Raw genomic sequence first — 57,671 nt, 5'->3', positions numbered from 1 at the left:
CATAACTGCCACGGGTATCTGCAAGGTCAAAATAGTAGGTCAGTGTTGCCTTTGGATTATCCATATCTACAACACCAATGCCTTTACATCCTGCCTTTAAATATCTCCCTGTCTGCTTTTCCCATCCCATTTTGGTGGCAAGCAGTCCTGCATCTGGTCTTTGGACATAAATCAGTACATTCTTATCAAAAGATAACTTATAGTACTTTGACACACTGGACAACAGTCCCATCCACTCTGTCCGGTTCTGTGTCAAAATTTCAACTGACTTCTGATAGAGGTCAGCAAGATATGTGGCTTTACCCAACCAACTGCTCCTTCTCTTCACTCATTCTGGCGAAGTATAGTTCCAATGCTTTCTCTATCGTCTCCTCGATCTCTTTTTTCGATTCCTGCTTGGTAAAAAAGCGGCTGATCACATTTCCCTTTACTTTAATGGGCTGGGGAGCGGTGCTCTTAGGTTTTTTCGTTTTCTCACCTTTTAAGATCTGTTCAATACGTTCCTCTGTCAATGTCTTATTCTTTGCATAATCATGAATCAGTGCAGATTTTTTTGTATCAAGCACTACCTCTCCACTTACTAAGATATCTGCAATCATGGTCTGCATGAATTCCTCTTTTACAAAAGAAAGATCATATGCTGATTTCATGGATATCTTTTTCTCATCCAGCATTTCCAAAAGCGGTGAAACCAAAGTTGCTATCCTCAAATACTTGGCAACATTATCTCTGTTCAGACCATATTCCTCACCCAGTTTTTCGTCTGAACGCAACCTTTTCTGATTTTCAGACAGTGTCTCGTTTTCCTTGATTTCACTGGGGTTTAAGAGGTTTTCAATTTCATTTAATAGGTCATTTCTCTTGCCCTGACACTTGATTGCTTCGTAATGCTGTTTCAGACAATATGCTTTTTCCGATGGCGATAAATCGTCAAAGGAACGCTGACGAAGGTTGGTCTCCGTTACAATCAGTACTGCATCCTCATAAGAAAGATTCTCTTTGATGATAACAAGACATTTCGTAAGTCCTGCAATCTTTCCTGCATTGACACGATTATGGCCGCTGAGTATGATATACAATCCTTCATGATGCCAAAGAATAACCGGCATTAAGATACCATACTCTTTGATACTGCTGACCATATCATCTAAACGCTGTCCTGTATATAACTTGAATTTATGGTCTGGAAATGCACTCATATAGGCAAACTCCATTTCCACTAACGTGTTTTCTCCAGACACTTTTTCCGTTTGTTTTTCCGCTGCTGATTCTTCCTTTGTCTGGAAATTGAACAGCTCATCCATTCCATCCATGCTGTTATTAAGCAATGAACCTCTTTCCGGTATTTTCGGTTTTCTTGTCATGTTTTGTCAACTCCTTTACTACATTTTGATAGGCAATCGATGCTGGGTTATCTGGCTCAAATTCACATATGGTCATACAGTGGTCTGCGGCATCCGGCACACGGATTGTACGTGGGATACAGTTTGAGAATATACGCACCTTTTCTCCAAAAGTCTCCTGTAGCTGTGCCTTTACACGCTTTGATACTTTGGTTCGTTCGCTATCCATCGTGATTAAAATGCCCTCAATTTCAAGATTCTTATTTGCCTGTGTCTTAATACGATGAAATGCACGCATGAACTCGCCCATTCCCTCCACTGCAAGTGTTTCCGACTGTACCGGAACAATCAAGCCATCACAACTGATCATAATATTGATCATCGCAGTACCCATCTTTGGCATACCATCAATGAGAATATAATCATATCTGTCTCGGATGGTATCTACATATTCCTTTAATTTGTATTCCGCAAAATCTGTATTGCACATCAGCTTGTCAAAATAATCCAGTCTGTTATTTGCTGGTATCAGATCCACACCCGACTCTGTGTGAATGATGTATGTCTCTATTTCTGGCAATTCCTCGCCCATTACTAATGATGATAAGATCTCATAAATTGTAATTGGCAGTTTTTCTGGCAACATGACTCCGCTTAATTTCGTTGAATGCCGCTGTCCGTCAAAATCAATCAATGCCACCTTGTAGCCTGCCTTGGCCAGCAGATATGCCATGGTGGTCGAAGTTGTGGTCTTTCCCACACCACCTTTTCTTGTCACGACTCCCCATACTTTGCACATATTTGCATTTCCTTTCTTTGTTAAAATTGTTGTTATTGGTTACATTGTTTTTGGATAAAAAACAGGGTTAGGCACTTGCCTCCTTTCGGGTAAAATTAAAACAGGACTAAATCCACCACTCCATTTCTGAAATATAGATTTAGCCCTGTTTTAGGTATAACGACACCTACCAGCAAACCCTATGCTGGCAGATCCCGGCTATTTACTTTTCATAGACAGTATTGAGTATAAAATGGCGCCATCCTATCCATTTGTACGCTATTTGAAGCATTTAGCACAAGTAGTAGGACTAAATCAGCATCACGGAAACCCTTGATTTTACTAGGTTTCGTCTGACCTGTCATTATTATAACTCAACCCCCACCTATTTTCCATCTTTTTCCCATTGCATCCGCTATTTTATTGTTGTATGATAACTATAATTGCAACATTGCAACTGCAACATCAGTGAGGTGCTTATATGATTCATGTATTAATTATCGTACCATACCCGGAACTTGTGGATAAAACCTGTAAGATTCTTGATATTCCAAAATATAAAGATGCCATTGATGCCACCATTCAGCTGATGACTGTGGATAAAGTCGATCAGGTCATCTCCAGCGGCTACGATCTGATCATTGCCCGCGGCTACACCGCAGTCACACTTTCACAGAAGCAGAATGTTCCCATCCTTCCACTTCCGATCACGACACTTGATATCCTGCATGCCATTATTGACTGCAGAGATACCCTCACTCCGACGCCGCGTAAAATCGGATGCGTTGGACGAGGCAATGAATTTGAAAGTCTGAACAGTCTTACGGATGTTTTAAATATTCCGATTTACATTTCCACAACCAGCACCTATATGGGTGTGGAGCAGTGCGTACAGGATGCGATTGACCATGGATGTGATGCCATTGTCGGCGGATACTCCGCATTCCTTGCTGCTCAGGATAAGGATATCCCCGGATTTTTTGTCCGCGCCGGTGAAGAAGCCATTACCCAGGTACTAGATGACGCAATCCGTATTATCGAAGCGTCTTCCATGCAGCAGTTTCGAAACGAAATATATAAAACCGTCATCCGGTCTTCGACCAATGCGATTCTGTATGTGGATAATCAGGAACGTATTATTATCGAAAACCAGCAGGCGGTTTCCTTGACTCGGAAGAAAACATTGAAAACCCGGTCACTTCAGCAGATGCTTCCTTTTATGGATGCCACCTATCGCGAAGTTCTCTCCACCGGAAAAGCAGTGTCCAACGAAATTCAGCAGCTCTATGACCAGACTATCTCCATAGAGTATATTCCGATTCTGATCCGTGAAAAAGTAGATGGCGTTCTCATCTCTTTCCAGGACATCACGCAGATTCAGAAGCAGGAAGCCACGATCCGTAAAAACTTAAGTGATAAAGGACTTCGGGCAAAATATACTTTCCGTGATATTATCCATAACAGTGATATCATGAACACCACGATTGAAAAAGCCCGCCGTTTTGCAGAGACCTCTTCCAATATAATGCTGCTCGGAGAAAGCGGTACCGGAAAAGAACTTTTCGCTCAGAGTATCCATAACTGCAGTAAGCGAAAGGACGGACCCTTTGTGGCAATCAACTGTGCCGCACTTCCGGAAAATCTTCTGGAAAGTGAACTTTTCGTTTATGTCCAGGGTGCGTTTACCGGTACAAATAAAGGAGGTAAAATCGGACTTTTCGAGCTGGCCCACGGCGGCACGCTTTTCCTTGACGAGATTTCCGAAGTATCCATCAATGTACAGAGCAAACTTCTCCGTGTTTTGCAGGAACGTGAGGTGCGGCGAATCGGTGACGACAAAGTGATCTCCATCGACGTCCGTATTATCTGTGCAACCAATCAGAATCTGAAGAAGTTGATCGTGGAAGGCCGTTTCCGTCAGGATCTTCTATACCGGCTGGATGTGCTGCGAGTCTTTCTTCCGCCGCTCCGCCGCCGTGAAAAAGATGTCCTGCTGATCTTCTCCAGCCTGCTCCGACATTATCTGCCGGACAATGTAGAAGAACTTCCACCGCTTACTCCGGAAGCACAGGAACTGCTTCTTTTTACTCCGTTTCCAGGAAATGTCCGGGAGCTCAGAAATGTTGCAGAACGTGTCAGTGTACTTCATAATTTCCCGGATGCAATTACTGCTGATGAGCTTACCATGGCACTTTATCCGGAAGATATTGATTCCGATGACCATAATGCCTTCTTTGACGCTCCCGCAGCTCCGGTCACGCCCTCCCGTGCCAGCAGCGAAGCGCAGGCCATTCAGGATGCGTTGAAGGAATGTAATGGCAACCAGACCAAAGCTGCCAGACTTCTCGGCATTGACCGAAGCACACTCTGGCGCAAACTGAAAAAATACAATCTTAATATATAAAAATACCGCAGATCGGATTTTTCCGGTCTGCGGTATTTTGTTAGCTTTTTTATAAATCCATTAAAAGATTCCCTGTGCGATCATCGCATTTGCAACTTTCTCGAAACCTGCAATGTTAGCGCCTGCTACATAGTTGCCTTCCATACCGTAACGTTTTGCTGCATCATCAATGTTATGATAGATGTTGATCATGATCTGCTCAAGTTTTGCATCTACCTCTTCGAAGGTCCAGCTCATACGCTCGCTGTTCTGAGACATCTCAAGTGCAGAAGTAGCAACTCCACCTGCATTGGAAGCTTTACCGCAGATGAACAGTACTCCATTGTCCTGCAGATATTTAGTTGCTTCCAGAGTAGTCGGCATGTTAGCGCCCTCGCATACTGCAGTACAGCCGTTTGCAACGAGCTGTTTTGCATCTTCCAGAAGCAGCTCGTTCTGAGTTGCACACGGAAGAGCGATATCACATTTGATCTGCCATACTCCGCGTCCCTCATGATACTGAGCGCTCGGTCTTGCAGCTGCATACTCGGTCAGACGTGCACGTTTAACCTCTTTTACTTCTTTCAGAAGTGCAAGATCAATTCCCTCCGGATCATATACCCAACCGGTAGAATCAGATACGGTAACAACTTTTGCACCCATCTGCTGAGCTTTCTCAGTCGCATAGATTGCTACGTTTCCGGAACCGGATACACAGCAGACTTTATCTTTTATATCCATACCATGGCATTTCATCAGCTCACGGGTGATATAGAGAAGTCCGTAACCGGTTGCCTCTGTACGAGCCAGAGATCCTCCAAAGGTCAGTCCTTTTCCTGTCAGAACGCCTTCGTAACGTCCGGTAATTCTCTTATACTGTCCGTACATGTAGCCGATCTCTCTTGCGCCGGTTCCGATATCTCCAGCCGGTACATCCACATCAGCTCCGATGTATTTATATAACTCTGTGATGAAGCTCTGGCAGAATGCCATAACCTCTCTGTCAGATTTTCCCTTCGGGTCAAAGTCGGATCCACCTTTACCACCACCGATCGGAAGTCCGGTCAGAGAGTTTTTGAGGGTCTGCTCAAATCCCAGGAATTTGATGATTCCGATGTTTACAGACGGATGAAGACGAAGACCTCCCTTGTACGGTCCAATGGCATTATTAAACTGTACACGATATCCGGTATTTACCTGAACCTGTCCCTTGTCATCGATCCACGGTACACGGAATTTGATCTGACGATCCGGCTCAACCAGACGCTCAAGAAGAGCTTCTTTCTTATACTTCTCTTCATTGGCTTCGATTACCGGTCTCAAGGTCTCCAGTACTTCCTCTACAGCCTGCAGGAATTCCGGTTCAGATGCGTTTTTCTCTTTGACTCTTGCGAGTACTTCATCAACGTAGCTCATGTTAATCAATCTCCTCAGTTTTTATAGTACAACACCAACGGTTAGATTTTAGTACTATTTTTCGGATTTTGCAATATTTTTCATGTATAAAATTAATTTTATTCACTTCCAATACCAGTGGAGCTTCGAAATCCGGTCAATTTCCGCCAGTTCTTGTTTCTGTCTGCCCTTTTATACGCGTCCTGTAAATACCACCACTGATCTTGGCTTCATGATAAAATCATGCTGGATAAATGGTGCCTCTTCATCTGACCAGGTATATTTTCCTTCTCCATTTCCCCAGGTATTCACATTCATATGCCAGGCAACTCTTCCATATACCTTCGGTAAAGTAATCCGTACATCCTCCCAGTAGGTATTGACTGCGATATAGACCAAATCATCTTTTCCCTTGTCCAGATCATAGCCTGCAAAGCTGACGCAGAAAGTCATGGCGTCTCTTGCAATATCTGTCCGCTCCGCATCTGTATCATGGGTGTGGATAGGATCCATGCCGCAGACTGCATCCGGCAATTTTTCCCGGATTACCCGGTGTTCCTGACGGAATGCAATCATATATTTGAAAAATTCAAACAGTCCCCGATTTTTCTCAAGATCGTTCCAGTTCAGCCAGGAAATTTCGTTATCCTGACAGTAGCCGTTATTATTTCCATACTGAGTATTTCCAAATTCATCTCCTGCCAGAAACATGGGGGTTCCACGGCTGCACATGAGCACTGCACAGGCATTTCGAATCATACGAAACCGAAGTTTCAGCACTTCCGGATCGCTGGTCTCCCCTTCTGCTCCGCAGTTCCAGCTGCGGTTGTCACTGTGTCCATCCAGATTGTTCCAGCCGTTGGCCTCATTATGCTTGTTATTATAAGCATACAGATCATACAATGTAAAACCGTCATGGCAGGTAAAGAAATTGACGCAGGAATTATACCCTGCATAATTACCGGTATAGTCATCCCCATACCCCCCGTATATGTCACCGGAACCGCTGATACTCCATGCCGCACTCCAGGATTCCCACCGTTCTCCTTTGAGGTAAGCCCGCAGCACATCCCGGTAACGGCCATTCCATTCTGCCCATCTGCGGCTGGCCGGGAAACTTCCCACCTGATACATGCCGCCTGCATCCCATGCCTCGGCGATCAGTTTGACCCTGCTCAGGATCGGATCCGATGCCAGATTTCTGAGCAGCGGCGGGTTGTCAAGGGGGGAACCATCTTCATTTCTTCCCAGAATACTTGCCAGATCAAACCGGAATCCATCCACGCGGTAAGTAACCGTCCAATACCGGAGACATTCCAGAATCATCTGCTGGACGATGGGATGATTACAGTTCAGCGTGTTTCCGCAGCCGCTGAAATTATAATAATTGCCATCAGGTGTCAGCATATAGTAAATATTATTGTCAAACCCTTTGAAACAGAAGGATGGTCCCTGCTCATTTCCTTCCGCCGTATGGTTAAATACCACATCCAGAATCACTTCAATGCCATTATCATGAAGTGCACGGATCAGTTTTTTCAGTTCCAGTCCTTCCTTATTATATTCCTCGGATGATGCATAGGCCGCATTGGGCGCAAAAAAACCTACCGTATTATAACCCCAATACTCCAGAAGCTTTGTTCCGTTTACTTCCCTGGCATTGATTTCCTCGTCAAAGGCAAAGATCGGCATCAGTTCTACTGCATTGATACCCAGTTCTTTCAGATACGGAATTTTTTCCTGCAGCCCGGAGAAGGTTCCACGATGCTTCACACCAGAGGAAGGATCTTCTGTAAAGCCGCGAACATGAAGCTCATAGATCACCAAATCGCTCATATTTCTGGTAGACTGCGGCATCTCACCCCAGTCAAAGGTATCCTTTACCACTCTGGCACGGTAGTTACCTTCCAGCTTCTCTCCCCAGGCATGCTTTCCGACGACTGCTCTTGCATAAGGATCCAGCAAAATCTTTTTCCGGTCAAACAAAAGACCTTCCCGCGGATTGCTGGGCCCGTCCACCCGGTAGGCATATTCGAATTCCTCAATATTCAGGCCGAAGACAATCATGGAATAGACATCTCCAATCTTATAGGATGCCGGAAACGGAAGCACTGCGTAAGGTTCTTCTTCTCCTTTATGGAACAGCAGCAGTTCACAGGATGTCCCATGATGGGTATGCACGGTAAAATTCACCCCCACCGGGAGGAGTGTTGCTCCAAAATCTTCAAAATAACCGGGTCTTACCGGATATCCGGCAATTTCCCCCATAGGGCGTGCGGATATAGGAAAACTCGGTGTATAAGTTCCTGTATAATTCTTCAAATCTACGGTTTCCTTTCTCTCTATTCTGCCTTTTCGGTGCGGAAAAAGACACCTTCCTGATAGATCCACAGTTCTCCGGTGTCAGTCACAAAAAAGGTATCACCAAAAAAATCCTGATCTTCACTGCTTATCACTTCTCCGAAGGAAATATTCTCCACTCCATCTTCCCAGTCAGAGAGATCTGCTTTATAGTCTTCTTTTATAGAGTCTGGTGTATAGACATCCTGCATAGTCTCATAACCTTCGATTTCCAGCTGTTCCTCATTGATCTGTACCGTATTAGCTTCATAGGTTACGGTATTGCCGACCTTCCCTGAAATCTCCTCTTCCGACAGCGCACTGACTTCTGCTGCCTTCGTCTCCGTTACCACCCTGGTTCCATACCAGGATGTTTTCTCTGATGCCTCTTCTTCTGTATCTTCTGCAGCACTGTCCTGTACTTCTTGTGCTGTATCTGATGCTGTACTGCCACATCCGCTCAGTCCTAATATTACACATTCAGCCAGTGCCATCCATACTTTTTTTCTCATCTTGCTGTCCTCCCTGCACTCGTAACGCTATTATACTACATTTGCAGAAAGAACGCCAAAAAACTTAAGAAGTTTCTCCGTTTTCCATTAAAATGCCGTCCGCCAGACGGTCAATTAACTCCTGCTGATAGTCTTTACTGCCCAGATTCTGACGTTCACTGGAATTGGAAAGATAACCGATCTCCACCAGCACCGCTGTCATGGAGGTATTCCGAAGAACACTGAAATCAGCCGTTCTGGTTCCCCGACAGGAAATCATAGAAGATTCCTCCACTGCTGTCACAACGTTTTCTGCCAGCTTCTGTGCCTCGTCACTTCCTTCCCTGTAATAACACTCCAGACCCTGTACACTGCTGTCATCCTCGCAGTAGTTGCAGTGAATGCTCACGAAAAGATCTGCCTCTTTTTCATTTGCCATGGCGGCCCGCTCTTCCAGAGGAATCTTCGTATCATCTGTCCGTGTGAGGAGAACCGAAGCACCTCTCTTTTTCAGCTCCTTCGCTAATTTTTCTGCCACTTGCAGATTCAGATCCTTTTCAAGTACATTTCCGGAACTGGTACCCTGATCTTTTCCTCCATGTCCTGCATCAATCATAATCCGCGGCTTTCCTTTCGGAAAAGTCTCCGGCTGCTCAATGACGCTGGCCCCGGCAAACGTCTGCTCTTCTCCGTCTGTCGTCAGCCGATTCCACAGAAAAGTACCTCCCCAGATCAGTCCAAATAAGAAGAGGAGAACCACCGTGAGCATTCCACATCGGATCATAAATATCCTGATCATTTTCTTACGCCGTCTCCGGCTCATTCGTCGCTTGCTCACAGCAGTTCTCCTCCGTTCGTCACATCTTATGGGCTTATTCTACCGCAAAAATGTATCGGAAGTGTATGAAGTTTTCTAAAGATTTTCTTAATCTAAACGATCCAGCAAATCCGCAATAAGACAACCGATCGTCTCATAATGAATAAAATCCGTTACGCAGCGGTCCACCAGAATCTGTGCCTGAGCTGGGAAATCTTCCTCTGCTTCCCAGAAAATCAGGCGAAGGTGCACCTGCGGAAATGCTTCGAATTCATAGCCCACATCTCCAATGTCCAGCTTCGTGCCGTCTGCCTGTTCGCAGGCCGTTCGGAGTTCTTCCAGTTTTCCGGAATATTTCCGGGCAAAAGGATCCAGAAGCGGATCGGCCGTAGGCCTTCGGGATACCACCCCATCTACCGTCTGGCTTGGCACCCAGCTTCCGGAAATCACCGGCATATCTTTTGTATAATACAGAAAGTGATAGATTGCCATCGCTTCGTTAAAATACAGCTGATCACTCCATGTTTCATCTGATTTCTTTTCCAGAACTCCATTTTTCAGGCAAAGCCGATAGAGGCTGGAAAAGTATTGTAAATACAGATACTCCTCATCTGTTTCCAGATGAAGAGTATTCTTAATCCGGGCAGGGTCATACTGACTGAACTCCTGCCTCCACTGTTCACTTACTTTTTCATGATTTTCAAAAAGCACGCCCCGGCTCTGGGCCGCATGATAATTTACACTCATGATGTTCTCCCATTTTCCTTTTTACCAACGTTCCCGAAATGCAGTTTCCTCCTCCTGAAGGGGGATTTTTTTCTCATCCATTTCCTGAATCTGTATAAAACGCTGTGCCTGCAGATAAAGAATCAGATCATTGATCTTATTCGGATCTCCCTGCACTTCCATCTCCACACTTCCATCATAGCAGTTTCTCACCCAGCCTGTGAGGCCGAGATTTTCCGCCTTATATGTGGAATGATACCGAAATCCAACCCCTTGGACTCTTCCACGAAAAATAATGTGTTTTCTAACGATCATGCTTTCTCTCCTTTATCCGACTAGGTGAAGCACATGAATCAATAAAATCCATACCAGACCATAGTAAGTCACTACTGCCACCAGGTCGTTAACAGTTGTAATCAACGGACCGGATGCAACGGCCGGGTCTACATTAATCTTATGGAAGAACATCGGAATCAAGGTTCCCACCAGACTGGAAATGACCATGGCAATCATCAGTGCCAGTCCTACACAACCGGAGATGACAAATGCATGTGGTGCCGGATTCTGCTTGAAAATCCATACATACAGTCCGATAAAAATAAACGCAAGTGTTCCAAGAAACAGCCCATTTAACAGACCCACTCTCATCTCTTTGATGACCAGATGGACTTTCTGTTTTCCGGTCAGATTTTCATCTACCAGAACACGAATGGTAACAGCCAGGGACTGGGTTCCCACATTTCCCGCCATATCAAGAATCAGGGACTGGAAACACATGACCACCGGAATCACGGCTACTACCGTCTCAAAGATGCCAACCACGGAAGATACGCCAAGGCCAAGTATCAGAAGAATCATCAGCCAGGGAAGTCTCTTTTTCATACTTTCTTTGGTGGTTTCTTCCAAATCCTCCTCTGCCGTCAAACCTGCCAGCTTTGCATAATCCTCGCCCATGGCATCATCTACTACTTCCACCAGATCCTGGGAAGTAATAACTCCGATCAGCTCTTTTTCCCCGGTCAGTACCGGAATGGAATCCTCAGCGTAATCCTTAATCTGCTCGATGCAGTCATCGATTTTTTCATGATCCGTCACATACGGATAGGAAGTACTGACGATATCATCCAGTAACGTTCCTTCTCTGGCAATGATCAGATCTTTCAGATCGATTGCTCCATAGAACCGATTATCTTTATCAATTACATATACGGTTGAAATATTGTCATTCTCACCGGCCTGCCGAATCAGTTCCCGCATAGCCTGTCGAATCGTAAGGGTATCATGAATGACAACGAAGTTCGTGGTCATAAGACTTCCGACTTCATCATCCTCATAAGACTGGATCATCTTGATGTCATGACTAGACTCTTCATCCAGCATGCCAACCAGTTTTTCCTGGGTGCTGTCATCCAATTCGTCCAGAACATCTACTGCATCGTCAGAGTCCATGAAGGACAGGACTTTTGCCGCCTGATCCAGATTCAGTTCCTGCAGATATTCGTCGGGGTCTTCAATATAACTGAAGATCTCTGCAACCCATTCCGCCCCCAGAAGCGGATACAGCTTTTTCCGTTCCTCTACGGATAACTGTTCAAAGGCATCTGCAATATCACTTTCATGGTAATCGGAAATCTGATCCCGCAGTTCTTCCGCACTCAGCGGACTGCGGAAAATTTCCAGCAATTCTTCTACATAATTTGGTTTTCTTGTTGTTTCCATCTTCTGCTGCCTCCTTCTCCCGCCCAAAAAAGGGCATAAAAAATCCACCGCTTATGTCATCCAAAAGCGTACCTCCAGTTGCTCACTGCGAAGTGTCGGAATTACATACGGTGGCTCAAAAAGAAGCGGCAGAAAAGAAACCGCCAGCTTACTTGAAATCTATGGAATGCTGCCTGGTGTATCTTTTCTGTCTGCCACCGAAGATAATACTTCGACCTGTACTATCGCAACTGTCCATAAATTTCACCTCCAAATCTTACTTCTATTTTATTTTAATCCAGGTGATGGATTCGGTCAAGTCCATAACATGTAAAATTTTTTTACAGAAAAACCCCGGAAACCTTACGGTTCCGGGGTATCTTACGTTTGGACACATGTACCTTGCGGTACTCAATATATATTAATCAGTGATTACTCGATGATTGTAGCAACACGACCTGATCCTACAGTTCTACCACCCTCACGGATAGCGAAAGTAAGACCCTGCTCCATAGCGATCGGATGGATCAGCTCGATGGTCATCTCTACGTTGTCACCAGGCATGCACATCTCGGTACCAGCCGGCAGCTCGCAAACACCAGTAACGTCAGTTGTTCTGAAGTAGAACTGCGGACGATAGTTGTTGAAGAACGGAGTATGACGTCCACCCTCATCTTTGGTCAGAACGTAAACCTGAGCGGTGAATTTGGTATGGCAGGTAACGCTGCCCGGTTTAGCAACAACCTGTCCACGAACGATATCAGTTCTCTGGATACCACGAAGCAGACAACCGATGTTATCACCAGCCTGAGCCTCATCAAGAAGTTTACGGAACATCTCGATACCAGTTACAACAGTTTTACGGGTCTCCTCTTTAACACCAACGATTTCAACCTCGTCGTTCAGATGAAGAACACCACGCTCTACTCTACCAGTAGCAACAGTACCACGACCAGTAATGGTGAATACGTCCTCAACCGGCATCAGGAACGGTTTGTCAGTTGCACGCTGCGGATCCGGGATATAAGAATCAACGGTATCCATAAGCTCCATGATCTTGTCTCCCCACGGTCCCATCGGATCCTCAAGGGCTTTCAGAGCGGAACCTTTGATGATCGGGCAATCATTGAATCCGTACTCCTCAAGCTGCTCGGTAACTTCCATCTCAACCAGCTCGATCAGCTCTTCGTCATCAACCATATCACATTTGTTCAGGAATACAACGATGTACGGTACACCTACCTGACGGGACAGAAGGATGTGCTCTTTAGTCTGAGCCATAACACCATCAGTAGCAGCTACTACAAGGATAGCGCCGTCCATCTGTGCAGCACCAGTGATCATGTTCTTTACATAGTCAGCATGGCCTGGGCAGTCAACGTGTGCGTAATGTCTTTTAGCGGTCTGATACTCTACATGTGCAGTAGAGATAGTGATTCCACGCTCTCTCTCTTCCGGAGCTTTATCGATGTTAGCGAAATCAGTTGCCTCATTTCCCGGAACTCTTGCTGCAAGTACTGCAGTGATAGCTGCGGTCAGAGTAGTTTTACCATGGTCTACGTGACCGATGGTACCAATATTACAATGTGGTTTAGTTCTGTCGAACTTAGCTTTTGCCATTTTGTTTTCCTCCTTGAATAGATCAACTTTTCTACGTTTAAATACGCAATCAGCTAATTTTGATTATATTTCAAATAGGCTTGTTTTGCAAGCCTATTTGTATATTATTTTGCCTTTGCAGCAAGAACTTTCTCCTGAACGTTCTTCGGTACCGGCTCATATTTCTCGAAGAACATGGAGTAGTTACCACGTCCCTGAGTTCTGGAACGAAGGTCGGTAGCATATCCGAACATCTCTGCCAGCGGAACATAACCTTTGATCATCTTACCGCCGCCGATGTCTTCCATACCCTCGATACGACCACGACGGGAGTTGATATCACCGATAACATCACCCATGTAATCTTCCGGAGTAGTTACCTCAACCTTCATGATCGGCTCAAGAAGAACCGGAGCTGCTTTCTGCATAGCCTCTTTGAATGCAAGAGAACCAGCGATATGGAAAGCCATCTCAGAAGAATCGACCTCATGATAGGATCCGTCGTATACGTTAGCGTGAACACCAACTACCGGGAATCCACCAAGGATACCAGACTTCATAGCCTCTTCAATACCTTCGCCTACAGCCGGGATGTACTCCTTCGGAATAGCACCACCAACTACGGTAGACTCAAACTTGTAAGTCTCCTCTGCGTTAGCATCCATCGGCTCAAATTTAACTTTACAATGTCCGTACTGTCCACGTCCACCAGACTGTTTTGCATATTTGCTGTCTACATCAGCCGGTTTGGTAATGGTCTCTTTATAAGCGACCTGCGGTGCACCTACATTAGCCTCTACCTTGAACTCACGAAGCAGACGGTCAACGATGATCTCCAGATGAAGCTCACCCATACCAGCAATGATAGTCTGACCAGTTTCCTGATTGGTATGTGCACGGAAAGTCGGGTCCTCTTCTGCCAGTTTTGCAAGAGACTCGCCAAGTTTGCCCTGGCCAGCTTTGGTCTTCGGCTCGATAGCCAGCTCGATAACCGGCTCCGGGAACTCCATAGACTCAAGGATTACCGGATGCTGCTCGTCACAGATGGTATCACCGGTAGTAGTTACCTTGAAACCAACTGCTGCTGCGATATCTCCAGAGTAAACCTTGTCAAGCTCTGCTCTCTTGTTAGCGTGCATCTGAAGGATACGTCCTACACGCTCTTTCTTATCTTTCGTGGAGTTGTACACGTAAGAACCAGAATTCATGGTTCCGGAGTACACACGGAAGAATGCCAGCTTACCTACGAACGGGTCAGCCATGATCTTGAATGCCAGTGCAGAGAACGGCTCTTCATCAGAAGAGTGTCTTACAACCTCATTTCCTTCCATATCCACACCTTTGATGGACGGGATATCGGTCGGAGCCGGCATAAACTCAAGAATTGCGTCCAGAAGTTTCTGAACACCTTTGTTTCTGTATGCACTACCACAGCATACCGGAACAGCGGTACACTCACAGGTAGCTTTACGAAGAACAGCTTTCAGATCCTCAACGGACGGCTCCTCTCCATCAAGATACTGCATCATCAGATCATCATCCAGCTCGCAGATCTTCTCTACCAGCTCGGTGTGATACAGTTCCGCATCATCTTTCATATCATCCGGGATATCAGTAATGCTGATGTCATCACCCTTATCATCATTATAGATGTAAGCCTGCATCTCGAACAGATCGATGATTCCCTTGAAATCATCCTCTTTTCCGATCGGCAGCTGCAGACAGATTGCATTCTTACCCAGACGGGTCTTGATCATCTCTACTGCATTGTAGAAATCTGCACCCAGGATATCCATCTTGTTGATGAATGCCATACGCGGTACATTGTAGGTATCAGCCTGACGCCATACGTTCTCAGACTGCGGCTCTACACCACCCTTTGCACAGAATACGCCGACAGCGCCATCCAGTACACGAAGGGAACGCTCAACCTCTACGGTGAAGTCTACGTGGCCTGGGGTATCGATGATGTTGATACGATGCTCAAGCGCACCTTTCTTCGGCTTGCAGTGATCCTGCAGAGTCCAGTGACAGGTTGTAGCTGCAGATGTGATGGTAATACCTCTCTCCTGCTCCTGCTCCATCCAGTCCATGGTTGCAGTACCTTCATGAGTATCACCAATCTTATAGTTAACACCAGTGTAATACAGAATACGCTCGGTCAGTGTGGTTTTACCAGCATCGATATGAGCCATAATTCCGATATTTCTGGTTCTCTCCAATGGATATTCTCTTTCAGCCAATGGATTTTCCTCCTTATACGAGTGAGCAAATCAGGTCGCGCAGCCAGATTAGAATCTGTAATGAGCGAATGCCTTGTTTGCCTCTGCCATTTTGTGCATATCTTCTTTTCTCTTCACAGCTGCACCAGTGTTGTTTGCTGCATCCATGATCTCGTTTGCCAGTCTCTCTTCCATGGTCTTCTCGCCTCTTTTACGGGAGAACATGGTGAGCCAGCGAAGTGCTAATGCCTGACGACGATCAGCTCTTACCTCGATCGGTACCTGATAAGTAGCTCCACCGATACGTCTTGCTTTTACCTCCAGAACCGGCATGATGTTGTTCATAGCCTCTTCAAATACTTCCAGAGCCGGCTTCTCAGCCTTTGCTTCTACTTTGGCAAATGCGCCGTATACAATTTTCTGTGCTACACCTTTTTTACCGTCAAGCATGATGTTGTTGATCAGTTTGGTAACCACTTTGTTATTGTACATCGGGTCTGCCAGTACGTCTCTTTTCTGAGTATGTCCTTTACGTGGCACGTTACTTCCCTCCTTAATACATGTTTACCGGATAAATCCGATAAGATTAATTCATAGGTACTCACATGTGTCGTTCTACGTGTGTCCGTGCCCGGTATTCCTCTATATCAAACCCGCAGTCATAGGTCCTTTTGATGAACCCTGGCACAAGGCGGCGCTTACGCGACGCCAACAATCATAGTTCTGTTTGTGATACTTGATTTTGTTTTTAAATTACTTTTTAGCGTCTTTCGGTCTCTTAGCTCCGTATTTGGAACGAGCCTGACGTCTCTTAGCTACTCCAGCGGTATCCAGTGTACCACGAACAATGTGATATCTGGTACCCGGAAGGTCCTTTACTCTACCTCCACGGATAAGAACAACGCTGTGCTCCTGAAGGTTGTGTCCCTCTCCCGGGATATAGCTTGTTACCTCAATTCCGTTGGAAAGACGTACTCTGGCGATCTTACGAAGAGCTGAGTTCGGTTTCTTCGGGGTTGCGGTTTTAACTGCGGTGCACACACCACGTTTCTGCGGTGCAGATGCATCGATCGGTCTCTTCTTCAGAGAGTTAAATCCTTTCTGAAGTGCCGGTGCCGTAGACTTTTTAACAGATGTCTGTCTACCCTTTCTTACTAACTGGTTGAATGTTGGCATTCCTTTCACCTCCTGATGGTTTGTGATGACTGCTGTTTTTCAGACTTGCTGAAACATGCACACCTAAATACGCATGCTTGATTATTATATTAAATTGATTTTTGCTTGTCAAGCGGTTTTCCTTGATTTTCTGTGAAAGTTTTAGGATTCGACCGTATTTGCTGGACAGTTTTCTCCTTTGGTGCTATGATAGGGCAAATTTGTTTTTGAATTAAAGGAGATTTCTATATGATAAAAGCATTTTTAAGGTCCCTGTTAAAACCTTTTTCCTTTGTACCGGCGTTACTCATGATGTATCTCATCTTTTCCTTTTCCGCTCAGGACGGCACCACTTCCGGGAATCTGAGTTACAAGGTCAGTGAAATCATCGTCGAAACTGCTAATGACGCTTTTGATCTGCACTGGTCTTCTTCGGAAATCAAACAGCATATCAAGGAAATTCATCATCCGGTCCGCAAACTGGCCCATATGACAGAGTATTTCCTGCTTGCCATCTCCGTATCCTTTCCATTATATGTGTACGGTGTCCGGGGAATCTGGCTTCCCCTCCTTGCCGGCATGATCTGTGTGGGATTTGCTGCATTGGATGAATATCACCAGTCCTTCGTGGCCGGCCGCGGCCCTTCCAAAAAGGATGTGGGAATCGACAGCATCGGCGTGTTTGCAGGAATTATTATGATGCAGTTTATCTGCTTTCTGGGAAGAATCACGGTGTTCCGTCCACTTACGAAAAAAAAGAAAGCATGATGCAAAAAGCGCTGCGGTACAGGCCCGCAGCGTTTTTTCAGAGGAATTAATATAAGGTTATCTTTCATCATTTTCCTGCAAAGTCCGATTCCGGTATTCTACAGGACTGATTCCGTATACGCTTTTAAAGGTTTTGTAAAAATAGCTGTAATTATTGAATCCAGCCTGCTCTGCCGCTTCCGTGATCGGAATATCTGCCTTCAGATACTGCACAGCCAGATCAAGCCTCTTCTCTTTGATGTAGTTATTAATCGTTTTATTCATCACGCTCCGGAATGCAGAACAAATATAAGAGATACTATAATTGGCCTCCTTTGCCAGCTCCGCCAGTGTAATGTTTTCACTCAGATGCTTCTGAATATACTCAATAATAACCGTTACAGTCTGCACACTTTCTGAATTCTTCGTATCAACCTCAATATATGGACGCGCATCTTCATAGATATATGCTAGGAAGAGCTGTACCAGTCCACGCTGCACCAGTTCACTGCTGTATTTGAGTTCTTTCTTTTTATAGACATCAATCAGCTCATAATATTTCACCATACTTTTAAATGGAAGCCGAATAATCGGATAGCTGGCATTACACTGTTGAAACATGGAAGACAGATTGATCCCCTTTGTGGAAAACTGCATCAGTCTGGTAAATTCAATTCCCAGATTGAAGCGTTCGCAATAGGCGTCCGTTCCTACTTCCCGGTAACAATGCGGTTCAAATACATTGCTGAAGACGATGTCTCCTTCCTTGATCTGATATTCCGTATCATTGCACAGATAGACTACATTTTTACAGCTCAATACAATCGACAATTCATAGTAATCATGATAATGATAATCCGTCAGATGGGTAATCAGTCGTTCAAAGAGCATGATCCGATAACCATATTTTTTAAATTCTTCATAATGTGTCCTCGGATATGCTTTAATTATCATGATAGTCCCCCTCCCGTCTTCCACTCAGTCCACATGCTACCACTTGTCTGATTGTATTATAAAATCATGGATACGTCCACATCTAATCCATTAATGCAAAATCTGCCTGGCAGAATGCCGGTTCTCCATCTGCAAATACCATTTGCGGAACAAACAGTTTATGAGTTTCAAACACTTCATTCTTGCAGTCTTTGTGGATTGCTTTTTTATCAATCATCTTGAAAATCGCTACATCTGCAAATGCACCCGGTTTCAGTGTACCGATCTTACCTTCCATATTCATGACTTTTGCCGGTGTCTCAGTAACGCATCTCAAAACTTCTTTAAGCGGCATTCCAAGTTCCAAGTATTTCGTCATGACAAACGGCAGATTCTTTGCAGTATTTGACATATTGTATTTGTCGCCGGTCCAGTCAGATGCAATGATATCCGGATAGAATCCCTGCTCCAGTGATTTCCGGCATACATCAATACTGAAGTTCATACGTCCATTTGCTGCATCCATGAGGACGCCTCGTTTTCTTGCATCCAGAATGAAATCTTTGACTTTACCGTTCTCATCAAGAATGGTCTCGTCCCCCCAGCCATGATAGCAATGGCAGTAAATATCACCTGCTTTCAGTCTGTCAGCCACCTGTTTCAGCGGAGTGACCGGATTGCTGGTATGAACGCAGATACCGATTCCCAGTTCATCAGCCAATTCACGAGTTGCATCCATGGCATCGATACCGGTAGCTACCCCTTTGCTCATACGGATCTTGACACCAAGAATATTGTCTTTATACCGCTCCACCATCTTCTTAATATCCTGCGGACGATACTCTGCGCGGTCAAATTTCTCAATGATATTGTAATCAATCTGTCCGCTTCCATACATACAGATATAGCTCTTAATTCTTACCTTGCTTGCCAGTACGGTTCCTGCATAGAAAGAATTGAAGTTACTGCTTCCTGCAGTTCCCGGATCTACTGCGGAGGTAACACCAGTTGCAAGAAGATAGTCTGCATGTACTGCGCAATTGGAACCATTTCCATATACGTGAGCATGGAAATCAATCAATCCCGGAAACACATAACATCCAGATGCATCTACTACTTTATCGCATTCCCATTCATCCGGAAACGCAACGATATGATTATCTTTAATAGCAATATCCATGACCTGATCAATATTCTGTGCCGGGTCTACTACATGTCCATTTTTAATTACAAAATCAAGCTTCATACATTCTCCTTATTCTTTCACCAGATATGAGGTGCCAGATACTTCCGACACCTCATATGATAATCACTCCTGATTTTTAGCAAACGCCTACCATATAAAGAAGCAATGCTACAAAGAAACCTACAATTGGAATCATACACTGGGATATAAATGTATATTTATATGTATCAATCATATCTGTCTTTGCAATAGAGTTTGCAAGTACAACGCCAGATGCATGCGGCATAGCGTCAAGTCCGGCAGAAGCAATAGCACTCAGACGATGAAGAATCTGAGTATTGATTCCGGTAGTGATCAGGTACTCTCCCATGGAGTTCAGGAAGATATTTAAACCACCTGTAGAAGAACCAGTAATCATACAGATTACGTTGATAGAAAGGAACATCAGCATGATCGGGCTCATATCAAGGCTCATCAGCCAGTTAACACAGGAAGTATAGGTAGGAGATGCGGTTACGACACCACCAAATCCCATGATGCAGGAAGTAACCATCAGTGCATTCAGACCATTGGTGATGCCTGCTGTACATACTTCTTTGACATTGAATTTTCCTCTGTAAAGAATAATTCCAAGGATGATTGCAATGGTAGTAGCCAGACATACAGAGTAGTTAGCTGCATAACCAAAACCTTTCTGGAATACAAAGATTGCAATAATCAGGACTACGATCGGAGCAAATGCTGCACCTGCTGACGGAAGACCTGCCAAAACAGATTCATCATTCAGATCCGGGATTGTATCATTCTCGCCTGGTACAAAATGCTCACCTCTTGCAGCACATCTCTTAACAACCCAGCTATAGAACAGGTAGTCAAGGATAAATACAACGATAGAGGAAATAATACCAATTACCGGTGCTGCATAAATACTGGTTCCAAAGAACTCTGCCGGAATCAGGTTCTGAGTGGACGGAGTACCCGGAAGGAATACCATGCAGACAGTTGCCGGTACTGCGAGCATCAGACCTGGGAATACTTTTTTCGGAATGTCTGCCTCTTTAAACAGTGCCAGACAGATCGGATACATCGTAAATGCAATAACGAATACTCCGATTCCTGCGTAAGACAGGATCAAGGATACTACAAGTACGATTAAAACAATCTGTTTTTTGCCGAGCAGCTTTACTGTATGTCTCGCAATGGACATGGACGCTCCACCCAGATCCATAACTTTACCAAAAATAGCTGCCAGCGAGAATACCAGGAACCAGTTTCCTGCAAAACTTGTAAAACTTGGTGCAAAGTTTTCCGTGATAGTTGTCCAGATATCCATCTGGCTGGTTAAAATAATGATCAAAGAGGAAGCAATTGCAACAACTCCCATATGCCACCCTTTAAACGTCAATGCAACGAGCACTACCAGTGCAACAACAATACCAATTACTCCTAACATATTTTCCCCCTTCTAAAACCTTAGAATTTGCTGACAGGCCACGACGGCTTCAGTCCCTCAAACACCTCATAAATTCCCTGAGCTGCGTCCAGACCCATCTTATTCATAGTTTCTACATTTAACGCTGCATCGTGCGGCGTTACAATCATGTTATCCAGCTTCAGCAGACGGCTGTCTTTATCAAATGGCTCCTGAGTGAGTACATCGACTCCAGCCCCATGGATCTTGTGTTCAGAAAGTGCCTCATAAAGATCATCCTCGTCTACAATTCCGCCTCTTGCGCAGTTGATCAGGCATGCAGTCGGTTTCATCAGAGAAAGCAGGCTCTTATTGATCATTTTCTTTGTCTGCGGAGTCTCTGGAAGATGAAGAGATACAAAGTCAGCTTTTTCAAAGATTTCTTCGATCGTTGCTACTCTTTCGATATTCTCAAGTTTCACATCTGCCGGAATCACCGGATCATATCCGATTACTTTCATATCCAGACCAAGTGCAGCTTTCTTAGCTACCTGTTTTCCGATACGTCCGCATCCTACGATACCGATAGTCTTTCCTGCTACTTCCTGTCCCTTGCAGCTGTTTCTTGTCTTCCAGCCATTTCCAAGAAGAAGCTGTCTGTTCTGGTAAACCAGATTTCTTGCGCATGCAAGTACCAGCATAATCGTGTGCTCTGCAACTGCATTTGAGTTAGCAGTCGGAGTAATGGTTACCCAGATCTTCTTCTCATTACAGTAATCCATATCAATGTTGTCAAATCCTACACCGTGTCTTCCGATCACCTTCAGATTCGGCATTTTCTCAAGAATCTCTTTTGGATATTTTGCAGTTCTGGCAAGTAAAGCATCTGCATCTTTTGCTTCCTTCTCAAATGCTTCTGATGTATTGCCATCTACTACTACAACCTCGTAACCTTTAGATCTTAAGAACTCTTTTCCCGGTTCTGTAATATCCTCCGGAATAATTACTTTATGTGCCATTTTTTTACACCTCTATTTCAGATCGTCTACGATTGCTCGCATTTCTTTTCCTTCACCATTCCAGAATGCTTTCATCTTTGCAAGCTGGTCTCCCAGTGAGAAATCTTTTACGCCGAGTTTTACGTAATACTCTGCATCTGCCGGAGTGACAATCTCACATCTCGGACGAACACCATGTGCAAGAGCAACTTCGATACATTTTCTCTCAGCCTCTTTGAAGTCAGCCACATGATCAGCTCTGTTCCATCCTTTACTCATGCAGTAGTCATTGGGGCCAAACTGGATCATATCAACACCCGGGATAGAGCAGATCTCTTCGATATTGTTCACTGCTTCCTCTTTCTCAATCATAAAGCAAAGCACGATATCATTCAGTCGTTTTACATGATCCAGCGGCGGGATATGGGACTGTCCGCCGATGTAACGTCCATTCGGATATCCAAATACACCGGTGCTTCCTGCTGTCTTCGGTTTTACAAGGTTTACGCTTTCTCTTACCTGATCCGGATTTACGTGGTCTACGAACATAATACTCTGGAATCCTGCCTGGATCGCTTTCTGTGCTACGAAGCCTCTGTTCTGATAATCAAGTTTAATCATGGTGCCCATATCATTCAGTTCAGCAGCTCTTGCCATGTTGGGAAGATCTGTGAAATCATAAGGTGCATACTCTGCTACAAACTCAACATAGTCGAAATTTCCAGTTGCTCCAATTGCCTCCCAGAAAAAAGGCTGTGTGCTCCACAGTCTGGTGGACAGAAGCGGCAGATCATGTTCAAGATGATAACGCAGTTTATTCTCTTTCATTATTGTTCCTTCCTTTATTTTGGTGAATATGGCCAACTCACTTGTTCTTTTTGATATTTTTATTATCTATTATTTTCCTATTTTATTCCATTCAATATCCAATTTTCGGTATTTCCTATCATAAATCGTTTTTATCTGCCTTTTGTTCATTTGTTTTTCTTTTTTATCCTATTTTTATGGATTTTTTACAAAATTTCGTCAAAATCATTGTTTTCGCATTTCCAATCTTACAATTCGTCAAATGAAGGCTTTTATTTTTCGCGGAACTGTATGTCTATTTGTTAAATAATTATCGTTTTCACATGTGCAATCTTCGTCAGGGCCAAAAACAGCCGGGAGCTTTTCTGCTCCCGGCTGTTCTGCCGACCTGTCTTATTTCAGATCATCTACAATTGCACGCATTTCTTTTCCTTCACCGTTCCAGAATGCTTTCATCTTTGCAAGCTGGTCTCCCAGTGAAAAATCTTTTACACCAAGTTTAACGTAATACTCTGCATCCGCCGGAGTAACGATCTCACATCTCGGACGAACACCATGTGCAAGAGCAACTTCGATACATTTTCTCTCTGCTTCTTTAAAGTCTGCCACATGATCTGCTCTGTTCCAGCCTTTGCTCATGCAATAGTCATTCGGTCCGAACTGAATCATATCAACTCCCGGAATGGAGCAGATCTCTTCGATATTATTCACCGCCTCTTCTTTCTCGATCATAAAGCAGAGAACGATATCATTCAATCTCTTAATATGATCTGCTACCGGAATATGGGACTGTCCACCGATATAGCGGCCATTCGGATATCCGAATTCGCCGATACTTCCCGGAGTTTTTGGTTTTATAAGACTTACGCTCTCTCTTACCTGATCCGGATTCACGTGGTCTACAAACATAATACTCTGGAATCCTGCCTGTACAGCTTTCTGTGCCACGTACCCTCTGTTCTGGAAATCCAGTTTGATCATGGTACCCATATCATTCAGTTCGGCAGCTCTTGCCATATTCGGAAGGTCTGTAAAATCATACGGTGCATACTCTGCTACGAACTCCACATAGTCAAATGTTCCGGTTGCGCCGATTGCCTCCCAGAAAAAAGGCTGTGTGCTCCACAGTCTGGTGGATAACAATGGTAAATCATGGTCAATATGATATCTTAATTTGTTTTCTTTCATCTTCTTTTCCTCCTGAATCTGATAAAAATACCGCCCGATCATCCGTTAAGATGACCAGGCGGCATCAGTTATGCATTCTTTATTCTTCTTCCGGATCGCTCTCTTCAGCCTCAGCAGCTTCTGCTTCAACATCAGCGCTGTCATCCTGTGCAGTATCTACATCATCGAATTCTTCATCCTTTGCTGCATCTTCTGCAAGATCAAGAACCTCATCCTCTTCACTGATGCTTAAGGAATCATCTTCCTCCATATCAGTGTTCAGTTTTACGTCACGATAACGCTTCATACCGGTACCAGCCGGGATCAGCTTACCGATGATAACGTTCTCTTTCAGACCGATCAGCGGATCAACTTTGCCCTTGATAGCAGCCTCTGTCAGAACTTTGGTGGTCTCCTGGAAGGATGCTGCTGACAGGAAGGAATTGGTAGCCAGGGAAGCTTTGGTAATACCAAGCAGTACCTGTTTTCCATCTGCAGGCTGTTTGCCCTCTGCAATCAGTCTCTCATTCTCATCCCAGTAATCCAGAATGTCTACCAGAGTACCCGGCAGGAAATCACTGTCTCCGTTATCCTCAACGCGGATCTTCTTCAGCATCTGGCGAACGATCATCTCGATATGTTTATCGTTGATCTCAACACCCTGCAGCCGGTATACACGCTGTACTTCCTGAAGCAGATAATCCTGAACAGCACGCACACCTTTGATCTTCAGAATATCATGCGGGTTGATGCTACCTTCTGTCAGTGCATCACCGGCCTCAACCATAGTTCCGTCCATAATCTTGATTCTGGAATCAAACGGAATCAGATACGTCTTGGACTCACCAGACTCATTATTGGTAATAACGATTTCACGTTTCTTCTTCATGTCGTTAATCGTAGCCAGACCGCTGATCTCAGTTACGATTGCAAGACCCTTCGGTTTTCTTGCCTCGAAAAGCTCCTCGACACGGGGAAGACCCTGTGTAATATCTCCACCTGCTACACCACCGGAGTGGAAGGTTCTCATGGTCAGCTGGGTACCCGGCTCACCGATGGACTGTGCTGCGATGATACCAACAGTCTCACCAACCTGTACAGCCTCTCCGGTTGCCATGTTGGCACCGTAGCACTTCGCACACACACCGATATGGGATTTACAGGTAAGAGCAGTACGGATTTTCACGCTGTTCAGCGGGTTTCCGTCTTTATCCACACCTTTGGATACGACTGCAGCCGCACGCTTCGGTGTGATCATATGGTTTGCTTTAACAATGATGTTGCCATCTTTGTCGCAAATGTCATTGCATGCAAAACGTCCTGTGATACGCTCCTCCAGGGACTCGATCATTTCTTTTCCATCAGTGAAAGCGGTAACTTCCATTCCAGGAATCTCATCTTTGCCTTCTGCACAGTCTGTCTCACGGATAATCAGTTCCTGAGATACGTCTACCAGACGTCTGGTCAGGTAACCGGAGTCAGCGGTACGAAGAGCGGTATCGGACATACCTTTACGTGCTCCATGAGCGGACATGAAGTACTCCAGTACGTCAAGACCCTCACGGAAGTTGGATGTGATAGGAAGCTCGATCGTATGACCGGTCGTATCTGCCATCAATCCACGCATACCAGCCAGCTGTTTGATCTGTTTATCAGATCCACGCGCACCGGAATCAGCCATCATGAAGATGTTGTTATATTTATCAAGACCATCCAGAAGAGCTTTGGTAAGGACTGCGTCAGTCTCTTTCCAGGTCTCTACAACCTCTTTGTAACGCTCTTCTTCAGTAATCTTACCACGTTTATAGTTACGTGTAATCTTATCCACTACATCCTGAGCCTGTTTGATCAGCTCCGGTTTCTGCGGCGGTACGGTCATATCAGAAATGGATACGGTCATAGCCGCTCTAGTGGAGTATTTATAACCCATTGCCTTAATATCATCCAGAACCTCAGCGGTCTTGGTTGCACCATGGGTGTTAATTACTTTACCAAGGATCTGTTTCAGACCCTTCTTGCCTACATGGAAATCGACTTCCAGACTCAGCTCGTTGCCCGGAATTTTTCTGTCTACAAATCCCAGATCCTGCGGCAGAATCTCATTGAACAGGAAACGTCCAAGGGTAGACTCTACAGTACCGGTCATCACAGTGCCATCCGGCATATTCTTGCTGACACGTACTTTGATACGGCTCTGAAGTTTGATAACGCCATTCTCGTATGCAAGAATTGCTTCGTTAAGGTTCTTGAAAAATTTACCTTCACCGATTTCTCCCGGTCTCTCCTGAGTCAGATAGTAGATACCAAGGACCATATCCTGAGAAGGAACGGCTACAGGACCACCATCAGACGGTTTCAGCAGGTTATTCGGAGAAAGCAGAAGGAAACGGCACTCTGCCTGTGCCTCTACGGACAACGGCAGATGGACAGCCATCTGGTCTCCGTCGAAGTCAGCATTGAATGCGGTACAAACAAGCGGGTGAAGCTTGATTGCCTTACCTTCTACCAGGATCGGCTCGAACGCCTGGATACCCAGACGATGCAGTGTAGGAGCACGGTTCAGCATTACCGGATGCTCTTTAATAACGTCCTCAAGAACATCCCATACTTCCGGCTGAAGACGCTCAACCATTTTCTTTGCGCTCTTGATATTATGTGCAGAACCATTTGCAACCAGTTCTTTCATTACGAACGGTTTGAACAGCTCGATTGCCATCTCTTTCGGCAGACCACACTGATAGATCTTCAGTTCCGGTCCAACGACGATAACGGAACGGCCGGAATAGTCAACACGTTTACCCAGCAGGTTCTGACGGAAACGTCCAGATTTACCTTTCAGCATGTCAGACAGAGATTTCAGAGCTCTGTTTCCAGGTCCGGTAACAGGACGTCCTCTTCTACCGTTATCGATCAGGGCATCAACTGCCTCCTGAAGCATACGTTTCTCATTACGAACGATGATATCCGGTGCTCCCAGATCCAGCAGTCTCTGCAGACGGTTATTTCTGTTGATAATTCTTCTGTACAGGTCGTTCAGGTCGGAAGTAGCAAAACGTCCGCCGTCCAGCTGTACCATCGGACGAAGATCTGGCGGGATAACCGGGATCACATCCATGATCATCCACTCCGGTTTGTTTCCGGACTCACGGAACGCTTCCACAACCTCAAGTCTCTTGATGATGCGGGCACGTTTCTGACCGGAAGCAGTCTTCAGTCCCTCTTTCAGTTCTTTGGAATCTTTCTCCAGATCAATAGCCTGCAGCAGTTCCTTGATGGACTCTGCACCCATTCCAACGCGGAATGCGCCTGACTCCGGATATTTTTCCTTCATATCCTGATATTCTTTCTCGGAAAGAACCTGTTTGTACATAAGCTCGGTCTTTCCCGGATCAAGTACAATATAGGATGCAAAGTAGAGAACTTTTTCCAGTGTTCTCGGGGACAGATCAAGGATCAGTCCCATACGGCTCGGAATGCCTTTAAAGTACCAGATATGGGATACCGGCGCAGCCAGTTTGATATGGCCCATGCGCTCACGGCGGACGCTGGATTTGGTAACCTCAACGCCGCAGCGATCACATACGACACCTTTATATCTGATTTTCTTATATTTTCCGCAGTGACACTCCCAGTCCTTGCTCGGTCCGAAGATTTTCTCGCAATACAGACCATCCTTTTCCGGTTTCAACGTACGATAGTTGATGGTCTCAGGCTTGGTCACTTCTCCATGAGACCATTCAAGAATCGTCTCCGGAGATGCAAGACCTATCTTAATCGCATCAAAGCTCATTGGCTGATAGTTATCATTCTTCGTCATTTCCGGCATGAGCGGCACCTCCTCTATTCTTCAAAATCAATATCATCATCCAGGTCAATGGAGTCGTCGCCGCCGAAATCATCGTCTTCCGGTTCAACATCTACAAGTTCCTCTCCCTTGAACTCCTGTTTTCCAAATCCATGAGCGCCAAAAGACTCATCCTCTCTGTCGAAACGACGGCTGTCGTCCTCCAGAATAGAACGGATGTCCACATCACCATAGTCGCTGGTCTCTGTCAGCTCCACTTCTGTGTTATCATCACGAAGCACACGCACATCCAGTCCCAGTGCCTGCAGCTCTTTTAAGAGTACCTTGAAGGACTCCGGAATGCCAGCCTCTGGAATGTTCTCGCCTTTGATAATTGCTTCATAAGTCTTCACACGTCCAATGACATCATCAGACTTCACGGTCAGGATCTCCTGAAGGGTGTAGGACGCACCATATGCCTCCAGAGCCCAAACCTCCATCTCTCCGAAACGCTGTCCACCAAACTGAGCTTTTCCACCCAGCGGCTGCTGCGTTACCAGGGAGTACGGTCCGGTAGAACGTGCATGGATCTTATCGTCTACCAGATGATGCAGCTTCAGATAATGCATGTGTCCGATGGTTACCGGGCTGTCGAAATACTCACCGGTACGGCCATCTCTCAGACGTACTTTACCGTCTCTGGAGATCGGTACGCCTTTCCATACTTTTCTGTGCTCTCTGTTTTTATCGAGATAATCTACAACCTCCGGAAGCAGATCTTCCCCATGATTACCTTTGAATGTTTCGCCATTCCACGGTCTTCCGTCTGCGGTCTGGTCAAGCCCCTTCTCTTTCCACTCTGCAGCCTCTGCATCATCGAATGGAAGGTTTGCGTAATCATTCGCAAGATCAAGAGTATCCATGATCTCTGACTCATTTGCACCGTCGAAAATCGGGGTGGCCACATTGAATCCCAGCGCTTTTGCTGCAAGACTCAGGTGAATCTCCAGGACCTGACCGATATTCATACGAGACGGCACACCCAGAGGATTCAGTACGATATCCAGCGGACGTCCGTTCGGCAGGAACGGCATATCTTCTACCGGAAGAACACGGGAAACGACACCCTTGTTACCATGACGTCCAGCCATCTTATCGCCGACAGAGATCTTTCTCTTCTGAGCAATGTAAATGCGGACTGCCTGGTTTACACCCGGAGACAGCTCGTCTCCGTTTTCTCTGGTAAATACTTTGGCATCTACAACGACACCGTACTCACCATGCGGTACCTTCAGGGAAGTATCACGCACTTCACGTGCCTTCTCACCAAAGATTGCGCGGAGCAGACGCTCCTCTGCGGTCAGCTCGGTCTCTCCCTTCGGAGTTACCTTACCTACCAGAATATCACCGGCACGAACCTCTGCACCGATACGGATGATACCTCTGTTATCCAGATCCTTCAGTGCATCATCACCAACACCCGGAACATCTCTGGTGATCTCTTCCGGTCCAAGCTTGGTATCACGGGCTTCTGCCTCATATTCCTCAATATGAATGGATGTATAAACATCATCCATAACCAATCGTTCACTTAAAAGAACAGCATCCTCGTAGTTATAACCTTCCCAAGTCATAAATCCGATCAGCGGATTCTTACCAAGAGCAATCTCTCCGCCAGAAGTGGACGGTCCGTCAGCGATTACCTCGCCAACTTCTACCCGGTCCCCCTTAAAGACGATCGGTCTCTGGTTGTAGCAGTTGCTCTGGTTACTGCGGGAGAATTTCGTCAGATGATATACATCACGCACACCATTATCCTGACGTATAACAATCTCATTGGAAACGGCACGTTCTACGATACCTGCATTCTTTGCAACTACACAAACGCCGGAGTCAACTGCCGTCTTCTCCTCCATACCGGTACCAACTGCCGGAGCTTCCGTCAGCATCAGCGGAACGGCCTGACGCTGCATGTTGGATCCCATCAGCGCACGGTTTGCGTCATCGTTCTGCAGGAACGGAATCAGAGCCGTAGCTACGGAGAACACCATCTTCGGAGATACATCCATATAGTCAAACATGGTCTTATCATAAGCCTGAGTCTCATCAAGATAACGTCCAGATACGTTGTTTCTTACGAAATATCCGTTCTCATCCAACGGCTCATTTGCCTGTGCTACATGGTAATTATCCTCTTCATCAGCGGTCATGTATACAACCTCGTCGGTGACACGCGGATTCTTAGGATCTGATTTATCGATCTTACGGTACGGAGCCTCTACGAAACCGTACTCATTGATTCTTGCATAGCATGCCAGAGAGTTGATCAGACCGATGTTCGGTCCCTCAGGAGTCTCGATCGGGCACATTCTTCCATAGTGGGAGTAGTGTACATCTCGAACCTCGAATCCTGCACGGTCTCTGGACAGACCGCCCGGTCCCAATGCGGACAGACGTCTCTTATGGGTCAGCTCACCCAACGGGTTGTTCTGGTCCATAAACTGGGACAGCTGAGAAGATCCAAAGAACTCTTTGACAGCTGCGGTTACCGGTTTAATATTGATCAGGGTCTGCGCAGAGATGCTCTCCGGATCCTGAGTGGTCATACGCTCACGTACCACTCTTTCCAGACGGGAAAGACCGATACGGTACTGGTTCTGAAGCAGCTCACCTACGGCACGGATACGACGATTGCCCAGATGGTCGATATCATCTTTGTTGCCAAGGTCATACTCCAGATGCATGTTATAGTTAATGGATGCCATAATGTCATCCTTGGTAATGTGTTTCGGAATCAGCTCCGTGATGGAACGCTGGATTGCTTCTTTCAGTTCCTCTGCATCAGTATACTCATTCAGCAGTTTCTCCAGTGCCGGATAGTATACAGACTCTTTGATGCCCAGTGCTTCCGGATCACAGTCCACATATTTGGTAATGTCTACCATACGGTTGGACAACACCTTGATATTACGTTCCTCACCTTTTACCCAGATGAACGGAACAGCGGAATCCTGCAGTTTTACTGCAAGCTCGGTATCAATCTTGGTATCTGCTTCTGCGATAATCTCGCCGGTAGACGGATCTACTACATCCTCAGCCAGAACCTGTCCACGGACACGGTTCTTCAGATGAAGCTTCTTATTAAACTTGTAACGTCCAACCTTTGCCAGATCGTAACGTCTCGGATCGAAGAACATACCGGTAATCAGGCTCTCTGCGCTCTCTACTGCCAGCGGCTCGCCCGGACGGATCTTCTTGTACAGCTCCAGCAGACCTTCCTGATAGCTCTCGGAAGTATCTTTCGCCAGAGATGCCAGAATCTTCGGCTCCTCGCCGAACAGTTCCAGAATCTCAGCGTTGGTTCCATAACCAAGAGCACGGATCAGCACAGTAATCGGCACTTTACGTGTTCTGTCGACACGAACATAGAATACGTCGTTGGAATCAGTCTCATACTCCAGCCATGCACCACGGTTCGGGATTACGGTGCAGGAGAACAGAAGCTTACCTACTTTGTCATGGTCAATACCATAGTAGATACCAGGGGAACGTACCAACTGGCTGACAATGACACGCTCCGCTCCGTTGATGACGAAGGTTCCCGTCTCTGTCATCAGGGGCAGGTCGCCCATGAAAATCTCATGCTCATTGATCTCATCTGTCTCTTTGTTATGAAGACGGACTCTGACTTTTAACGGTGCGGCATAAGTAGCGTCACGCTCTTTACACTCTTCGATGGTGTATTTTGCACCCTCTACATCAAGTACAAAGTTCGTGAACTCCAGGCTCAGCTTTCCGCTATAATCCGTAATCGGAGAAATATCGGCAAATGCTTCGCTTAATCCCTCATCCAGAAACCACTGGTAGGAATCTCTCTGGACTTCTATCAGGTTCGGCATTTCAACTACTTCTTTTTTTCTGGAATAGCTCATTCGCAGATTTCTGCCGGACTTGGTAGGTTTGATTCTGTTCTTTTCCATTGACATTTCACCCCTTATATATTTTAATCACTGCATATTGCAAAAGGACTGCACGAATTACAGCAAGGATGAAAGCATACCTTACCACAATAGTGCATTTTCCATGTTATCATAAATCGCAGGGGGTGTCAACAGAAATTATGCATAATTATATGAATTTGGGAGACTGTTTGAAAGATGATATGAACAAATCAGAAGGATGGAAAAAGAAGAAGGATACCGCATCCGCGATACCCTTCCTCGAATGTACCAAAACAATTATTTAAGAGTAACTTTAGCACCCTCAGCCTCAAGTTTGGTTTTGATCTCCTCAGCCTCAGCTTTGGAAGCGCCCTCTTTGATAACCTTCGGAGCACCGTCAACAACCTCTTTAGCCTCTTTCAGGCCAAGTCCGGTAGCTTCACGAACAACTTTGATAACTTTAACTTTGTTCGGGCCAACCTCAGACAGCTCTACGTCGAAGGAATCTTTCTCTTCAGCTGCTGCTGCGCCATCTCCAGCTGCTGCTACAACAACGCCAGCTGCTGCGGATACACCGAACTCCTCCTCACATGCTTTTACAAGATCATTCAGCTCTAATACGGTAAGCTCTTTGATTGCATCAATAAATTCTGCAGTAGTTAATTTTGCCATTTTTATTTACCTCCAATAATAATAATTGTATCATGCCGCTATGCGGCTTTTCCTATTGTAATAACGATTACGCCTCTTTGCTCTCTGCGATCTGATTGATAACGCGAGCGAAGTTTGTGATCGGGCTCTGGATGCTGCCAAGCAGCTTTCCGAGAAGCACTTCTCTGGACGGAACGTTTGCGATTGCAGTCATTCCCTTTGCATCGTAGTAGTTTCCTTCTACGACACCAGCTTTGATTTCAAGCTTCTCTGCTTTCTTTGCAAAGTTAGCAACGATTCTTGCCGGAGCAGTCGCATCAGTTTTGGAGATAGCGATTGCAGACGGTCCTTCGAGATGCTGAGACAGCGGCTCGAACTCGGTTCCTTTGATTGCAAAGTTCAGCATGGTGTTTTTGTAAACCTTGTAAACGATTCCTTCTTCTCTCATCTGTTTACGAAGCTGTGTATCCTGCTCAACGGTCAGACCGCAGTGGTCAACCAGAACAACGCCAGCTGCACCTTCCAGATTTGCAGAGATCTCGTCTACAACCGGTTTTTTCAGTTCAACTTTTGCCATGAATGGTTTCCTCCTTATAGATTTTTAAAAGAGATAACCTTCCCAGTGGTAAGGATTAAAAAACCCTCTGTGCCGCAGACACAGAGGGTTCATAAGTCATTCTTAATCGAATGCTTTCCTCGGCAGGCGTATCGACCTTATGCCTTACGGCACCTGCTGTCTTCGGGCAGTCATCTTCAACTGTTATAAAATATCACAAATATATATCAGATGTCAATACTTTTTTGTAATTAGGCAAGCTTTAAAGGATTAACTTTTACGCCCGGTCCCATGGTCGGAGCGATGGTTACGCTCTTCAGGTACTGGCCTTTAACAGCTGCCGGTTTTACTTTATTGATGGCATCCATAAGCGTCTGGAAGTTGTCCGCTAACTGCTCCTCGGTGAAAGAAGCTTTTCCAACCGGTACATGGATAATATTGCTCTTATCCAGTCTGTACTCGATCTTACCGGCTTTGATATCATTGACTGCTTTGGTAACATCCATGGTTACGGTACCAGCCTTCGGGTTCGGCATTAAGCCCTTCGGTCCAAGTACACGTCCCAGACGTCCAACAACACCCATCATGTCCGGAGTAGCAACGACTACGTCGAAATCGAACCAGCCGCCCTGGATCTTCGGAACGAGCTCCTCAGCACCTACGAACTCAGCGCCTGCAGCAAGTGCCTCGTCAGCTTTTGCATTCTTAGCGAATACAAGTACACGAACCTGTTTTCCGGTTCCGTGCGGAAGAACTACTGCACCACGGATCTGCTGATCTGCGTGACGTCCGTCACATCCGGTTCTGATGTGAGCCTCGATGGTCTCGTCAAATTTTGCGGTTGCCAGTTTCTTTACGATGGCAACAGCCTCGTCTCTATCATACTGAGTCTGCTTATCGTATAATTTGGCAGCCTCAACATATTTCTTACCATGTTTCATAATTCATTAACCTCCTGGTGGTAATTGCGGGAATTTCCCTCCCACGTCTGTTCATATGCAACAGTTTTTAGTCGTCTACTACGGTGATACCCATACTTCTTGCAGTACCTGAGATCATGCTGATAGCAGCGTCAAGGCTTCCTGCGGTCAGATCCGGCATCTTCAGTTCAGCGATCTTCTGAACTTCAGATTTCTTAATGGTAGCGACCTTATCCTTTTTGGAGTTAGCGGAAGCGGTTTTCAGTCCGCATGCTTTTTTCAGTAAAACTGCTGCCGGCGGAGTTTTGGTAATGAAGCTGAAGCTTCTGTCTGCATATACGGTAATAACTACCGGAATGATCATATCGCCCTGATCTGCAGTTCTTGCGTTGAACTCCTTCGTAAACTGTACGATGTTAACGCCGTGCTGACCAAGAGCCGGTCCTACTGGGGGAGCCGGTGTTGCCTTTCCAGCAGGGATCTGTAATTTGATGTAACCTGTAACTTTCTTTGCCATAATTAGGCACCTCCTTGTGGTGATGGCGGGAATGTCCCTCCCACGATCTGCGATCTACAGTTTTCGCAGACCATTTACATCTTCTTAATTTCTGTGAAACTTATTTCTACCGGTGTTTCACGACCGAACAGGTCGACATTGATTGTCACACTCTGTTTGTTTTCGTTGATGGCCTGAATGACACCCACAGTGTCTTTCCATACGCCGCCAGTAACAACGACATTGTCACCTTCCGCAAAATCAATTTGCACGGAATCCGATTGAACCCCAAGCGGTCTCATTTCCTCTTCCGTCAGCGGAACTGGTTTGGATCCCGGTCCAACGAATCCGGTTACGCCTCTGGTATTGCGAACTACATACCAGGTGTCGTCGTTCATGACCATATTGATCAGAACATAACCAGGAAACATTTTTTTGGAAACCTGACGGCTTGCACCGTCTTTCAATTCCACCACATCCTGCATGGGAACTCTGACTTCGAGAATCTGATCCTCAAGATGTCTGTTTTCAATGGTTTTCTCAATATTAGCTTTTACCTTATTCTCATATCCAGAATAAGTATGGACTACATACCAGTTTGTCTCTGACATACAATCACCTTTCTCATGAATTATAAAGTCAATAAACGATCGATTCCGAACGTCATGACCATATCCAGAATTTTAATAATGAGAGCCAATACAACAGAAACGCTGACTACCGCAATGGTCTGTTTCGTAAGTGATTTTTGGTCTGGCCATACAATCTTTTTAAACTCGGCCTTTACGCCTTTGCACCAGGTTGTAAACCAGCCTGCCTTCTGGGCATTATTTGTTTCTCCCATTTCGTCACTTCCTTTACCTTGGGGGGGGGCAGATTTACTTCGTCTCCTTATGAAGAGTATGTCTCTTGCAGAAACGACAGTATTTCTTGGTTTCCATTCTGTCCGGGTGATTCTTCTTTTCTTTGGTCATGTTGTAGTTACGCTGTTTGCACTCCGTACATGCCAATGTGATCTTTACGCGCACAACTTTCCACCTCGCTTTTTTATACTTTTTGCTTGTTGATGATCCTGCGAAAATCATCAATTTTTAGGCATAAAAAAAAAGCCTAAACTTCCATTCGCCTGTCTACTATATCATACCCCTACATATTGCGTCAAGTTTTTTTTCTATTAAATTATCACTTTTTGCGCAGTGTGTTTATTGATAACTTTTTTCATTAACGTTTGTTCTAATTGACTAACCGGTATTTTCTCACTATGATGGAAGATAAACCAAAACGGTTGAAAACAGTCACTATTATATTAATAAGATAACACAGGAGGAACAAATTATGTTAGACATTTCCAAAATGAAAAAACTCGGACTTTTCGCAGGTGGCGTTCTTTTCGGAACTGCTGGCATCCAGGTGCTTTCCAGCAAAGATGCGCGTAAAGTATATACCAATTGCACCGCTGCTGTTCTTCGTGCAAAAGAATGCGTGATGAAGACTGCTACTACTGTTCAGGAGAATGCAGAAGACATTCTTGCAGAAGCAAAACAGATCAACGAGGACAGAGCAGCACAAGAAGCTGCATGTGTACAGGAAGCTGAGACTGCAGAAGACGCAGAATAATCTGTATTCATATGGACGGAGCTGCCTGACAGCTCCGTCTTTTATTGGAGGAAAACATGAAATTCATTATAAAACACGACATCAGGGGCCGTCTTCGTATTCATATGGTACAGTCCCGCATGTCTTATGAAGAAGCAGATACGCTTCTTTATTATATAGAGAATCTTTCAGGTGTCACTTCCGCCAAAGTATTTGAGCGGACCTGTGATGCTTCCATTTCTTATAAAGGAGACCGTGAAACACTGCTGCAGGCGCTGCGTATTTTCCAGTATCAGACAACGGATGTTCCGGCTGATCTCCTTGCGCATTCCGGAAGAGAATTGAACAGCACCTATCAGGAGAAACTGGTGCAGAAGGTCGTACTCCGGGCAGGAAGCAAACTGTTTCTGCCATATCCGATCCGCGCCGCTTATGCCGCTTTTAAATCCTTACATTATATATGGAAAGGGCTCAGATGTCTGGCCGGCAGAAAACTGGAGGTTGAAGTGCTGGATGCAACCGCCATCGGCGTCTCCGTACTGCGTGCAGATTTTGATACCGCAAGCTCTATCATGTTCCTGTTGGGAATTGGCGAACTTCTGGAAGAATGGACCCATAAGAAATCCGTGGATGACCTGGCACGCAGCATGTCCTTAAATGTCAGCAAGGTATGGCTCAAAAAAGATGACCAGGAGATTCTGGTATCGTCCAAAGACATTAAACCGGGCGACGAAGTCATCGTCCGCATGGGCAATGTCATCCCGTTTGACGGTATCGTATGCGAGGGCGAGGCAACAGTCAACCAGGCATCTCTGACCGGCGAATCTGAACCGGTTCGAAAAGACCGCGGAACCTATGTCTATGCAGGCACTGTTCTGGAAGAGGGTGAGCTGACCATTCAGGTCAAAGCCATTTCCGGCTCCACCAGATTTGAAAAGATTGTAACCATGATCGAGGATTCTGAAAAACTGAAATCCGGCGTAGAGAGCAAGGCAGAGTCTCTGGCAGACCGTCTGGTTCCCTATACTTTAGGAGGAACTGTACTGACCTGGCTGCTCACCAGAAATGTCACCAAAGCGCTGGCGGTTCTGATGGTAGACTTCTCCTGCGCACTGAAGCTGGCCATGCCGATCTCTGTTCTGTCAGCGATCCGCGAAGCCCAGTCTCATCACATCACTGTGAAGGGTGGGAAATTTTTGGAAGCAGTATCCGCAGCTGATACGATCGTATTCGATAAGACCGGCACGCTGACCAAAGCAAAACCGACCGTTGTAGACGTGGTTGCATTTGACCATCACAGCAAGGATGAACTGCTCAGAATCGCAGCCTGCCTGGAAGAACATTTCCCCCACTCCATGGCAAAAGCTGTTGTATTAGCTGCAAAAAACCGCCAGCTGGATCACGAGGAGATGCATTCCAAAGTCAACTATATTGTAGCTCACGGAATCTCCACTTCCATCGATGATCATAAAGTCATTATCGGAAGCCATCACTTTGTATTCGAGGATGAGGGATGCATGATTCCAGAAGATCAGATGGAGAAATTTCAGAACCTTCCGACGGAGTATTCCCATCTTTATATGGCTATTGATAATCAGCTGGCCGCTGTCATCTGCATTGAAGACCCACTTCGTCCAGAGGCCGCTGATGCAGTCCGTGCATTGAAAGCCGCAGGCATCAGACATGTTGTCATGATGACCGGCGACAGTGAACGTACCGCTGCTGCGATTGCAAAACGTGTGGGTGTTGATGAATACTATGCAGAAGTTCTTCCGGAAGACAAAGCCAACTACATTGAAAAATGTAAAGCCAGAGGAAGCAAAGTCATCATGGTAGGTGATGGCATCAACGATTCACCAGCACTGTCTGCCGCTGATGCAGGTGTTGCCATCAGTGACGGAGCTGAGATTGCCAGAGAAATTGCTGACATCACAGTAGCTGCAGATGATCTGTATCAACTGGTAATTTTGAAGAATTTAAGTAATCTTCTGATGAAACGAATCCACCGGAATTACCGGACCATCGTAGGATTCAACACCGGCCTGATCGGGCTTGGTGTTACAGGTATCCTGCAGCCGACCACTTCCGCATTACTTCATAATACTTCAACTCTGTTAATCAGTCTGAATAATATGAAACCGCTTCTCAATGAAGAGACCGATCATTAATCAGGCATCAAAAAAGCTCCGGATAACCGGAGCTTTTTTTACTGTTCCATCTGTCTTCCAAGAAATGCCGCCGCTGCAGCTGCAAGCTTCTGTTCTGTCTCCCCCATCTTATTTTTGCCTTCCCGTCCAAGCAGAATTACCGATCCAATAGCATCCCCTTCACTGATTACCGGGGCAATCGTCTCTGATAGAATTCCCTCCATCGGTTCCGATGATACAGGAACAAAACTACGGTCACCACTGACCGCCTGAAGGCTCTGGCGTCCCTGAATCAGTTCCTCCAACTCACGGCTGATATGTCTGCCAAGGTATTCTTTTTTACCGTTTCCGGCGCAGGCAATCACTGTATCCCGGTCAGTTACACATACTACATATCCGGTTGTCTGTGCAAGACTGTCCGCATACTGTTGTGCAAAAGCCCCTAGTTCTCCGATGGGAGAATATTTCTTTAAGATAATCTCTCCTTCCCGGTCCGTGAAAATTTCCAGCGGATCTCCTTCTCTGATTCTGAGTGTACGTCGAATTTCCTTTGGTACAACCACCCTGCCAAGATCATCAATCCGCCGTACAATTCCTGTTGCTTTCATATCATGTTCCTCCAATGTCTTAAATTTATAGGTCAAAAAATTTGTTTCCGCAGTCTGATTTGTATCTAGTATTTGTAAGTTCTGGATTTATATACATTCCATTCCAAACATCTGGCATGTCTACAGTCTTTGAAAACTCAGGTCGTTTAGTTCATCAGTATCTTCATAACATAAGCGGCAGATTTTTCATCTTTCGCAGTATTCACTTTTTAATCTCCCGGATGCATCTGATTCAGCAGATCCGTCTTCATACGATACAGCCGGTCAGAAAGATCCACATATACCTCATGCGGATTAACAAGACGTCTAGTTTCATCCCACAGGGTATTCTGCTCTTCCATGCAGTATTTTCTGATATCCATGACTGACGGAGAGGTATATACACATTCTCCGTTTTTGAACACCGGAACCATCAGTTCTCTTAAGGTATAGGTACCGCCCTTCAGATGGGTCTTCTTCCATGTCTCCAGCGGATCAAAGATTGTCAGATCTTTGGACTCGTCAAGCTGATCGTCCACAAGACAGATCAGATCTGCCTTCAGCTTGCCGTTCTCTTTCTCATAGATACGGTATACAGTCTTGTTGCCCGGGTTGGTAATCTTCTCTGTGTTTTCGGACAGCTTGATCTTCGGAACAAAATCACCTTCTCCGGTCTTTACTGCCGCCAGCTTGTACACACCGCCAAATGCCGGACAGTCTTTAGAAGTGATGAGGTTCGTTCCCACACCCCAGGAAGTAATCTTTGCTCCCTGGCTCTTCAGGCTGTCAATCAAATACTCATCCAGGTCACTGGAAGCGGCGATCACGGCGTCTTCAAATCCAGCTGCGTCCAGCATCTTTCTTGCTTCCTTGGACATGTAGGCAAGATCACCGCTGTCCAGACGGATGCCGTAACGACCGTTCAGTTTTCCTGCCTCTTTCATCTCCCGGAACACACGGATGGCATTGGGAACACCGGATTTCAGTGTGTCATAAGTATCTACCAGAAGCGTGCAGGCATCCGGATAAAGCTCTGCATATGTCTTAAATGCAGTATATTCATCCGGGAAGCTCATAATCCAGCTGTGTGCATGAGTTCCAAGCACCGGCACATCGAACATCTTACCGGTCAGTACATTGGACGTACCGATACATCCGCCGATCATGGCAGCTCTTGCACCGTAAGTTCCGGCATCCGGACCCTGTGCTCTTCTGAGGCCGAACTCCATGATTCCATCTCCTCTGGCTGCATTTACAACTCTTGCTGCCTTTGTGGCGATGAGACTCTGATGGTTGATGATTGTCAGGATCGCCGTCTCCACAAGCTGTGCCTCCATAATCGGAGCAATGACTTTTACCAGAGGCTCTCTCGGAAATACAACTGTGCCTTCCGGAATGGCATAGATATCTCCGGTAAAGTGAAAATTCTCCAGATAGTTCAGAAAATCTTCATCAAAGATCTGAAGACTTCTCAGATAATCCACATCTTCTTTTGCGAAATGCAGATTCTTGATGTAATCAATCACCTGATCCAGGCCTGCTGCAATGGCGAATCCGTTTCCACAGGGATTACTCCTGTAGAATGCATCAAAAATAACAGTCTCCTGCACCGGATTTTTGAAATATCCCTGCATCATGGTCAACTCATACAGATCAGTTAACAGTGTTAAGTTCTGTGCTGTAGTGCTCATTCATTCTCCCCTTTCGATGCATCACCCTCAGATGTATCTTCTTTCATTTTGAATACTCTCTCAAATGTAATTTTTGAAAGATTATCATCGTTCGTAGTGATCTCAGCAGACTCTTTCAGGCCATCCACCCAATTCGTATAGGCATCCTGTTTTCTCTGCTCCAGAATGCTCTCTTTCTTGGTCTGCGTAGCTGCCTCATCAAATGTGGAATCCATATGAATCAGATAATAAGCATTATCTCCCTCCACAATATCCGCATACTCACCGTCAGACAGCTCATCTGCAGCCGCCTTTATCGTATCATTCAAACTTTCGTCGTCTGCACCGTAGCTGCTGGTTGTAGCTGTCAGATCATGATTCTCTGCTGCAGCACTTAAGTCTCCGCTTTCCTCTGCCTCTGCACGGATCTGCTCCAGTACATCCTTCTTCTCTGCCAGTTCTTCTTCTGTGAGTTCTACCGTATTGCCATCTTCATCCGTTGTTCCTGAAGTAGAAGAACGCACATAACTGATGGTCTTCTGTGCTGCCTCTGCATCATCTACATTCGTATCAATGGTCTGTGCCAGATTGCCATATACTTTCTGCTGAAGTGCCATCAGCTCCAATACATGAGCAACTGTATCCTTGTCCGCAGACATAACCGTCAGTGTCTTACTGTCATTGGCATCAAGAAAACTCTGCGCCGCTTCTTCCGCCGCTGCCTTCTCTTCATCGCTGAGAGATTCTCCCAGTTCTTCTGCATGCGCCTTCACCAGATAATACTCTTCCAGAGTATCTACAATGGAACTCTTTACCGTCTCACCATAGATGCTTCCGCTTCCGCTCAGATCCTGATTCATAAAATCTTCACCAAAATAACTGCTGTATGCGGACATCTGAGTCTGCTGATAGCGAAGCAGGAAATTCACCTCCCCCAAAGGAATAGATACTCCATCCACACTGGCAGCCTCCGCAGAGTTGTCCAATTTATCTACTCCGGTACATCCGGTCAGTGCCGTTGTCATGGCAAGCATGAGAGCGAACAGGCACGCTGTTCTCTTCTTCATAATTTTTTCCTCCTGATTATTGCATTTCTCTTAATTATATGCTTTTTTCCGGTCATAAGCAACTCTTTTCACGGTTCTTTCACACATTACAGCAGATCCTTCAGCACAGTCTTCACTTCCACCCGATCCAGAACATCCTGATGAAATGTAATGTCTGCTGCCCCTTTCCATTCCTCATAGATTCTGCTGCATTCCTCTTCCTTTGCCTGTTCTGTCAGATATTCTTTCCAGTACTCGGTACCGTCTTCATCATAGTCACTGGTATGCTGTACGATGAACCATCCTTCCTCCGTCTCCACCGGATCAGAGATCTCTCCGACTTCCAGTCGGCGTGCTGCATCCAGCATCAGCGGTTCCTGCCCGTCAAATCCGTTTTCCGCACCCATACTGGATTCGATAGGCGTCAGTCCTTCTGCTTCCGCCTCTATTTTCAGACTTCCCGCTGCGCGGGATTTCTGCACCAGCATTTCTGCAAGTGCCGTGCGCTCCGCTACTTCTTCCGCTGTAAAGGGAGTCAGATTTCCATCTTCATCCCGAAGTCCGGTGGTGGAGATCAGGACATAGCAGATTCCTTCCCTGCGATAATCTTCTTCCGACAGTCCCGGATCAAAATCACGAGTCATGGCTTCTGCCACTTTTCCGGACAGTTCTGTCTGTGCCAGCATCTGTTCCACAAACGCAGCATCTGCTCCCGCATAAGAAAGCAGTGCCTCATGATAATCTTTCATAAAAGAATCTGCACGCGCCTTCAATTTATCCGTCTCTTCTTCTGTAAGACTTACCTGATACTCCTCTGCATGCTGATTCATGATATGCGTCTGTATAAGGGTATCGAGCACCTGTTCTTTCAGGCTTTCTTCCAGGGTTGTGCCTTCTTCATCCACTTCCTGGCTCCACATCTCATCCCCTTCGTCTTCCAGTTCCTCTTTCTCCCACTGCATCTGATTCATACGGACATAGAAGTTCCACTCCCTGAGACTGATCTCCTCATCATTCACGGTCACAGCCGCCATCTCACTGCTCTGTGAAACCGTCTCTCCGGAACCGGTAATCAAAGCAGTCTCCTGCTTTCCACATCCCGCAAGAGAAATCAGCATACACAAAATGATCAGCCAGCATCCTGATTTTTTCTTCACTACTTTTCCTCCTCTTCTCTCAGCACACACATTTCTTCCAGCACTTCTCTCGTAATTTCCAGAATGGTCCCGGAAAATCTTCTTCGTCCTCCCTGGAGTCTGCAGATAAACTGTGCCGGTTCGGCATGCCGGAACATCATATTTCCGCCCATCTGTTCCAGAAGTTCCGGTATCTTATCCACCCGGATTTTTGCTTTTTCATACATGGTAAATGTAATCATCTCCGGACGCGCCTTCACTTCCGTAATATACAGACTGTGTGCCAGTCCTCTCAGAAGTGTGATCTCCAGCAGGTTCATCACCGCTGTTGGCGGATCTCCGAATCGGTCAATCAACTCTTCCAGCATATCCTCCTGCTCTTCTTTATTTTCCACTGCGGCAATTCTCCGATAGATGTCAAGCTTCAGTGCTTCATTCTTGATATAAGAATCCGGGATAAATGCATCCGTCTGAATATCCGCAACTGTCTCAAAATCGTCGTCTTCCACATTTTTTCCGCCTCTCAGGCGGAGCACCGCCTCGTTAAGCATTTTACAGTAGAGATTATATCCCACCGCCTGCATATGGCCGTGCTGCCTCTGTCCGAGAAGTGTACCTACACCACGGATCTCCATATCTCTCATAGCAATCTTAAAGCCGCTTCCCAGATCGGAATATTCACGGATGGCGTGAAGACGCTTTTCTGCGACTTCCTTCAACATTTTGTTCTGTCGGTACATCAGAAATGCATAGGCTGTCCGGTTGGATCTTCCCACACGCCCACGGAGCTGATAGAGCTGGGAGAGTCCCATGTTATCCGCATCATGGATAATGATCGTATTAACATTGGAAATATCCATTCCCGTCTCAATAATAGTCGTCGCCACCAGCACATCAATTTCGCCCTGGATAAAATCATACATAATCCGTTCAAGTTCATGTTCCTTCATCTGACCATGAGCAAATGCCACATTGGCTTCCGGTACCAGCGCCTGAATCTTCGCCGCAGTCTCCGCGATAGTCTCCACCCGGTTATAGACATAATAGACCTGGCCTTCTCTTGCCAGTTCCCGGTGAATGGCCGCCCGCACCATCTCCTCATCATATTCGCAGACATAGGTCTGGATTGGCATACGATCCATGGGCGGTTCTTCCAGAACGCTCATATCACGGATTCCTGCAAGACTCATATGAAGGGTTCTGGGAATCGGCGTTGCCGTCAGCGTCAGCACGTCAATGTTGGTACGAAGTTTTTTGATCTTCTCTTTATCTGCCACGCCAAAGCGCTGCTCCTCATCGATAATCAGAAGTCCCAGATCTTTATACTCCACATCTTTGGAAAGCACTCTGTGGGTACCGATCACGATATCCACCAGACCTTTCTTCAGGTCCTCAATGGTTTTCCTCTGCTGGGCAGGTGTCCGGAAACGGCACAGCAGATCGATCCGTACCGGGAACTCTTTCATTCTCTGCACAAACGTGTTGTAATGCTGCTGTGCAAGAATGGTTGTTGGCACCAGATAAACAACCTGCCGGCTCTCCTGCACAGCCTTGAATGCCGCACGTATCGCCACTTCCGTCTTTCCGTATCCCACGTCACCACAGACCAGACGATCCATGATCTTGCCGCTTTCCATATCGCTCTTTGTATCCTCAATGGCTTTCTGCTGGTCTTCCGTCTCTTCATAGGGAAACAGTTCCTCGAACTCTTTCTGCCAGACGGTATCCGGCCCATACACATATCCTTTTTCTGTCTGACGCGCCGCATAGAGCTCCACCAGATCCTTTGCCACTTCCTGTACAGCGCCCTTTACCTTCGTACGGGTCTTCTTCCAGTCTGATCCACCGAGTGTATTAAGGCGCGGCGTCTTATTCGCCTCGGAACTGCTATATTTCTGAATCGCATCCAGCTGAGTGGCCAGGATATAGAGATAGGAACCTTTACTGTACTCAATCTTCATATAATCTTTGATGGTATGATCTACCTCGATCTTCTCAATTCCGCGGTAGATGCCGAGGCCATGATTCTCATGTACCACATAATCTCCAATGGACAGATCCGTAAAGCTGGCAATTTTCCGGCCTTCATAGGTTTTGTGTTTCTTTTTCTTCTTTTTCTGCTCCTGCCCGAATACATCTGTCTCTGAGATCACTGCAAAACGAATCAGCGGATACTCATATCCCCGGCGGATGTTCCCGTGCACCACCATGATCTCTCCCTGCTGTACCACACGTTCCGGATCTTCGCTGTAAAATGCGTTCAGTTCTTCTCTTAAAAGATCCTCTGACAGACGTTTTCCGCGCGTTCTGGAAGCACACAGAAGCACAACTTTGTACTTTTCTTTTTTCCAGCGTTTCAGGTCTTTTACCAGAAGTTCAAAATGATTGTTATAGGACTGGACAGAACGCGCATCAATGCTGTAGCGCCCCCTGAATTCCAGCCTATGATCAGAATTTTCCAGTGTCGCAAGGGCAGCTCCGCGCATACGGTTCAGGCGATGCAGAATCTCCGTACAGGAGAAGATCTCTTTTTTCTGATTTTTCTGAATCTGTCCCTTCTCCATACGGTTTTCAAAATTCTGGAGATACTCCTTTTCCACCGTCTCACCGCGCTCCAGAAGCCGGATGCCCTCATCCAGAAATACAAGCGAGCGAAACTGCTTCATATAATCCAGCAGGCTCACGCCTTCACAGTGATGCTCTTCAGGATTCAGTTCTGCTGCCGGATAAAGTGTCAGTTCGTCCATATTTTCAAGGGAGCGCTGGCTCTCTGCATCAAAACTCCGGATCGAATCCACCTCATCATCCCACAGTTCCACACGAACCGGATATTCTTCCGTCAGCGGATAAATGTCAATGATTCCGCCACGGATGGCAAACTGTCCCGGCATCTCCACCTGGCCAACCCGTTCATAGCCCATCTGCACCAGCCGGAGTTTCATGGCCTCCGTCTCCAGTACACTTCCCACACCGATCGTCATTACATATTTTTTCAACACTTCAAGCGGCAGAAGCGGATCCATGCAGCCATCCAGTGTAGTAATAATCACAGCTTTCTGTTCTCCCAGAAGACGGCTCACCGCCGTTACTCTCTGTCTTAACAGTTCATTTCCCTGAATATCCGCATGAAAAAAGAGAAAATCTTTCGGAGGATAATAAAATACATCTTCATTCAGACTCTGGTATTCCTCAAAGATTTCCTTTGCTTTCAGTTCACTATAGGTAAGAATCAGTTTAACCGGCCATTCCCGGCCAAGTCCGTACATCAGATGGGTTTTCTGAGAGTCCACGCAGCCAGTGACCAGCGTAAGACCCTCATCTTTTTTCAACGCCTCCTCGATCTGAGCAAACGTCTCCATCTGCAGCAGCGGTTCATAAAAAGTATCCATGAAACCTCTCCTTAATTAAAGTCGTTCATCGCCTTGTCCGGTCCGTCGGTCAGAATCTCGGCTGCTGCTTCCGCTGCATGCTCACAGGCTTCTTTCACAAGAGCTTCATCCTCTTTGGAAAAGCCTCCCAGCACATAGTCTGCCAGATCCCAGCCTGCCGGCTTTTCTCCGACACCCACACGAATTCTCGAAAAGACCTGAGTACCCAGATGAAGGATAATATTTTTCATCCCATTATGACCTCCGGCACTTCCTTTTTTCCGAATTCTCAGATTACCGGGAGCCAGTGAAATGTCATCATAGATCACAATCAGTTCCGTTTCCGGATCAATCTTGTAGAAATCCACAGCTTCCCGGATGCTCTCACCGCTTAAGTTCATAAAAGTCTGCGGCTTTAACAGCATGACCTTCCTACCCTCGATCACTCCGGTTCCGCACACTGCCTTATGCTTTTTCATATTCATATCTATATGATATTTTTCAGCAAGGAGATCAATCACCCGAAATCCCATATTATGTCTTGTTTTTTCATATTTACTGCCCGGATTTCCCAGACCTGCAATTATATACATCGTTTCAACCTCAGCTTTTCTTTTTCATGTTCCCTTATACTAAGGGATTTTGTTTTCGCTGTCAATTTTTCCCTTTCAGAATTCTGCCAATTGTCTCTTTTGACAGCTGCTCGCCGATCACAATCAGCACTTCCTGCCCGTCCGGTGAGACTGCAAGCGTCTGCTCCCGGCGCGTGGCATTCAGTTCCAGCCATCTTCCGTCTTCTGCTTTCACAAATCCCTTCACCCGGAGAATATGACCGCAGCCCGGTTCCTCAAACAGCCGCGCTGTTCTTTCTTTCAGCTCTTCTGCCGTCAATTCCAGATTCATGAAAAACAGGGAATCAAATGCTGCGGCGGCATCTGTTTTTCGATAACTGGCCGGTTCATAACCGCAGTTCATCAGCCTCTGATAATCTTCTTCCGTAAATTGTTCCCAGTCGGAAGCAATGATATGTCCAAAAAGTGACCGTCTGCATCCGACTTTCTTCATAGCCTGCTCAAGATGCGCCTTTACCGCCTCTGTCTGCTCAGCGGAAACGTTCTTCACCTTACTGAGCACGATGCATCCTGCTCCTGCCGCCTCAGAAGCCAGCAGATAATCTGCAGCTTCTGACTGCCCGCAGTCCAGTCCCGCATCCACGACTGCAATCACACTTCCGATCTCATACCACTGATCCAGCGGTTCCTCCCTCAGAATATCAAAAAATTCATCCATATCAAAAATACCAGATGGCTCCACGATCACCCGGTCATATCCACACATACCCATGGCAATCAGTTTTGTCTTAAACCGCCTCCGGTGACAGTCAGCGTCGCATCCTCCCGACACCATTTCCAGTTCACAATGATCTCCTTCCAGATCTTTCAAAAGCATCATATCCACATTGACTGCTCCGAAATCATTTTCCAGAATTCCGATATTCAGTCCCTGATCCAGCAGATACCGTGCATATTTTTTTATAAATGTCGTCTTACCTGATCCAAGAAATCCGGTAATCAGATCAATCTTTACCATGACGTATTTCCTCCGTTTTTTCATTGTAACATATATTTCCCGCAACGCAAAGAAAGAGGAATCCCCTTTCAGAAATTCCTCTTCTTAATTGATTACAATCTCTGTTTATTTGCCGCTGTCCTGACTCTGCTGCTGCGACTGTGCACTCGCTTCATCCTGTGTGCTCAGGGTGATATTCAGTGTCTCCTCTTTGTACTCAGAGCCTTCCATACGCTGTACCACTACTTCGATGGTCTCACCTGCTTTGTAGTAAGTCATGAGTTCCTTCAGCTGTGTATATCCACTGATAGTTGTTCCATCTACTTTTGTGATAATGTCTCCATCCTGCATACCTGCATTGGCTGCTCCCAGTCCATCCAGTACTTTCCGTACATAGACACCAGTCGGCATATTATAATTCTGAGATACTTCGCTGGTAACGTCCACACAGTTGGATACTCCAAGGTAACCCTGCTGTCCGTCTTCCACTTTATCTCTGGTTGTCTTGTTCATCAGATCACCTATGATATTCTCCACATCAGAGATCGGGATCGCATAACCCATACCCTCTACATCCTCAGAAATAAATTTCACGGAGTTGATACCAATCAGTTCTCCTTTACTGTTCAGAAGAGCGCCACCACTGTTGCCAGGGTTGATAGCTGCATCCGTCTGAATCAGTTTGTTGGTGATGTCCTGCCCATCAGACTGTACCGTCACTTCACGGTTCAGAGCGCTGACAATACCAGAAGTAACAGAAAGTCCGTATCCATAGGCATTACCAATGGCAACAACCGGCTCACCGACTTTCAGTGCGGAAGAATCGCCAACAGTAGCAGTCTTAATGCTGCTCATAGTCTCGTCCGGGATATCACTTAACTGAACAGCAATCACTGCCAGGTCTTTGTCTGCATCGGTTCCTTTGATCTTTGCAGAGATTACATTATCTTCATCTGCATCCTGTCCGTCAGAGTTAAAGTAAACGCTTAACTCTTTGGCACCGGATACTACATGGTTGTTAGTCACAATCAGAAGTTCGGTATCATTCTGTCCGATAATAATACCGGAACCACTGGACTGGCTCTCCTGCTCATAGTTTCCAAAGATGGTTCTAAACTCCTGCGTACCCACATTAGTAATGGATACTACAGACGGCATACAGTTTTCCACGATGGAAGACACATCATACACATCAGAGGAAGCAGAAGCGGTACTCGTAGCCGGAACTGTCGTATTTGCTTTATTCAGGCTGACCTTGGTATTAACGGAATCACCAAGGGCTTTATTTCCCACATAATTCACGCCCATGAATGCTGCGCTGGAAACGCTTCCAAATACCAGTGCCAGCACCAGGCATTTTGCAACGGTTCTTCCGAATCCGCCTGCTTTTCTTTCCCGTTTCTTCTTCGGTGCTTTCTGATTCATGGCCTCGGAAGAATCATAATGGGTATAAGTACTTCCGGTATCGTAGTAGTTACCACCATTCTCTTCAGTCGTCTGCTCCGTGGTATTTTCCGCGGTATCGTTGTTTCTCATTTCATCATCATACATATCTATCGCTCCTTTCCATCTCTTACAATGGATTTGTTTTCTCTTTTCTTTATGAGCATACTATAGCAGGCAATTGTGATGGAAGTGTGATAAAACCTTTAAAAAAGTTTGTTTTTCCGGTTCCCGCAAAAAAGGATTGAGGAATGCATCGACTTTATGCTATGATAATATAGATCGAAAACTTTCCCAGTTTTCGTGAATTTGCAGAAGAAAGGAGACACGATATGGGATATAACGATAAATGGGAGCTTTTTTCAGAAAAATATAAAAATTTATGTACGGGGCACGATGTCATACCTGACAGTCTGTTCAAAGAATACGGCGTCAACCGGGGGCTTCGTGACATTAACGGAAACGGCGTTCTGACCGGTCTCACCAACATTTCACGAATTGATTCCTTCCGTATGGAAAATGGTCAAAAAGAGCCCTGCGATGGAAAGCTCTGGTATCGGGGATACAATGTCACCGATCTGGTACAGCATATTCCAAAGGATTCCTTCGGATTTGAAAAAATAGCCTATCTGCTGCTCTTTGGCGAACTGCCATCCGCAGAGGAAGCAAAAGATTTTTCCGAACTTCTGGCTGCCGGACGGGAACTTCCCACCAACTTTACGAGAGATGTCATTATGAAGGCTTCCAGTAAAGATATTATGAACTCCATGACCCGGAGTATTCTGACCCTTGCCTCCTACGATGACAATCTGAATTCCACGGAAATCTCCAATGTCATCCTGCAGTGTCTGAATCTGATCAGTGTATTTCCCATGCTGGCCGTCTATGGTTATCATGCATACAATCATTATGACAGAAACGAGAGCATGTATATTCACCGTCCGGACCCGAATCTTTCCACTGCGGAAAATCTGCTCATGATGCTTCGCCCGGATAAGAAGTATACTTTTCTGGAAGCAAAAGTACTGGATGTCGCCCTGATCCTTCATATGGAACACGGCGGAGGTAATAACTCCACCTTCACCACCCGTGTAGTTACTTCTTCCGGATCTGATACTTATTCTGCCATTGCGGCAGCCATGTCTTCTTTGAAAGGTCCCAAACACGGTGGCGCCAATATCAAAGTTATGGAGATGATGGATGATATCCGGAATCATGTCCGCGACTATTCCGACAAGGAAGAAATCAGCCAATATTTAAGCAAAATTCTGGCTGGTGAAGCATTTGACAACAAAGGTCTGATCTATGGTATGGGACATGCAGTTTATTCTCTGTCCGATCCAAGAGAACGGGTATTTAAAGGTTTTGTGGAACAGCTGGCAAAAGCCAAGCACCGGGAAGAAGATATGCTTCTCTACAATAACATCGAAACCCTGGCTCCTGAACTGATTGCAGAAAAAAGAAAGATCTACAAAGGTGTCAGTCCCAATGTAGACTTCTACAGCGGATTTGTCTATGACATGCTGGATATTCCGGTAGAGCTTTACACACCCATCTTCGCCATCGCAAGAATCGTCGGCTGGAGTGCCCATCGTCTGGAAGAGATTGTCGGCATGAACAAAATTATCCGTCCTGCCTACAAGAGTGTGATGCAGGAACGGGAACTGCCCTGCGACACTTTATAACATCGTTTTTTACGCAAAATAAAATCCGGATGCGGAAAATTCCGCTCCGGATTTTATTATTGTTTTTATTTAAGCACCAGCTCGCTCCATCTGCTGTCTCTTACCAATGCGATATAAGTCTTACCAGTATTCAGAGTGATCTCAGTACCATCTTCCTTGTAGAACTTGGTCGGGGACATGTCATGACCTTTAGACCAGGTGACCGGAATTGCCTTTCCTCCGGTGATATAATATCCTTCTCCAGTGGAGTTCAGAATGTTGAACTGCATATAGCCGTTTGCATCATACTGCGTTACCGGTGCGCACTGCAGGATAACATTGGTGAATGCCATCTGTTTGTTATCATCCAGCGGATCCACATGTTTCGCACCATACTCAGAATAGAGATAGGTATTGCTTGCTGCATCATAGTCAAGCTGGGATCCATTGTGATCAAAGGGCAGATCCACCAGAGTGCAGTCCTTGGAATCTGCTGCTTCAGACAGATCTACCGGATTGGACTCGCTTGCAAACAGCCAGTGATTTCCCTGGGCGTAATCATTATACTCGGTAGAGTATCCTGCTGCCTTCATACGTTTCTCAACCTCACCAGTGGTTACGTACTCGGTAAACTCTCTCGGCTTTCCATTCTTGATACGTGCGAATCCACCGCTTAAATGTTCTACCCACGGATTCTTCAGGTATGCATCAATATAGAAAGGACCTCCATCATGAATGACTACAGCATTGTACTCCGGAGCAATCATAAAGTTCGTCGGACGTACACTTCGGATACTTCCTACCTGTTTGATACTGCCCCAGTCTTTGAAAAGAGCCATGAAACGGGTAATCTCTCCGTTTGCGGTACTGTTCATCATCTCATAGACGATATCAGCATCGTTCAGTCCGTAATGGGGAAGAGCAGTCTTCTCATTATCTACCATGATCGCAACCGGACGTTGATTCTGGAGACTCTCATCAATCCACTCGTTGGTCAGCTCACTGCGGTACATTCCCTCACGGGTCTCTTCCTCAGCCGAAGCTTCCTCCTCGGCGGCATCTGTGGGTTCGTCTGCTTCTTCTGTATTCTCTCCCTCTGAAACATCAGTCACGGTCGGAGCTGCTGCATCATCGGAGCTTCCACCACATCCAGTCAGCATGGTACATGCCAGTGCTGCGGACAGGAACAGAAGTAATGTCTTTTTCTTCATGTAAAAAAATCCTTTCTCCATAAATTTAAAAATAATTATACACTATTTTTGCCTGTTTTGAAACCTTCTTAACAGATATTTAAGAAAACTGAAGATATTGTTATTATTGCACAGTATCTGTCTCAGCAGAAGTATCCGCTGCCTCACTGCCTTCGGTGGGGGCCCCCTTCTCCTGCTCGGAAGGCCGTTCCGTGCCTGCCAGATGATAGCAGATGACCGGTGTTCCTTTCTGCACATAACTGTACATTTCCTGTGCTTTCGCAGGCGGCATATTGATGCATCCGTGGGATCCTTTTGTCTTGTAAATGGTTCCGCCAAAGCTGGATCTCCAGTTTGCATCATGCATGCCGATATTCTTGTTGAACGGCATCCAGTAGGATACCGGCGTCTGATAGTTTTCGCCGGTCAGTGTCGCATCTCTCTGTTTATAAGTAATGCTGTAGACACCTGCCGGAGTATCATATCCTTTTGCCGAATTGCCGGATACAAAATCGGACTCCATCATCAGCTTTCCGTCCTGGTAGAAGAAAAGATGCTGCGCTGTCAGATTAATCTCCACATAGGTCGTTCCATAATCCGGCGTACCATAGGAAGCTGCCGTCTGATAGTAGACCGGCGTCCGCTCTCCGCTTTCACCTTTTTCAATCATGGCTTCCAGTTCTTCCGCTTCTTTGTCATAATTCATCCACCAGCCGTAGTCTCCGCCATCAATCGTGACTTCCTGCCCATAACTGGTCATAAACGTTCTCGGGCGGAAGATGGTATCATATTTTTTTCGAAGGGTCGCCACATAATTTTCCACCTGTGCCGTATCAAGCTCCACTTCAAATCCATCTACATGAAGCCAGGAAGAAATGGTAGGACCATCCAACACTTCCTTATTCTCTCCAAACGTATATGTAATGCTGATACCTGCATATTTCTGCATTTTCTCAAGCAGTGCCTTCAGCTCTTCATTTTCCGACGTAATCTCCGGCACTTCGTAACAGTCTGCTTCCTCCAGATTGACATAATTCTCAAGACCCTCTACCGCTGCCCGGATCACATCCAGTGTCTGTTCCTTCTTCAGTTCATTTCCCTGCGTTTCCGAAATGATGGAGAATCCGCTGCCCTCTACATAATCACTGATATACGCATCTGTCGGAGCAGATGCAAAAGAACTGTCAAATCCTTTCAGTCCGTCGACTGCCTGTTCCAGCATAGATTCGTCGTAGGAAATCACCTTTTCCAGTTCATGCGCCGTACCCGGTTTCAAAAACCACAGCCACACATTCTGTTCCCTCATAATCGTTTCCAGCGGCTCCATGGAAGAGTATCCAAGCCCGATGGAGGTTCCCTGAATATCTTCATCCAGCGTACTGCCATCGCTCTTCCGCTCTGTAATCTGCAGCATATAGTCCTGCACCTGACCGCTTAATTCCTCCAGCGTCATGCCGGATACATCCGCTTTATCAATCACAGTTCCATTTACAAAATGATTTTGATAATAAAAGACACCACCTGCATAGACACCAAGTGCCCCAAGTATCAGCACACAAAAAATTACGGTCAGTACAGGAAAACGCTTTTTATTCTGCTCTTTTTTCTTCATTGCCACACGCATCCTTTTTTGAATTCAAAAATATTATAGCGTCTTCAAAATGAAGTGTCAATTTTTCTGCAGACTGTTCCTGTCTTTCTGCCAGACAGCTGGTGTGACACCTGTTTTCTTTCTGAATATTCTGGAAAAAATACTCGGCACTGGAATAACCGACTGCAGCTGCAACATCCGCCGCCACATTTTCCAGCGTTACTTTTTCATCCACATGTTCCATAACCCAGGAAGCAATCCTTCCTATCTGCCGGTCTTCCATCAGGCGGTATTTGTCAAGAAGCACCTTGACTCTCTGGAAGCAGCCCTCCCAGTCTGTGATGACGTCTTCCATATTTTTCGGAGACACCATACCATGGCTTGTGAATTCTTCCCTGCACAACAGTTTCTCAAGCCAGGGTCTTCCGCTGACCAGCTTCTCATACATTCTGTATTTCGTTTTATCCGCCACAAAAATCGCACCAGTTCTTCTTCCGTCCGGGCAGTATCCAGCAGCAGAAATTCCTGATGCATCGTCCAGAATTCCATATTTTTGATCTGTTCCGCCAGCAATCCTGCCTTATCGTAAAACATCACTTTCTGCATCTGCTCACCCCCGAAGAAAAAAAGAGGCATGGTAATAAAAATCGTGTCTTCTTTTACCCCGCGTACCCGAAAAGTATCATAATGAAAATGTTCCATAGGAAGCAGCCAGTCTTTAAAGTGGAGATACAGGCCATTCTTCGCCAGCTCCACCTTCAGTTCCCCATAGGCAGGATTTTCATACACCCCTGTGTATTCTTCCAGCTTGTGGGACAGCTCTGTGTGTTCCACCGGCGGAAGAGGTATCTGTTGATACAGATTCCGCAGCACTTGCAGTGTCAGCTGCTGCATCTGTACTTTCTGTGCTTCCTGAGCTTCCGCATCCGGTCATCATCATTGCTGCTGCCATGAACAGCGCCATCCATCTTGTCTTTCTTCTCATAATATTCCTCCTCGTCTTTCTGTTATAAAAAAACGACAGTATTTTCTTTTATGAAAACACCATCGTTTCTCTCAGATAAATTATGCAATTGTCTCGGACTCTCCGAAATGCTTTCTTACGATATCCGCTACCATCTGTGCCGTTCCTTCTACTCCGAAGAAACTGCTGTCGATCATCAGATTCCGGTTGTTCAGGTCAGACGGATAGTAATTGGTATATTTCTTATGATACTTCCGTCTGGCCTTATCGACCTCCATGATCATTTTTATAGCCACATCCTCTTCCATGCCAAGCTGTGTCACACAGTTCTCGATCCTTTTTTCAAAGGGAGCATAGATATAAGTATTGAAACAGTTGGAATAGTCTTTTAATACATATTCTGCACATCTTCCTACAATTACGCAGGACTCTTTTGCTGCCAGCTTTCTAATGATCTCTGACTGTACTCTGAAAATTTCATTCTGCTTTTCTGAAGAAAATTTTCCAAGGGGAGATTTCATTTTTGCATAGATACCGCCCTGGCTCTCTTCATTGGTACTAACTACCGAAAGCGGCAGATTCATCTGCCTTGCTGTTTCCTCTACAATGTCTCTGTCATAGAATTCCACATTCAGAAGTTCTGACAGTCTTCTTGTAATGGGTCTTCCCATACTTCCGAATTCACGGGTAATGGTTACGATATATTTCTTTTCCATGGCATACACTCCATCCCGTCTGCTGTAAACTAAAAAAACAGGCAATGGTATTTTTTACAAACACCGTTGTCTGCTTTCTATCTGATGGACTACATTAATACCGATTTATTTTTAAAAAGAAAGGTAATATCTTTTGTTTTTATGTACATATCTTTTGATTATAGAAAAATATTGTTCAGTTTCGGTCCCAGAATTGTCTCTTTTTGATTCCTGTGCTAAACTAAGTATATATTTTCCGTCATACGAGGAGATTCATCTTATGCTTCGAATTCTTTTTGTAATCCCATATCTGGAAGTAGAACAGAGTGTAAAACAGGTCTTTCAGGAAGTTGCATCCCTGAAGGAAGAAGAGATCAGCTATGATATTCGTCTGGCTGAGATCGGTGGACATCTCGACATTGAAAATGATGCCGCTGATATTATCATCGCACGTGGATTTACCGCCGCTTCCATCAAAACCAGTATTCCGAAAATTGAACTTCAGGTATCTGCATTTGACATGATGAAAGCTGCAAAAAAATGCATCCGCACATATCATTGCGAAAAGATTGCTTTTATCGGGACTACAAATATGATTTTCGGTGCTGATTCTTTTAACGAAATTCTGGATGATGTAGAAGTCACCTCCTGCCAGGTAAAAAGTTCAGACATGCTTGATCAGGCAATTGATCAGCTTTTGAAAGAAGGTGTAGATGCAGTCATCGGAGGACGTTCCTTAAGTCAGGTTGCCAGCAGAAGGAATATTCCCTATATTCTGCTGCAATCCGGAAAAGAAAGCATCTATCAGGCGGTGGAAGAAGCAATTACTGCCATGCGCTTTTCCAGAAGCGAAAAAGAAAAGAGAGAATATCTGCAAGCAATCATGGACTACTCTTTTGAAGGAATCGTGTCTACTGATATTTCTGGAAATATTCTCTCCGTTAACCGCTTTGCCGCAGAACGGCTGAATCAATATGACCGGGGCCGCCATCATACACCAGACTGGATGATTGGAAAACCATTGACTCATTTTCTTCCGGAACTCTCTCTCACCAGTGAGACCCAGAATATTCTCTCGCGGCTGATTACTTCTGGAAGGCGACAATATATGGTAAACTGTGTGCGGCTTTCCGAAAAAAACGATCAGCCGGATGGTTTTATTATCACTTTCCGTGATATTGAAAACATCCAGGAAGATGAAGGACGCATCAGAAAGCAGCTTCATAGTAAAGGGCTTCGTGCAAAATATCATTTTGAACACATCGTCGGCAACAGTCGGATTATGAAAGAAACTATTCAGACCGCCCGCAAATATGCCCATGCAGAATCTAATGTATTTATTCATGGAGAAACCGGCACCGGAAAAGAACTGTTTGCTCAAAGTATCCACAATGCCAGCAGCCGCAGAAACGGTCCGTTTGTAGCCATCAACTGCGCTGCTCTTCCAGAATCTCTGCTGGAAAGTGAGTTGTTCGGATATATGGAAGGAGCTTTCACCGGAGCCATAAAAGGCGGAAAAGCCGGCCTGTTTGAGCTTGCCCATAATGGCACTCTGTTTCTCGATGAAATCGGAGATATGGCTATCAATCTTCAGGCAAGACTTCTGCGAGTCATTCAGGAACGGGAAATCATGCGTCTTGGCGGAAGCCAGATGATCCCGGTCAATGTCCGGATCATCGCTGCTGCCAATAAAGACATGCAGGCCGCAGTAAAAGATGGCTCTTTCCGTCAGGATCTGCTGTACCGCATCGATGTCCTCAGACTGGAACTGCCTCCTCTTCGCAAACGCGAACAGGATCTTCTGGAACTGACCGAATGCTATATCAACCTGGAACGCCAGAAAACCGGATGTATTCTCAAAGATCTTGATGAGCATGCTCAACGCTGGATTCTTCAACAACCATGGGAAGGCAACGTCCGGGAATTACGCAACTTCTGTGAACGACTCTGTGTCCTGTGTGAAAACGGAACCGCAACTATGGAAGATATCTCCATTGCTTCCGGCACAAATGCCACTTCGACTCCTGTGTCTGCCACAAAAACTTCCTGTGCCAAATCTGACGAAGCAGAGGAGATCATCTCTGCTCTCCGTGAGCATAACGGCAGCCGCAAGGAAACTGCTGCTGCACTTCATATCGATACCAGCACACTGTGGCGGAAGATGAAAAAATATGGCATCACATCATAAATAAGGCTTGCCTGGGTCGCTGTTAAAATAGCATCGAGGCAGTTCCAACGAACTACCCCGATGTCAAACTTCCTGACAGCTTAGATGCCATACAATTCAAATAACTTCATTCGATACTCCGCATCCGTTGCTGCTCTTCTTGCTTCATCATATTTTTTCTGTGACAACAAAAGATCGAAAAGTTTTCCAGCCCTGTCTAACGTTCTACTGGTTGCCTCTTTTGTTGCCTCTTCCGCTGCTTCTTTTTTCCAGTATTCTTTTGCTTCTTCCAGA

48 protein-coding genes, 2 pseudogenes and 1 other annotated feature (1 of these 51 running past the window's edge) are annotated in these 57,671 nt (G+C 45.7%); of the genes and pseudogenes, 6 read left to right on the top strand and 44 right to left on the bottom strand.

Going from position 1 to position 57,671, the window contains the following annotated elements; genetic code table 11:
• The 3 genes in view from LKD36_RS09420 to LKD36_RS09410 are tightly spaced (each overlapping or abutting the next) and all read right to left on the bottom strand, a layout consistent with a single transcriptional unit that may run on beyond the window.
• Positions 1–307: the 5' portion of a DUF6908 domain-containing protein gene (locus tag LKD36_RS09420; RefSeq protein ID WP_308459473.1), read on the bottom strand. Its footprint begins 7,034 nt before the window's first position; 307 of the gene's 7,341 nt are visible here — the first part of the coding sequence; its start codon is at positions 305–307; the stop codon falls past the left edge of the window.
• Positions 300–1,364, bottom strand: coding sequence for a ParB N-terminal domain-containing protein (locus tag LKD36_RS09415; protein WP_055163390.1), 1,065 nt, complete (start codon positions 1,362–1,364; stop codon positions 300–302). The genes LKD36_RS09420 and LKD36_RS09415 overlap by 8 nt, the downstream gene beginning before the upstream one ends.
• Positions 1,321–2,142 carry a ParA family protein gene (locus LKD36_RS09410; RefSeq protein ID WP_055163393.1) on the bottom strand — a complete coding sequence of 274 codons (822 nt, stop codon included), beginning with the start codon at positions 2,140–2,142 and terminating at the stop codon, positions 1,321–1,323. Before LKD36_RS09410 ends, LKD36_RS09415 begins: the two co-directional genes overlap by 44 nt.
• A 460-nt stretch (positions 2,143–2,602) precedes the next feature.
• Here LKD36_RS09410 and LKD36_RS09405 point away from each other — a divergent pair, with 460 nt between their 5' ends.
• The gene (locus LKD36_RS09405) at positions 2,603–4,525 is read left to right on the top strand and encodes a sigma 54-interacting transcriptional regulator (RefSeq protein WP_308459472.1); all 1,923 of its coding nucleotides are present in this window, start codon (positions 2,603–2,605) and stop codon (positions 4,523–4,525) included.
• Positions 4,526–4,585: 60 nt separating this feature from the next.
• Here the strand turns inward: LKD36_RS09405 and gdhA are convergent, their stop codons facing one another.
• From gdhA to rpsL, 11 genes are all read right to left on the bottom strand, one after another.
• Positions 4,586–5,920, bottom strand: a complete 1,335-nt coding sequence (gdhA, locus tag LKD36_RS09400; protein WP_308459471.1) for an NADP-specific glutamate dehydrogenase — start codon at positions 5,918–5,920, stop codon at positions 4,586–4,588.
• A 171-nt stretch (positions 5,921–6,091) separates the two neighbouring features.
• Positions 6,092–8,167 carry a glycogen debranching protein gene (locus LKD36_RS09395; RefSeq protein ID WP_308459498.1) on the bottom strand — a complete coding sequence of 692 codons (2,076 nt, stop codon included), beginning with the start codon at positions 8,165–8,167 and terminating at the stop codon, positions 6,092–6,094.
• A 74-nt stretch (positions 8,168–8,241) separates the two neighbouring features.
• A complete protein-coding gene (locus LKD36_RS09390) occupies positions 8,242–8,751 on the bottom strand; it encodes a hypothetical protein (RefSeq protein WP_308459470.1) in 510 nt (169 codons plus the stop codon).
• Between the two features lie 64 nt (positions 8,752–8,815).
• On the bottom strand, positions 8,816–9,568 hold the full coding sequence (locus tag LKD36_RS09385; RefSeq protein WP_308459469.1) for an N-acetylmuramoyl-L-alanine amidase family protein: 753 nt from the start codon (positions 9,566–9,568) through the stop codon (positions 8,816–8,818).
• Positions 9,569–9,655: 87 nt separating this feature from the next.
• Positions 9,656–10,294 carry a DUF3786 domain-containing protein gene (locus LKD36_RS09380; protein WP_118770732.1) on the bottom strand — a complete coding sequence of 213 codons (639 nt, stop codon included), beginning with the start codon at positions 10,292–10,294 and terminating at the stop codon, positions 9,656–9,658.
• A 21-nt stretch (positions 10,295–10,315) separates the two neighbouring features.
• A complete protein-coding gene (locus LKD36_RS09375) occupies positions 10,316–10,588 on the bottom strand; it encodes an acylphosphatase (protein WP_308459468.1) in 273 nt (90 codons plus the stop codon).
• Between the two features lie 12 nt (positions 10,589–10,600).
• On the bottom strand, positions 10,601–11,992 hold the full coding sequence (gene mgtE, locus LKD36_RS09370; protein ID WP_308459467.1) for a magnesium transporter: 1,392 nt from the start codon (positions 11,990–11,992) through the stop codon (positions 10,601–10,603).
• Positions 11,993–12,403: 411 nt separating this feature from the next.
• Positions 12,404–13,591: an elongation factor Tu gene (tuf, locus tag LKD36_RS09365; RefSeq protein ID WP_118770735.1), complete on the bottom strand. Its 1,188-nt coding sequence runs from the start codon at positions 13,589–13,591 to the stop codon at positions 12,404–12,406.
• A 104-nt stretch (positions 13,592–13,695) separates the two neighbouring features.
• A complete protein-coding gene (gene fusA / locus LKD36_RS09360; protein ID WP_118511623.1) occupies positions 13,696–15,813 on the bottom strand; it encodes an elongation factor G in 2,118 nt (705 codons plus the stop codon).
• Positions 15,814–15,861: 48 nt separating this feature from the next.
• Positions 15,862–16,332, bottom strand: coding sequence for a 30S ribosomal protein S7 (rpsG, locus tag LKD36_RS09355; RefSeq protein WP_308459466.1), 471 nt, complete (start codon positions 16,330–16,332; stop codon positions 15,862–15,864).
• Positions 16,333–16,545: 213 nt separating this feature from the next.
• Entirely contained in the window at positions 16,546–16,968 is a 423-nt protein-coding gene (rpsL, locus tag LKD36_RS09350) for a 30S ribosomal protein S12 (RefSeq protein ID WP_117499839.1), read from the bottom strand.
• Positions 16,969–17,196: 228 nt separating this feature from the next.
• Between rpsL and LKD36_RS09345 the strand changes: the two genes are divergently transcribed.
• Positions 17,197–17,715, top strand: coding sequence for a VanZ family protein (locus LKD36_RS09345; protein ID WP_308459465.1), 519 nt, complete (start codon positions 17,197–17,199; stop codon positions 17,713–17,715).
• A gap of 57 nt (positions 17,716–17,772) precedes the next feature.
• Here the strand turns inward: LKD36_RS09345 and LKD36_RS09340 are convergent, their stop codons facing one another.
• The 15 genes from LKD36_RS09340 to rpmG form a co-directional block, all read right to left on the bottom strand.
• On the bottom strand, positions 17,773–18,648 hold the full coding sequence (locus LKD36_RS09340) for an AraC family transcriptional regulator (RefSeq protein WP_118770738.1): 876 nt from the start codon (positions 18,646–18,648) through the stop codon (positions 17,773–17,775).
• An 82-nt stretch (positions 18,649–18,730) separates the two neighbouring features.
• Positions 18,731–19,873 (bottom strand): amidohydrolase family protein, encoded by a 1,143-nt coding sequence (locus LKD36_RS09335; RefSeq protein ID WP_308459464.1) that lies wholly within the window; start codon positions 19,871–19,873, stop codon positions 18,731–18,733.
• Positions 19,874–19,949: 76 nt separating this feature from the next.
• A complete protein-coding gene (locus LKD36_RS09330) occupies positions 19,950–21,266 on the bottom strand; it encodes a GntP family permease (protein ID WP_118770740.1) in 1,317 nt (438 codons plus the stop codon).
• 20 nt (positions 21,267–21,286) lie between these two features.
• Complete coding sequence (locus LKD36_RS09325; protein WP_118770741.1) at positions 21,287–22,243, bottom strand: hydroxyacid dehydrogenase; 957 nt, start codon at positions 22,241–22,243, stop codon at positions 21,287–21,289.
• Between the two features lie 12 nt (positions 22,244–22,255).
• The gene (locus LKD36_RS09320; RefSeq protein WP_118770742.1) at positions 22,256–23,050 is read right to left on the bottom strand and encodes an HpcH/HpaI aldolase family protein; all 795 of its coding nucleotides are present in this window, start codon (positions 23,048–23,050) and stop codon (positions 22,256–22,258) included.
• A 372-nt stretch (positions 23,051–23,422) separates the two neighbouring features.
• Positions 23,423–24,217, bottom strand: coding sequence for an aldolase/citrate lyase family protein (locus LKD36_RS09315; RefSeq protein ID WP_308459463.1), 795 nt, complete (start codon positions 24,215–24,217; stop codon positions 23,423–23,425).
• Positions 24,218–24,296: 79 nt separating this feature from the next.
• A complete protein-coding gene (rpoC, locus tag LKD36_RS09310; RefSeq protein WP_308459462.1) occupies positions 24,297–28,022 on the bottom strand; it encodes a DNA-directed RNA polymerase subunit beta' in 3,726 nt (1,241 codons plus the stop codon).
• 14 nt (positions 28,023–28,036) lie between these two features.
• Positions 28,037–31,960, bottom strand: coding sequence for a DNA-directed RNA polymerase subunit beta (rpoB, locus tag LKD36_RS09305; protein WP_308459461.1), 3,924 nt, complete (start codon positions 31,958–31,960; stop codon positions 28,037–28,039).
• 258 nt (positions 31,961–32,218) lie between these two features.
• Complete coding sequence (gene rplL, locus LKD36_RS09300) at positions 32,219–32,593, bottom strand: 50S ribosomal protein L7/L12 (protein ID WP_118770751.1); 375 nt, start codon at positions 32,591–32,593, stop codon at positions 32,219–32,221.
• A gap of 67 nt (positions 32,594–32,660) precedes the next feature.
• Positions 32,661–33,149, bottom strand: a complete 489-nt coding sequence (rplJ, locus tag LKD36_RS09295) for a 50S ribosomal protein L10 (protein ID WP_118770752.1) — start codon at positions 33,147–33,149, stop codon at positions 32,661–32,663.
• A 48-nt stretch (positions 33,150–33,197) separates the two neighbouring features.
• Positions 33,198–33,333, bottom strand: a sequence feature (ribosomal protein L10 leader region).
• A gap of 46 nt (positions 33,334–33,379) precedes the next feature.
• Positions 33,380–34,069: a 50S ribosomal protein L1 gene (gene rplA, locus LKD36_RS09290; protein WP_118770753.1), complete on the bottom strand. Its 690-nt coding sequence runs from the start codon at positions 34,067–34,069 to the stop codon at positions 33,380–33,382.
• Between the two features lie 67 nt (positions 34,070–34,136).
• Positions 34,137–34,565 carry a 50S ribosomal protein L11 gene (gene rplK, locus LKD36_RS09285; protein WP_118770754.1) on the bottom strand — a complete coding sequence of 143 codons (429 nt, stop codon included), beginning with the start codon at positions 34,563–34,565 and terminating at the stop codon, positions 34,137–34,139.
• Between the two features lie 74 nt (positions 34,566–34,639).
• The gene (gene nusG / locus LKD36_RS09280) at positions 34,640–35,155 is read right to left on the bottom strand and encodes a transcription termination/antitermination protein NusG (protein WP_118770755.1); all 516 of its coding nucleotides are present in this window, start codon (positions 35,153–35,155) and stop codon (positions 34,640–34,642) included.
• 20 nt (positions 35,156–35,175) lie between these two features.
• Positions 35,176–35,388: a preprotein translocase subunit SecE gene (gene secE, locus LKD36_RS09275; RefSeq protein WP_118770756.1), complete on the bottom strand. Its 213-nt coding sequence runs from the start codon at positions 35,386–35,388 to the stop codon at positions 35,176–35,178.
• 34 nt (positions 35,389–35,422) lie between these two features.
• Positions 35,423–35,572 (bottom strand): 50S ribosomal protein L33, encoded by a 150-nt coding sequence (gene rpmG / locus LKD36_RS09270; RefSeq protein ID WP_117499871.1) that lies wholly within the window; start codon positions 35,570–35,572, stop codon positions 35,423–35,425.
• Between the two features lie 307 nt (positions 35,573–35,879).
• Here rpmG and LKD36_RS09265 point away from each other — a divergent pair, with 307 nt between their 5' ends.
• The gene (locus LKD36_RS09265) at positions 35,880–36,161 is read left to right on the top strand and encodes a DUF6110 family protein (RefSeq protein ID WP_118770757.1); all 282 of its coding nucleotides are present in this window, start codon (positions 35,880–35,882) and stop codon (positions 36,159–36,161) included.
• Positions 36,162–36,217: 56 nt separating this feature from the next.
• Positions 36,218–38,308, top strand: coding sequence for a heavy metal translocating P-type ATPase (locus tag LKD36_RS09260; protein WP_308459460.1), 2,091 nt, complete (start codon positions 36,218–36,220; stop codon positions 38,306–38,308).
• Positions 38,309–38,346: 38 nt separating this feature from the next.
• Here LKD36_RS09260 and spoVT read toward each other — a convergent pair whose 3' ends face one another.
• From spoVT to LKD36_RS09220, 8 genes are all read right to left on the bottom strand, one after another.
• Positions 38,347–38,895, bottom strand: coding sequence for a stage V sporulation protein T (gene spoVT, locus LKD36_RS09255; RefSeq protein ID WP_308459459.1), 549 nt, complete (start codon positions 38,893–38,895; stop codon positions 38,347–38,349).
• A 209-nt stretch (positions 38,896–39,104) separates the two neighbouring features.
• Entirely contained in the window at positions 39,105–40,565 is a 1,461-nt protein-coding gene (locus LKD36_RS09250) for a nicotinate phosphoribosyltransferase (protein ID WP_308459458.1), read from the bottom strand.
• Positions 40,562–41,611, bottom strand: a complete 1,050-nt coding sequence (locus tag LKD36_RS09245) for a peptidyl-prolyl cis-trans isomerase (RefSeq protein ID WP_308459457.1) — start codon at positions 41,609–41,611, stop codon at positions 40,562–40,564. Before LKD36_RS09245 ends, LKD36_RS09250 begins: the two co-directional genes overlap by 4 nt.
• An 86-nt stretch (positions 41,612–41,697) precedes the next feature.
• Positions 41,698–42,747, bottom strand: coding sequence for a SurA N-terminal domain-containing protein (locus LKD36_RS09240; protein ID WP_308459456.1), 1,050 nt, complete (start codon positions 42,745–42,747; stop codon positions 41,698–41,700).
• A complete protein-coding gene (gene mfd / locus LKD36_RS09235) occupies positions 42,747–46,115 on the bottom strand; it encodes a transcription-repair coupling factor (RefSeq protein WP_308459455.1) in 3,369 nt (1,122 codons plus the stop codon). Before mfd ends, LKD36_RS09240 begins: the two co-directional genes overlap by 1 nt.
• A gap of 11 nt (positions 46,116–46,126) precedes the next feature.
• Positions 46,127–46,687: an aminoacyl-tRNA hydrolase gene (pth, locus tag LKD36_RS09230; RefSeq protein WP_118770764.1), complete on the bottom strand. Its 561-nt coding sequence runs from the start codon at positions 46,685–46,687 to the stop codon at positions 46,127–46,129.
• A gap of 61 nt (positions 46,688–46,748) precedes the next feature.
• Complete coding sequence (locus tag LKD36_RS09225) at positions 46,749–47,684, bottom strand: GTP-binding protein (protein WP_118770765.1); 936 nt, start codon at positions 47,682–47,684, stop codon at positions 46,749–46,751.
• A 105-nt stretch (positions 47,685–47,789) separates the two neighbouring features.
• On the bottom strand, positions 47,790–49,214 hold the full coding sequence (locus LKD36_RS09220) for a S1C family serine protease (RefSeq protein WP_308459454.1): 1,425 nt from the start codon (positions 49,212–49,214) through the stop codon (positions 47,790–47,792).
• Between the two features lie 224 nt (positions 49,215–49,438).
• On the opposite strand from LKD36_RS09220, the gene LKD36_RS09215 reads away from it, so the two are divergent.
• Positions 49,439–50,791, top strand: coding sequence for a citrate/2-methylcitrate synthase (locus LKD36_RS09215; protein WP_308459453.1), 1,353 nt, complete (start codon positions 49,439–49,441; stop codon positions 50,789–50,791).
• 65 nt (positions 50,792–50,856) lie between these two features.
• Here the strand turns inward: LKD36_RS09215 and LKD36_RS09210 are convergent, their stop codons facing one another.
• The 6 genes and pseudogenes from LKD36_RS09210 to LKD36_RS09190 form a co-directional block, all read right to left on the bottom strand.
• Positions 50,857–51,981, bottom strand: coding sequence for a DUF3048 domain-containing protein (locus LKD36_RS09210; protein WP_118770768.1), 1,125 nt, complete (start codon positions 51,979–51,981; stop codon positions 50,857–50,859).
• Positions 51,982–52,084: 103 nt separating this feature from the next.
• Positions 52,085–53,572 (bottom strand): L,D-transpeptidase family protein, encoded by a 1,488-nt coding sequence (locus LKD36_RS09205; RefSeq protein ID WP_308459452.1) that lies wholly within the window; start codon positions 53,570–53,572, stop codon positions 52,085–52,087.
• Positions 53,550–54,023 carry a hypothetical protein gene (locus tag LKD36_RS09200; RefSeq protein WP_308459451.1) on the bottom strand — a complete coding sequence of 158 codons (474 nt, stop codon included), beginning with the start codon at positions 54,021–54,023 and terminating at the stop codon, positions 53,550–53,552. Before LKD36_RS09200 ends, LKD36_RS09205 begins: the two co-directional genes overlap by 23 nt.
• 251 nt (positions 54,024–54,274) lie before the next feature.
• A pseudogene (locus LKD36_RS17675) lies at positions 54,275–54,340 on the bottom strand (hypothetical protein); the annotation flags it as partial.
• Positions 54,333–54,536 (bottom strand): hypothetical protein, encoded by a 204-nt coding sequence (locus LKD36_RS09195; protein WP_308459450.1) that lies wholly within the window; start codon positions 54,534–54,536, stop codon positions 54,333–54,335. The gene LKD36_RS09195 and the pseudogene LKD36_RS17675, both read right to left, overlap by 8 nt.
• Before the next feature lie 80 nt (positions 54,537–54,616).
• Positions 54,617–55,231: a cytidylate kinase-like family protein gene (locus tag LKD36_RS09190; RefSeq protein ID WP_308459449.1), complete on the bottom strand. Its 615-nt coding sequence runs from the start codon at positions 55,229–55,231 to the stop codon at positions 54,617–54,619.
• 259 nt (positions 55,232–55,490) lie between these two features.
• Here LKD36_RS09190 and LKD36_RS09185 point away from each other — a divergent pair, with 259 nt between their 5' ends.
• Positions 55,491–57,398, top strand: a complete 1,908-nt coding sequence (locus LKD36_RS09185) for a sigma 54-interacting transcriptional regulator (RefSeq protein ID WP_308459448.1) — start codon at positions 55,491–55,493, stop codon at positions 57,396–57,398.
• Positions 57,399–57,478: 80 nt separating this feature from the next.
• On the opposite strand, the pseudogene LKD36_RS09180 reads toward LKD36_RS09185, so the two are convergent.
• Positions 57,479–57,671: pseudogene (locus LKD36_RS09180) on the bottom strand (hypothetical protein); the annotation flags it as partial.

Origin of the sequence: Hominiventricola filiformis (genome assembly GCF_020686965.1) — a bacterium.
Taxonomy (GTDB): Bacteria; Bacillota; Clostridia; order Lachnospirales; family Lachnospiraceae; genus Hominiventricola; species Hominiventricola filiformis.
Note: the sequence above shows the minus strand (reverse complement) of the source record. Positions and strands in the feature narration are given on the sequence as shown.

Excerpts from the sequence above, each read along its gene's own strand:
- LKD36_RS09220 (WP_308459454.1), bottom strand. The coding sequence starts at position 49,214 with ATGTATGATGATGAAATGAGAAACAACGATACCGCGGAAAATACCACG.
- LKD36_RS09195 (WP_308459450.1), bottom strand. The coding sequence starts at position 54,536 with ATGAGAAGAAAGACAAGATGGATGGCGCTGTTCATGGCAGCAGCAATG.
- rpoC (WP_308459462.1), bottom strand. The coding sequence starts at position 28,022 with ATGCCGGAAATGACGAAGAATGATAACTATCAGCCAATGAGCTTTGAT.
- pth (WP_118770764.1), bottom strand. The coding sequence starts at position 46,687 with ATGTATATAATTGCAGGTCTGGGAAATCCGGGCAGTAAATATGAAAAA.
- rpoB (WP_308459461.1), bottom strand. The coding sequence starts at position 31,960 with ATGGAAAAGAACAGAATCAAACCTACCAAGTCCGGCAGAAATCTGCGA.
- LKD36_RS09375 (WP_308459468.1), bottom strand. The coding sequence starts at position 10,588 with ATGATCGTTAGAAAACACATTATTTTTCGTGGAAGAGTCCAAGGGGTT.
- LKD36_RS09205 (WP_308459452.1), bottom strand. The coding sequence starts at position 53,572 with ATGAAGAAAAAAGAGCAGAATAAAAAGCGTTTTCCTGTACTGACCGTA.
- LKD36_RS09415 (WP_055163390.1), bottom strand. The coding sequence starts at position 1,364 with ATGACAAGAAAACCGAAAATACCGGAAAGAGGTTCATTGCTTAATAAC.
- LKD36_RS09335 (WP_308459464.1), bottom strand. The coding sequence starts at position 19,873 with ATGAAGCTTGATTTTGTAATTAAAAATGGACATGTAGTAGACCCGGCA.
- rplA (WP_118770753.1), bottom strand. The coding sequence starts at position 34,069 with ATGAAACATGGTAAGAAATATGTTGAGGCTGCCAAATTATACGATAAG.
- LKD36_RS09250 (WP_308459458.1), bottom strand. The coding sequence starts at position 40,565 with ATGAGCACTACAGCACAGAACTTAACACTGTTAACTGATCTGTATGAG.
- LKD36_RS09395 (WP_308459498.1), bottom strand. The coding sequence starts at position 8,167 with ATGGGGGAAATTGCCGGATATCCGGTAAGACCCGGTTATTTTGAAGAT.
- LKD36_RS09185 (WP_308459448.1), top strand. The coding sequence starts at position 55,491 with ATGCTTCGAATTCTTTTTGTAATCCCATATCTGGAAGTAGAACAGAGT.
- LKD36_RS09315 (WP_308459463.1), bottom strand. The coding sequence starts at position 24,217 with ATGAAAGAAAACAAATTAAGATATCATATTGACCATGATTTACCATTG.
- tuf (WP_118770735.1), bottom strand. The coding sequence starts at position 13,591 with ATGGCAAAAGCTAAGTTCGACAGAACTAAACCACATTGTAATATTGGT.
- secE (WP_118770756.1), bottom strand. The coding sequence starts at position 35,388 with ATGGGAGAAACAAATAATGCCCAGAAGGCAGGCTGGTTTACAACCTGG.
- LKD36_RS09325 (WP_118770741.1), bottom strand. The coding sequence starts at position 22,243 with ATGGCACATAAAGTAATTATTCCGGAGGATATTACAGAACCGGGAAAA.
- LKD36_RS09265 (WP_118770757.1), top strand. The coding sequence starts at position 35,880 with ATGTTAGACATTTCCAAAATGAAAAAACTCGGACTTTTCGCAGGTGGC.
- mgtE (WP_308459467.1), bottom strand. The coding sequence starts at position 11,992 with ATGGAAACAACAAGAAAACCAAATTATGTAGAAGAATTGCTGGAAATT.
- LKD36_RS09190 (WP_308459449.1), bottom strand. The coding sequence starts at position 55,231 with ATGGAAAAGAAATATATCGTAACCATTACCCGTGAATTCGGAAGTATG.
- LKD36_RS09405 (WP_308459472.1), top strand. The coding sequence starts at position 2,603 with ATGATTCATGTATTAATTATCGTACCATACCCGGAACTTGTGGATAAA.
- rplK (WP_118770754.1), bottom strand. The coding sequence starts at position 34,565 with ATGGCAAAGAAAGTTACAGGTTACATCAAATTACAGATCCCTGCTGGA.
- LKD36_RS09340 (WP_118770738.1), bottom strand. The coding sequence starts at position 18,648 with ATGATAATTAAAGCATATCCGAGGACACATTATGAAGAATTTAAAAAA.
- LKD36_RS09320 (WP_118770742.1), bottom strand. The coding sequence starts at position 23,050 with ATGAAAGAGAATAAACTGCGTTATCATCTTGAACATGATCTGCCGCTT.
- LKD36_RS09245 (WP_308459457.1), bottom strand. The coding sequence starts at position 41,611 with ATGAAGAAGAGAACAGCGTGCCTGTTCGCTCTCATGCTTGCCATGACA.
- nusG (WP_118770755.1), bottom strand. The coding sequence starts at position 35,155 with ATGTCAGAGACAAACTGGTATGTAGTCCATACTTATTCTGGATATGAG.
- LKD36_RS09380 (WP_118770732.1), bottom strand. The coding sequence starts at position 10,294 with ATGAGTGTAAATTATCATGCGGCCCAGAGCCGGGGCGTGCTTTTTGAA.
- LKD36_RS09330 (WP_118770740.1), bottom strand. The coding sequence starts at position 21,266 with ATGTTAGGAGTAATTGGTATTGTTGTTGCACTGGTAGTGCTCGTTGCA.
- LKD36_RS09260 (WP_308459460.1), top strand. The coding sequence starts at position 36,218 with ATGAAATTCATTATAAAACACGACATCAGGGGCCGTCTTCGTATTCAT.
- mfd (WP_308459455.1), bottom strand. The coding sequence starts at position 46,115 with ATGGATACTTTTTATGAACCGCTGCTGCAGATGGAGACGTTTGCTCAG.
- LKD36_RS09210 (WP_118770768.1), bottom strand. The coding sequence starts at position 51,981 with ATGAAGAAAAAGACATTACTTCTGTTCCTGTCCGCAGCACTGGCATGT.
- LKD36_RS09225 (WP_118770765.1), bottom strand. The coding sequence starts at position 47,684 with ATGGTAAAGATTGATCTGATTACCGGATTTCTTGGATCAGGTAAGACG.
- rpsL (WP_117499839.1), bottom strand. The coding sequence starts at position 16,968 with ATGCCAACATTCAACCAGTTAGTAAGAAAGGGTAGACAGACATCTGTT.
- LKD36_RS09345 (WP_308459465.1), top strand. The coding sequence starts at position 17,197 with ATGATAAAAGCATTTTTAAGGTCCCTGTTAAAACCTTTTTCCTTTGTA.
- LKD36_RS09390 (WP_308459470.1), bottom strand. The coding sequence starts at position 8,751 with ATGAGAAAAAAAGTATGGATGGCACTGGCTGAATGTGTAATATTAGGA.
- LKD36_RS09410 (WP_055163393.1), bottom strand. The coding sequence starts at position 2,142 with ATGTGCAAAGTATGGGGAGTCGTGACAAGAAAAGGTGGTGTGGGAAAG.
- gdhA (WP_308459471.1), bottom strand. The coding sequence starts at position 5,920 with ATGAGCTACGTTGATGAAGTACTCGCAAGAGTCAAAGAGAAAAACGCA.
- LKD36_RS09215 (WP_308459453.1), top strand. The coding sequence starts at position 49,439 with ATGGGATATAACGATAAATGGGAGCTTTTTTCAGAAAAATATAAAAAT.
- rplL (WP_118770751.1), bottom strand. The coding sequence starts at position 32,593 with ATGGCAAAATTAACTACTGCAGAATTTATTGATGCAATCAAAGAGCTT.
- rplJ (WP_118770752.1), bottom strand. The coding sequence starts at position 33,149 with ATGGCAAAAGTTGAACTGAAAAAACCGGTTGTAGACGAGATCTCTGCA.
- spoVT (WP_308459459.1), bottom strand. The coding sequence starts at position 38,895 with ATGAAAGCAACAGGAATTGTACGGCGGATTGATGATCTTGGCAGGGTG.